This is a genomic window from Allobosea spartocytisi (assembly GCF_014764685.1).
Taxonomy (GTDB): Bacteria; Pseudomonadota; Alphaproteobacteria; order Rhizobiales; family Beijerinckiaceae; genus Allobosea; species Allobosea spartocytisi.
Genome location: NZ_JACXWY010000006.1, coordinates 1 through 54066, shown reverse-complemented (window position 1 = coordinate 54066; position 54066 = coordinate 1). Strand labels below are relative to the sequence as shown.

The following is a 54066-nucleotide window of genomic DNA, read 5'->3' as shown; positions in this document are numbered from 1 at the left end:
GGGTCACGCTCGACGCCACCGGCAAGCGCGCCACCGGCGTCGTCTATATCGACACCTCGGGCAAGGAATGGGAGCAGCCGGCCGACCTCGTCATCGTCACCGCCTTCACCTTCGAGAATGTGCGGCTGATGCTGCTCTCGGGCGTCGGCACGCCCTATGACCCCGAGACCCAGACGGGCACGACCGGGCGCAACTACGCCTACCAGACCGCCAACAACGTCCAGCTCTTCTTCGACGACAAGAACTTCAACCCCTTCATCGGCGCAGGCGCGCTCGGCATGGGGATCGACGATTTCAACAACGACAATTTCGACCATTCCGGCCTGGGCTTCTTCGGCGGCGGCAGCATCCGCGTCACGCCGATCGGCGCAGCCCCGATCGGCTACCGGCCGACACCGCCCGGCACACCGCTCTGGGGCTCGGAGTGGAAGCGCCAGACGGTCAAGAACTACCTCAGCTCCATGTCGATCGGCTGCGAGGCGTCGAGCTATACGACGCGCACCAACTACCTCTCGCTCGACCCGACCTATACCGACCGGCTCGGGCGGCCGCTGCTGCGGATCACCTTCGATTTCGCGCAGAACGACCTGAAGATGGCGCAATACTGCACCGACAAGGTCGCCGGCATCGCCAAGGCGATGAACCCGCGCCAATTCGTGCCCCATCCGATGACTGGGCACTGGAACACCGGCCCCTACCAATCCTCGCATGTGGTCGGCGGCTTCGTCATGGGCGCGGACCCCAAGACGAGCGCGGTCAACAAATACCTGCAGAGCTGGGATGTGCCCAACCTCTTCGTGGTCGGCGCCTCGGCCTTCCCGCAGAACCCCGGCTACAACCCGACGGGAACCGTCGGCGCGCTCGCCTTCAAGGCGGCCGACGCCATCCGCCGGCTCTATCTCAAGAACCCCGGCCCGTTGGTGAGCGCATGAGGATGCTCCTTTCCAAACGGCTCGGCAGGGCCGCCTTCGCCGCCTTCATGACCGCCGCCATTCCGGTCGGCGCGCAGGTCACCGGCGACGCCGCCTTCTCGCAGGTCGAGAAGGGGCGCTACCTCGCCGTACTGGGAGATTGTGCGGCTTGCCATACCGCGCCCGGCTTGCCGCCTTTCGCCGGCGGCGTCGTGCTGCAGACGCCCTTCGGCGATCTCGTCGCCCCCAACATCACGCCCGATCCCGAGACCGGTGTCGGGCGCCTGTCGCTCCAGGATTTCCAGAGCGTGATGTCGAAGGGCATTGGCAAGGGCGGCTATCACCTTTATGGCGCCATGCCCTTCACCGCCTACACCAAGGTGACCGCGCAGGATAACGCGGCGATCTGGGCCTATCTGCAGACGCTGGAGCCGGTGAAGAACAAGATCGAGCCGAACCAGTTGCCGTTTCCGTTCAACATCCGCGCCAGCCTGATCGGCTGGAACCTGCTCAACTTCACGCAAGGCGAGTTCAAGCCCGATCCGGCGAAATCGCCCGACTGGAACCGCGGCGCCTATATCGTCGAGGGGCTGGGCCATTGCGGCACCTGCCATACGCCCAAGAACCTGATCGGCGGCGACAAGAACAGCCAGTTCCTCGAAGGCGCGACGCTGCAGGGCTGGTTCGCGCCCAACATCACCGCCGACCCGCATAAGGGCATCGGCGCCTGGAGCGAGGACGAGATCGTCCAGTATCTGAAGACGGGCGCCAACCGCTTCGACATCGCGTCGGGCCCCATGGCCGAGCTGGTCGAGAAATCGTCGCAGCACTGGACGGACGCGGATCTGAAGGCCGTGGCGGTCTATCTCAAGGCTGGCCGCAATGGCGAGGCGAAGGCGCCTTCACCGCTGCCCGCCGGCGACAAGCTGATGATAGCCGGGCAGGCAATCTTCGCAGACCGCTGCATGGGCTGCCATCTGTCGAACGGAGCCGGCGTGCCGAAGCTCTTTCCGCGTCTCGCAGAGGCGCCGCTCGTCAACGCCGGCGACCCGACCTCGCTCATACGCGTCGTGCTCGCGGGAAGCCGGGCCGGCGCCACAGAGGCCGTTCCGACAGGTCCCGCGATGCCCTCCTTCGCCTGGAATCTCGGCGACCAGGAGATTGCGGCGGTTCTCACCTATGTCCGAAACAGCTGGGGCAATGCCGCAGCGCCCGTCGAGGCGAAGGATGTCGCAACGTTGCGGAAGACTCTGGCACCCTAGCCCGATCGAAGCTCGGCACCCGCCTGCTGCTCCCGCACAGCATCACGCGAGACCCCAGGTAAGCCTGTCGGCAAAACGAAAGGGCCGCTCGCGCGGCCCTTTCGGTCTCGGAGCAGGCTGACGGCTTACGCCGCCAGCCCCTTGGCCAGTTCGCTGACCTGCTTCTCGAACAGCGCGCGATAGGCGCCGTCCTCGCGGGTCAGCAGGGCCTCGTGCGGCCCCTCCTCGACCACCTGGCCGCGATCGAAGACCAGGATGCGGTCCATGGCCCGCACCGTCGAAAGACGGTGCGCGATCACGATCGTGGTGCGGCCCTCCATTAGGCGCTCGATCGCCTGCTGGATCAGCGCCTCCGATTCCGAATCGAGGCTCGAGGTCGCCTCGTCCAGGATCAGGATCGGCGCATCGGCCAGGAAGGCGCGGGCCAGCGCGACGCGCTGGCGCTCGCCGCCCGAGAGCTTGATGCCGCGCTCGCCGACCAGCGTGGCATAGCCCTTGGGCAGGCGCATGATGAAGTCATGCGCGTTGGCGAGCTGCGCCGCCTGCTCGATCTGGGCCTGCGAGGCGCCAGGCCGGCCATAGGCGATGTTCTCGGCCAATGAGCGGTGGAACAGCACCGGCTCCTGCTGAACGATCGCGATCTGCCGTCGCAGGCTCTCCTGCGTGACGCTCGCGATGTCCTGCCCGTCGATCGCGATGCGGCCCGCCGTGACGTCGTAGAGTCGCTGCACCAGCTTGACGAAGGTCGTCTTGCCGGAGCCCGAGCGGCCGACGAGGCCGACCTTCTCGCCGCCACGGATGGTCAGCGAGAAGTCGCGGTAGAGCGGGTCGTGATGGCCGCCATAGTGGAAGGTCACGTCCTCGAAGGCGATCTCGCCCGCCGTCACCCCCATCGCCACCGCCCCCTTCCGGTCCGGCACGCCATAGGGAAGGTCGTGCATCCAGACCAGCTCCTCCATGTCGTTGACCGAGCGCTGCAGGTTGTGGATGTGCTGGCCGACATCGCGCAGATAGCCGTGCACCACCGCATAGGCGGTGAGCACGAAGGCGACATCGCCCGTGCTCGCCTGCCCGTTCAGCCACAGCCAGATGACGAGGCCGATCACCGCCGCCCGCAGGAAGAGCAGCACGACGAGCTGGCCGGTGCCGGCCCAGGTGCCGCGCATCCAGGCGCGCCGCGTCCTCAGGCTCCACTTCGCCACGACGGTCGCGAGCCGCAGATCCTCGCGCGCCTCCGCGCCATAGGCCTTCACCACCGGGTTGCAGGTGATGGCGTCGGCCAGGGAGCCGCCGAGGCGGGTGTCCCAGGCATTGCCAAGCCGCGCCGCCGGCGCGACGAAGCGTAGCGACAGCACCAGCGTCAGCCCGATATAGGCGAGCGCCCCCGCCGCCACGACGAGCCCCATCACCGGCCAGTGCCAGGCCAGCAGCGCCGTCATGCCGAGCAGGATGACGAGCGAGGGCAGGAGCGCGATCAGGATCGTGTCGGTCATCAGGTCGAGCGCCCACATGCCGCGCGTGATCTTGCGCACCGTCGAGCCGGCGAAGTTGTTCGCATGCCAGTCGGTGGAAAAGCGCTGCAGTCGCGCGAACGCTTCCTGCGCCACGTTGCTCATCGTGCGCAGGGTCATGATCGTGATCCCGGTGAAGGCGAAATGCCGCCCGAGCACCGTGATCGCGGCGAGCACCATCATCGCGCCCAGCGCCCATAGCGCCGCATCCGCGCTGCCGACGCCGCTGGCGACCGCATCGACGAGCCGACCGGCATAGACCGGCGTGAACAGCTCCGCGAGCGTGGACACGATGGTGACGCCCGCAACCCAGGCGACCTGGCCGGGCAGGCGCGCCCAATGACTGAAAGTGAAGCCGAGAACGGCCCGGAACGGCTCCCGCCGCCCGGTTTGAGTATCGAGAGACATAGCGTCATTCGGCGCCAGGACGGCAGCCGACTCCGAATCAAGGTGGAGACGACGACGGGACGCCAGTCTCCAGAAAAAGGGAAAAGGTTTGAAAAAGGCTCTGGGAGGCCGCGGCAGGCGGGCCTCGTGCGAGACCGACCTAGTGCCGGTTTGGTCGCTCGGGAGCGACGATGATCATGAATTTCATTCAGTCCTCCCTTGTTCGTGTTGGAGCCGGAGAATCAAAATGCCTGATCCGTGGGCAGAACGCAAGCCACCCTCCCATGCGCCGGTCGCACAGGTCGCCCTCCGCCATTTCAAATCGGGATAGACCGCTACCAGAACAGCGCCAGCACTCGCAGCGCGATCACCAGCACGAAGGCGGCGATGATCGTGGCCAGCACCTGCTGGCGCTTGGCGCGATTCGGAAACTGCCGGGCGAGCAGTCGCCCGAGCGGTTTGCGGAAGATGAAGGCGGCAACCAGCAGGACGATGACGATATGGGACAAGGCGTCGGTCTCAAGCCTTGGCCGCTGGGGCGGCTTCGACCGCTGCGCCGGCCTTCTTCCAGGCCCCGAAACCGCCATCGATATGCGCGACCGGCTTCAGCCCCATCTCCTGCGCCGTCCTCGCCGCGAGCGCCGAGCGCCAGCCGCCGGCGCAGAAGAAGACGAAGCGCTTGTCCTCCTGGAACACCGGCTTGGCATAGGGGCTTTCCGGATCGATCCAGAATTCCAGCATGCCGCGCGGGCAGTGGAAGGCTCCGGGCATGCGCCCTTCCCGCTCGAGCTCGCGCGGATCGCGCAGGTCGACGAAGACGACATCGTCCCGGCCGTGCAGCGCCCGCGCCTCTTCGACGGAGAGCGTCTCGACCGCCTGCCCGGCCTCGGCGAGCAGCGCCTTGTAGCCCTTCGTGATCACCTGCGGCATGGCCTCGTCTCTTCGGGTCTGCGGGCGCGGCGTGACGACAGCCCGCGCAGCGTCAATGACATCGCCCTCTCTTGCTGCCACCGGCGCCGCGAAGCAAGCTGCTTGCCTCGGCAGCAAGAGAAATGGCAGAGCGGCGCCATGTTCGGTTTCACCCCCTTCGATCTGTTCGCGCTGGCCTTCTACGCCGCGTCCTGGATCGGCTACCATTATGCCGTCGAGCTCGGCCCGCATGCGCCCAAGAGCCTGAACATGCGCATGAACCAGCGCCGCGCCCGCTGGGTGCGCGAGGCGATGATGCGCGACAACCGGATCGTCGACACCCAGGTCATGAACGGCTTGCAGAACGGCACGGCCTTCTTCGCCTCGACCTCGCTGATCGCGATCGGCGGCACGCTCGCCTTGCTGCAATCGACCGACCGTGTCGTCGCGATCTTCGGCGACCTGCCCTTCGTCCCGATGACCCAGCGTGCGGCCTGGGAGCTGAAGGTGATCGGGCTCGCCATCATCTTCGGCTACGCCTTCTTCAAGTTCGCCTGGGCCTATCGGCTGTTCAACTATTGCGTGATCCTCGTCGGCGCGCTGCCCTCCGCGCGCAATCACGACGAGAAGGAGGCCCGCAACGCCGTGCACGAGACGATCGAGATGAACGTCGCGGCCGGGCGTCACTTCAACCGCGGCCAGCGCGCCTTCTTCTTCGCGCTGGCCTATCTCGGCTGGTTCCTCGGGCCGATCACCTTCCTCATCTTCACCGGCTCCGTGCTGGTGGCAATGTACCGGCGCCAATACGCTTCCGACGCCGCCCGCGTCTTCCGCTACCCCGAGGATCCTTGATGGCCGACCAGGCGACGCTCGAAACGACGATCCTCGATCTGCTGGCGCGGCAGGAGCCCGGCCGCACGCTCGCGCCGATGGATGTCGCCCGCGCGATCGGCGGCGACCATCCCGATGGCTGGGGCCCGCTGATGCAGCCTCTGCGCCGCGCCGCGGTGAAGCTGATGAAAGAGGGCCGGCTCGTCATCACGCGCAAGGGCCGCCCGGTCGATCCCGACGATTTCCGCGGCGTCTACCGGCTCTCCTTGCCCGACACGCCCTGACGATTCAGGGGCCGGGAAACAGCGTGTCCGTATAGCCGGCGAGACGATAGGCGACGAGGCCGACCCATTCCTTGAAGCCGTTATCGGCGATCTCGAGCGCGCGCGGCGCGCGGCTATAGGGCTGGGTGAAATCATCCGGCTTGCCGCGCGACCAGTAGTCGACCGGGAAGGCCTCGACCGCGAAGCCTGCCTTGCGGAAGACTCCCATCGCGCGCGGCATGTGCCAGGCCGAGGTCACCAGCAGCCAGCGCTCGCCGGGCTTGGGATCGACGAGGCGGCGTGTGAAGACCGCGTTTTCGAGGGTGTTGCGCGATTTGTCCTCCAGGATGAGCCGGCCCGGTTCCAGTCCGAGCCCCTCCATCAAGCGCTTGGCGCCATCGGCCTCGGTCACCGTCGCCTCCGAGATCAGATTGGCGGCGCCGCCCGCGAAGACGATCTTGGCCTGCGGGTGCAGGCGCGCCAGCTCCACCGCCTTCGTCATCCGCGAGGCCGAAGCATTGAGCACGACGTCGCCGCGCGCCAGCCCGATCGCGCCGCCGAGCACGACGATGCCGGTCACCGGCCCCTTCGCCGCGTCCTGCTGCGGAAACCGGTCCTCCAGCGGGCGGATGACCGCACGCGGCAGCGGGCTGAACGCCATCAGGCCGAGCATGATCACCGCAAACAGCCCTAGCCAGCGCGCGGGCCGCGCGAAGCGGGAGAAAGCGAGGAGCGCCGCAAGTCCGGCCAGCAGGATGACGAAATTGACCGGCGAGAACAGGAACCAGACAATCTTGGAAAGGACGAAGAACATCGCTGGCCCGGATCGAGAGGAAGATCGCTCACCCGCTATAGCCGCCGAATGCTGACAGCTTTCTAAAGCTGCCCTCTTCAGCGAATGATCTGCGGGGGACTCTGCGGGCGCCGCGACGGCGTCCGAGGCAGCGACTTCGCCACCTCGATCGCGCGCTCGGCCACCTCACGCAATTCGCAGCCGGCCTGCCGGCCGGGCTGGAGGCCGTCGCGCTGGCCGGCGCCGTAGAGCGCGCATTTCTGCGCGACATAGCTTTCCCAGGTCAGTTGCAACGCCGCGAGCCGGTTGCGCTGGCCGGCATCGAGCGGACGCGACGCCATCTGCAAAGCGAGGCCCAACCGCTCGCGCCAGGCCACCTCCTCGCGACGAGCGCATCCAGCCTCCGCCCCGCGCGGGTCGCTGCTGGCGGCACGGACGCAAGGCACCGCGACAGCGCCGATGCAGGCTGCCGGCGATGCCCCATTGTCCCGCAGGCATGCGGCGAGCTGGGTCCGGTCCGCCGGAGCGGCCGGTGCCGGCGTCGAATCCTGCGCCAGCGCCGGCACGGAGAGGGAAGTCAGGATGCAAAGCGCGGCGAAGGACCGGATCATCCCGCATCATGCCAGCCGCCGCCTTGCGATCAAGCCGCCAAGCGCGTCCTCACGCAATCGGCAACGGCAACGCGGCCTTGGCCGCCGGCCGCGCGAAAATCGTCTCGTACCAGCGCCGCACCGCCGGCCGCTCCACGCGCTCGACCGGCATGTTGAGCCAGCGATGCGCGCCACAGCCGACAGTGATGTCCGCCACACCGATGCGCTCGCCCGCCAGGAAAGGCCGCTCCGCCAACTGGTCCTCAATGATCGCCATCAGCGCCTCGGCCCGCTTCATGCCCTCGGTAATCACCTTGGGCTCGGTATAGCCCGGCACCTTGCGCACCACGCCCCAAAGCACCGGCGCCAGCGCCGGCTGCAACTCGGAGAGCATCCAGTCCATCCAGCGTTCGGCTTCGGCCCGCCGCGCCGGCTCCTCCTCCCACAAGGTGGAGGCGCCATAGCGTGCCGCCAGATAGCGCACGATGCTGTTCGACTCCCACAGTCGAAAGGCGCCATCCTCCAGCACGGGAATCTGCCTGTTGGGATTCATCGCGCGGAATTCGGGCGTATCGAGCCCTCCGAACGGACCGCCGACATCGACGCGCTCGAAAGCCTGCCCGACCTCCCCGGCCGCCCAGACGACCTTCTGGACGTTTATCGAACTCAAACGCCCCCAGATCTTCAGCATGCCCGGCCCTCTCAGGCGAATTCCATGATCACGGCGTCGACGGCAAGCGAGTCGCCTTCCTTCGCCAGGATCTTGGCGATGGTGGCGTCCTTCTCGGCGCGCAGCACGTTCTCCATCTTCATCGCCTCGACCATGGCGAGCGGCTCGCCCGCCTTGACCTCCTGCCCGACCGTCACCGCGATCGACTTGACCAGCCCCGGCATCGGGCAGAGCAGGACCTTGCCCGTATCGGCCGCGACCTTTTCCGGCATCAGTGCGGCGAGCTCCGCCTCGCGCTGCGTATAGACATGGGCGTCGGCATAGGCGCCGGCATGGCCGAGCGCGACACCATTCAGGATCGGCCGGATCTGCGCCGCGACCTTCACCCCGTCGAGCGTGCCGTGCCAGACCGGCTCGCCCGGGATCCAATCGCTGACGACGCTGACGCTGCGGCCCGGGAAGGCGATGACGACCGCCTCACCCTGCTCGATCACCTCGCCCTCGAAGCGCTCAGGCCCGAGCTGGACGATGCGCTGCCGGTCGAAGGCGACCTTGCGCCAGCCTTCCATCTGCGCCGAGACGTTTCGCTTGCGCTGGTTGAGCTTGTGGTCGCAGGCGATCGCGATCGCGGCCATGCGCAAAGCCGTCTCTCCCTTCGGCGCCGGCAGCGAGAAGCCCTCGGGGAACTCCTCGGCGATGAAGCCGGTCGAGAGGTTGCCGGCGATCCAGCGCGGATGCTGCATCACCGCCGCGACGAAGGGGATGTTGTGGCGGATGCCGTCGATGGCGAAGGCATCGAGCGCGCGGCCTTGCGCCTTGATCGCCGCCTCGCGCGTCGGCGCATGCGTCACCAGCTTCGCGATCATCGGATCGTAATAGATCGAGATCTCGCCGCCCTCGAAGACGCCGGTGTCGTTCCGGACCGTCGCCTCGCCATCCGGCCCCTCGCTCGGCGGGCGGTAGGTCACGAGCCGGCCGGTCGAGGGCAGGAAGTTGCGGGTCGGGTCCTCGGCATAAACGCGGCTTTCGACCGCCCAGCCATCGAGCTTCACATCCGCCTGGCTGATACCAAGCTTTTCGCCATAGGCGACGCGGATCATCTGCTCGACGAGGTCGATGCCGGTGACCATCTCGGTGACGGGATGCTCGACCTGCAGGCGCGTGTTCATCTCGAGGAAGTAAAACGACTTGTCCTGGCCGGCGACGAACTCGACCGTGCCGGCCGAGTCGTAGTTCACCGCCTTGGCCAGCGCGACCGCCTGCTCGCCCATCTTGCGCCGGGTCGCTTCATCCAGCAGCGGCGACGGCGCCTCCTCCAGAACCTTCTGGTTGCGGCGCTGGATCGAGCATTCACGCTCACCGAGATAGATGACGTTGCCGTGCTTGTCGCCGAGCACCTGGATCTCGATATGGCGGGGATCGACGATGAACTTCTCGACGAAGACGCGGTCGTCGCCGAAGGAGGACGCGGCTTCCGACTTGGCGCGGGCGAAGCCCTCCGCGACCTCGTCCGAGGAATGGGCGATGCGCATGCCCTTGCCGCCGCCGCCGGCCGAGGCCTTGATCATCACGGGATAGCCGATCTCGTCGGCAATGGTCACGGCATGCTCGGGGCTCTCGATGATGCCGAGGAAGCCGGGAACCGTGGAGACCTTCGCGGCGGCCGCCGCCTTCTTCGATTCGATCTTGTCGCCCATCGCGGCGATCGCCCCGGGATTGGGCCCGATGAAGACGATGCCGTTATCCTTCAGCGCCTGGGCGAAGGCTTCGCGCTCGGACAGGAAGCCGTAACCGGGATGCACGGCCTGCGCGCCCGTCTGCTTGCAGGCATCGATGATCTTGTCGATCAGCAGATAGGACTGGGCAGCGGGCGCCGCGCCGATATGTACGGCCTCATCGGCCATCTCGACATGCAGCGCATCGCGATCCGCATCGGAATAGACGGCCACCGTCTTGATGCCCATGCGTCGCGCCGTCTTGATCACACGACAGGCGATCTCGCCACGGTTCGCGATCAGGATCTTCGTGAACATGCGTGGCCACTCCCGGCTTCAGACGTACCTGCAATAGCCGGGGTGTATGGGACGCCGCAACCGGCGTCCACCGATGCGAAAGTCGGCTATGGCATTGAACCGATACCATAGCCGGAAAATCGATCGCCCCCGTATCCGGCCGGATGCGGGGGCGATCGATACAAACCCGATGTGCGAAGATGCGCAGTCAGCTCGCCAGCACGACCCGATGGGCCGCGCCGGTGCTCTTGGCCATGTTCTTGGCGGCCCCCTTGGCGAAGGCGAAGGACAAAAGCAGCTCGTCGCAATGCTCCGCCTCGCGGACGATCTCGAAGGCGATGCGCTGGGCGGTCGCGGTCGGCCCCTCGCCGGCCGAGAGCGTCGTTGCCAGCCAATGTGCCTTGTCGCGGTCGATGACGCCGGTCGGGCGGTTTTCCCAGACGGCGAAGTCGACGGTGAGCGCGACCAGATAATCTGCAAAGGCCGCGCAGCTCTTCGCCACCGCCCGGTCGAGAGCGACCAGGACATCGATGATGTCGCGCGTCAGGACGATGTCGATCAAGATTTCGCGCTGAAGCATCTTGACGTCTTGATCGTTGATCGCGCGACGATCCATCACGCGATCGACGAATTCACGAAGCTCATGTCCGATCATGTCTGAACCCCTGTCCGGCGTTGTTTTGTGCCGGTACGTTCCTGCTGTGAGAACACCATGCGCCGGGGTCGGGAAGCAGGTGGTTAACGCGCAAATCTGAACGATTATTCAGGTTAAACGAGGCTGAGTCGATGTGGTTGCGAGGATGTTACCAGCGGCCGCTGACATAGCGACCAGCGGACCATCCTGCCGGCCGAAACGCACGTCGTTCGAGCCGGGGCACTTTCAGCCCCGGTGAGGGAGCACCGCTCTCAAGCTCGCCTCTCTTACGCGACGGCGGCCTGCGCCAGGCCCAGTGCAGCGGGCAGTTCGGTGATCTCGCGCAAGGCGTGTCTCGCCCCAAGCGCAATGAGACTCTCGACCGGCTGGAACCCCCATGAGACGGCGACGGGAACGACGCCGGCCGCCACCGCCATCTCGATATCGAAGGAGCTGTCGCCGACCATCGCAGTGCGCCCGGCGGCAGCGCTCGTCTCGGCCATGGCGTTCAGGATCATGCCGGGATGGGGCTTCGAGGGCGCATCGTCGGCCGACTGGACGGTATCGAACAGACCCTGCCAGCCATGACGCTCGACGATGAACTCGGCGCCCTTGCGTGATTTGCCCGTGGCGATGCCGAGCTTGAGGCCCGGCACGGACCTGAGCCGCACCAGTGTTTCCGCGACGCCGGGAAACAGCGGCTCGTCCAGCGAGGGATCGGCCTGAGCCCGAAGCCGCATCGCGCCGAAGACCTCGCGATAGGTCTGCGTCAGCACATCGTCCGGCTCGTCGAGCCCGGCGAGACGCGCCAGCGCGATGTCCAGCGTCAATCCGACGATGCCGAGCCCGGCTTCACGGCCGGGATGCACCCGACCGCAACGCTTGAAGGTCTCGTATTGCGCGCCGAGAAGAATCGCCTCTGAATTGATCAGCGTGCCGTCGAGATCGAAGATGATGAGATCCATGCGGGCGCTTTAACGCGTATCGAGATGCCAGGCTATGACCCGTCGGTCATAGCCGCCATCCCGCCGACAGCCTCTCAGCCCCTGGCCTCGCGGGCGCAGGCGTCGATCGCCTTGCGCAGATCGGCCCCGTCGAGCCCCTTGGCGCGCGCTTCCTTGCGGCACTCGGCCCGCTGCGCGAGATCGGGACGCTTGGCGTTGAAGCAGGCGGTCAACGCCGCGATCCGCTCCGAACCGGCCAGCTTGCGCGCATCGACCTCGTCCTTGCAGGCGGCTCGGGCCGCGACCGCGGTCGGCTTGCCGTCCCGCGTCACGCCGTCCTGCGCATAGAGCTGCACGCCCGGAAACTTGCCCTGCATGCACTGCCGCATCGCCGCGCGCAGATCATCTCCCGACAGCGCGACGTTCTCGGCAACGCAATCCTGCCGCGCCTTGGCGCGCTCGGCCCGTGGCACGGGCGAGTCCGAAGATGCCGCGACGGCCGGCGCCGCAGGTTTCATCGGCGCGGTCTGGGCCTGCGCGGCAGCCGAAAGCCCCAGAACCATAGCGGAAACGATCACGATCAAACGCATGGACAAGCCCCCTTCCCCAAAAGAGAACATAGTTAGAACAGAAATCGATCCGTTCCGCAACTGTTCTCCTCCCTTTCCGGGAAAGGAGTGCCCTATTCGTCCGGGGCCTCGACGATCGGATCGTAGGGCGCATCGTCGAAGCCGAGCAGATTCCAGCTCTGTCGCATATGCGGCGGCAGCGGCGCGCTGACGTCGATCGTGCCCTTGCCGCGCGGATGCGGCAACACGATCCGCCGCGCCAGCAGATGCAGCTTGTTCTGGATGCCGCCGGGCAACTCCCAGTTCTGGATGTTGAAATATTTCGGATCGCCGACGATGGGATGGCCGATATGGGCGGCATGGGCGCGCAGCTGGTGGGTGCGGCCGGTCACCGGCTTCAGCGAAAGCCAGCCGAGCTTCTGCGCCGCCGTCTCGACGATGGCGTAGTAGGTCACGGCATGCATCGCCCCGTCCTCGCCATGCTTGGCGACAGCCATCCGCTGGTCGCCGTCATAGGCCTCCTCGCGGGCCAGATAGGTCGAGATGCGGCCCTGCTTGACGCGCGGCACGCCCGCCACCAGCGCCCAGTAGACCTTGCGGGCCGAGCGCGACCGGAAGGTCTTGGCGAGCGTCGCGGCGGCGAAGCGCGACTTGGCGATGACCAGGCAGCCGGCCGTGTCCTTGTCGAGCCGATGCACGAGGCGCGGCTTCTGGCCGTCCTTGTCGGTCAGGGCGGCGAGCATGCCGTCGACATGCCGCGTCGTGCCCGAGCCGCCCTGCACGGCGAGCCCCGCCGGCTTGTTGAGGACCATGACGTCGTCGTCCTCATAGAGCGTGATCGAATGCAGGAAGCCGATCGTGTCGGCATCGGCCTTGGCCGAGCGCGGGCGCTCCGCCTGCTGTTCCAGCTTGAGCGGCGGAATCCGCACGGTCTGGCCTTCGCTGAGCCGGTCCTTGCTGTCGGCGCGCTTGCCGTCGACGCGCAGCTCGCCCTTGCGGACGATGCGCTGGATATGGCTGAAGGAGAGTTGCGGGAAGCGCGTCTCGAGGAAGCGGTCGATCCGCATCTCGTTCTCGTCCGGCGTCACCACGAGTTGCTGGACGCCGGTGGAGAGAACCTGAGCTGTCTCGGCCTTCACCTCGGCGCGCGTGCGCTTCGGCGCCTCGGGTTTCGCAGCCGGGCGCGATGCCCGCGCCATGGGCTCGCCGCCCTCCGGCTTCGGTCGCGCAGCGGCGCGGCGACGCGCGTCATGACTGGGGCGCTTGCCTTTCGCGGAACCAGCGCCGGGCCTGCCGCCCCTGCCGCCGCCGGCTCCCTTGCCACCGGATTTCATGAACGGCCTCCGGAGCGGCACCGGCCGCGGCTTTGAAGAATGTGCTGTTGCATGGGTGAGCAATAGCCAGCGCCACGAGCCGGCACAAACAAATTCCGGAGCGGACAGGGGCTCGGCGGTCCCGGCGGCTCACCCCTTCCTGATATTGGTGAAAACCGGCACGCCGTTCAGCATGCCCGTAATGCCCTTTCGATAGGCAACCGGCTGGAAATATTGCCCGGCCGGAACGTAAGGCACGTCCTGCATCGCCTGGAGCTGAATTTTCTCCGCGATCGCCTTCTGCCCGGCGAGATCGGGCGTCTCGAGCCATTGCGCGCGCAAGGCTTCGATCTCGGGGCTGGTGGGCCAGCCGGGGCCTGCCTTGACGCCGTTGCCGCGCAGCGGCGAGTTGGTCGCGGGTGAGCCGAGATCGAGCCCTGACCAATAAGTGACGTAGCAACTCCAGCCGCCCGCCTCGACGGGATCGCGCTTGGTGATGCGCTGCAGGACGGTGCCCCAATCGGCCGCGACGAAATCGACATTGGCGCCGATCCGCCGCAGCATGTCGGCGGCGACTTCCGCCACCTGCGAGATGCGCGGCACGTCCTGCCCGGACAGGAAGACGATGCGCTCGCCCTTGTAGCCCGCTTCGGAAAGCTCGCGCTTCAGCGCCGCATGGTCCTTCGCCGCCGCCAGCGCGCCGATACCGGCGTCGGACGCCATCGGCGAGCCCGAGGGAAAGAAGCCCATCGTCGCACGCTTCACCGCGGGGTCGCCGCCACAGACGGCATCCATGCAGGCTTCCTGATCCAGCGCCTTCAGGATCACCCGCCGGATGGCAGGGTTGTTGAAAGGCGGCTGGAGATGATTGAGCCGGATCTGCCCGGCCATGCCCGTCGGGTCCTTGACCTCGACGACGATGTTCGGGTCCTTGCGCAGGACCGGCAGCATGTCGATCAAGGGCTGCTCGACCCAGTCGATCTCACCGGCCTGCAGGGCGCTGATCGCCGTCGCGGGATCGGGCATGACGACGAACTCGACGCGGTCGAGATAGGCGATGCGCGGCCCGGCGGTGAAGCTCGGCTTGCCGTCCGCACGGGGCACATAGCCCTCATGGCGCGCATAGACGTGCCGGGCGCCGGGCACGCGCTCTTCCTTCACATAGCGGAACGGTCCGGAGCCGATCGCCTCGGGGATCTGCTTGAACGGATCGGTTTGCGCCAGATATTCGGGCATGATCGCGGCGACGAGAGCACTCGGCCGCGCCAATGCCGCAGGCAGATTCGGGAATGGCCTGTTCAGCCGAAACACGATGGTGCGGTCGTCGGACGCCGAGATCTCGTCGGTCGCCGCCATCAGCGACTGGCCAAAGGCGTCGCGTGCGCCCCAGCGCTTGATCGACGCGACCGCGTCGCGCGCCAGGACCTTGCTGCCGTCATGGAAGACGAGGCCGGGCCTCAGCGTCAGCGTCCAGCGTTTGCCGTCTTCCGCGACGACATGCCCCTCGACCATCTGCGGCTGCGGTTGCAGCGTCTCGTCGAGGCCATAGAGCGTGTCCCAGACCAGCAGCGCATGGGTGCGGGTCGAATAACCCGTCGTCCAGATCGGGTCGATGATCGCGACATCCGAATAGGGCACGAAGCGCAAGGTCTTCGCGCCTTGGGCGCGCGCCAGGCGCGGCATCGGCAGCAGGGCCGTCGCGGCAGCCGAACCCTTGAGAAACCTGCGTCTGTCCATCTTGTTCTCCCCTCGCGATGATCGTGGCTTCGCTGCGCCTCGCCAGCAAGAGATGCGCCAGCGGTGATCGGCGCCTAAACAAATTCCGCCGCAATCGCCCGCTCTGTTCCGCGCCTTGGCGAAGCAGGTCGGCCGACCGACACACGGGAAGACGGATATGGCAACGAACGGGGTTTTGCGGGTGTGGCTCGGCTTCGCCTTCGCATCGGCCCTCACCATGGCCGGCTCTGCCGCAGAGGCCCAGCAAGGCCGGGCGCCGGACTGGCCGACCGAGAAATGCAACCGCTACAGAACGGCTTACGAGCAGGCATTGAATCGACAAGGCAAGTCCGGGCTGAGCCCGGATTTCCTTGCCAGCCACGATGCTTTCCTCGCAGCAAACTGCCAGGCCCGCGCCGAGGTCTGCGCGCGCAGCAAGGAGGAAGTGGCTCTCGCCAACACGCTGACGCTGATGGCGATGAATCGGGGCATGTCCGGCACGTTCCTGCCGTTCTATTGCCGGAGCTGATTTCTCTGGAGCCTGTTTGGAGATGTGAGCCCTCATCCTGAGGAGCGCCGCAGGCGCGTCTCGAAGGATGCTTCAGATGTCTCCGGAGCCTGCTGGATCATCCTCCGAGACGCCCTTCCCTCCGGAATGGCTCCTCGGGATGAGGGCTTGGGGCGTATCCAAGCGGGCCCTTGCGCCCTCAGCGCTTCAGACGCGCCCGCAGCAGCGGCAGGGCATAGAGCTCGAAGGCAATGGTCAGGACGATGAAGACCAGCGCGATCGCGAAGGCGATGATCCAGTAGGAGACGTCCTCCCGCGAGACGAACCAGCCCGCGATCACCGAGGGAACGAAAAGCAGCAGGCGTGCCAGCAGAACCATCGTCGAGATCCGTCGGATGCCATCCGCAGAAGCGGCGGATGACCTCATCTGGATCAGGTGGCCGTGAAAGACAAGCGACCGCCGCCTCGATGCCTCGCTCTAACTGCCCCGCTCCTGACGCCGCTTCTCCCAGTATTCCAGCCGCTTGCGGATTTCGCGCTCGAAGCCGCGCTCCGGCGGGTCGTAGAAATGCTGGCGGCCGAGCGCGTCGGGCCAGTAGTTCTGTCCCGAGAAGGCGTCCGGCTGGTCGTGGTCATAGGCGTAATCGGCGCCGTAGCCCTCCTCACGCATCAGCCGGGTCGGCGCGTTGAGGATGGTTTTCGGCGGCATCAGCGATCCCCGCTCCTTCGCCACCCGCACCGCCGCCTTGTAGGCGGTGTAGGCGGCGTTCGATTTCGGCGCCGTGGCGAGATAGATCACGCAATTGGCCAGCGCGAGCTCGCCTTCCGGCGTGCCGAGCTGCTCGTAGGTTTCGGCAGCCGCCCGCGCATGGAGGAGCGCCTGCGGATCGGCAAGCCCGATATCCTCCACCGCCATCCGGACCAGACGACGCGCCAGGAAGCGCGGATCCTCACCGGCATCGAGCATACGGGCGAAATAATACAGCGCCGCATCGGGATCGGAGCCGCGGATCGTCTTGTGCAGGGCCGAGATCAGGTTGTAGTGGCCGTCCTGCGCCTTGTCATAGATCGGCGCGCGACGCTGGATCACCTCCGACAGCCCATGCTCGTCGAGCATCTCGCCGGGCTTCGCCGCCCGCCAGATCTCCTCCGCCAGGGTCAGCACGGCGCGCCCGTCGCCATCGGCGAAACGGGCCAATGCCAGCCGCGCCTCCGGCGTCAGCGGCAGCTCCCGGTTCTCCAGCATCTCGGCCCGGCCGAGCAGGAAGAGCAGCGAACCCTCGTCGAGCGCCTTGAAGGTCAGGACGCGCGCCCGCGAGAGCAAGGCCGCGTTGAGCGCGAAGGACGGGTTCTCGGTCGTCGCGCCGATCAGCGTGATCGTTCCGTCCTCCATCACCGGCAGGAAGGCGTCGAGCTGGGCGCGGTTGAAGCGATGAATCTCGTCGACGAAGAGCAGCGTGCCCTTGCCGCCGAGCCGCCGGCCGCGTGCCGCCTCGAACACCCTCTTCAGGTCGGCGACGCCTGAGAAGATCGCGCTGATCTGCTCGAAGCCGAGATCGACGAGACCGGCGAGCAGCCGCGCCACCGTGGTCTTGCCGGTGCCGGGCGGCCCCCAGAAGATCAGGCTGCCGACCGTGCCGGAGGCGACGAGCCGCGTCAGCGCGCCGTCAGGGCCGGTAAGATGCTCCTGCCCGGCCACCTCGGCGAGCGTGGTCGGCCGCAGGCGGTCGGCGAGCGGGCGCGGCCCCGCCTTGTCGAGGCCGGAGGCCGAGAACAGGTCGCTCACCCGGGGAAGACCGAGGTGATCGTCTGGCCCTTGCGCGAGATCGTCACCTCCCAGGCGCGCCGGCGATCCTTGAGGATGGTCTCGACGTCGCGCGAGGTCGCCATCCGCTCGCCGTTGAGCGCCATGATGATGTCTCCCTTCTGGAAGCCGATATTGGCGCCCGCGCTGCCCTCCTCGACCTCGCCGACGACGACGCCCTCGTTCGCGGTTTCCATCGAGAGCTCCTCTGCGACGGCCGGCGAAAGATTCATCACCGTCAGCCCCGCCAGCGGCGAACGGCTGGTGAGCTTGACCGCGTCGCGCGGGCGGCTTTCCGGCGCCGCCACGAGCTTGACCGGAATCGAGATGCGGTTGCCGCCGCGCAGCACGGTCAGCATGGTCGTGCCGCCGATCGGCCGTGTCGCGAAGCGGTAGCCGAACGCCTCGGGATCGTCGACCGCTGCCCCGTCGACGGAGAGGATGACGTCGGAGCGGCGCAGGCCCGCCAGGTCCGCCGGCCCCTTCTCCACCACGCTGGCCACGACGGAGCCCGCCGGCCGGTCGAGGCCGAGCCCGTCGGCGACATCGGTCGTCAGCGCCTGCAGGCGCGCGCCGAACCACGGGCGCTTGACCGTGGTGGCACCGGCCTTGGCGCTATCGACGACGAGGCGGACCATCGCGGAAGGAATGGCGAAGCCGATGCCGACACTGCCGCCCGAGCGCGAATAGATCGCCGTGTTGATGCCGACCACCCGGCCCTTCATGTCGATCAGCGCGCCGCCGGAATTGCCCGGATTGATCGCCGCATCGGTCTGGATGAAGGACTGGGCATCGCCGACGCCGATCTGCGTGCGCGCGAGCGCCGAGACGATGCCTTGCGTCACGGTCTGGCCGACGCCGAAGGGATTGCCCATGGCGAGCACGATGTCGCCGACCTGCAGTTCATCGGTATCGGCCAGCTCGATCGCGGCGAGGTTCTTGGTATCCGCGACCTTGAGCACGGCAAGGTCGGTGCGCGCGTCGCGCAGCAGGATCTTGGCCTCGACCTCGCGCTTGTCGGCGAAGGCGACCTTGACCTCGCTCATGTTCTCGATGACGTGGTTGTTCGTCACCACGAGCCCGGCCTGCGCATCGACGATGACGCCGGAGCCGAGCGAGCGCTGCACCTGCTCGCGCGGCACGCCGAAGCCGCCATCGCCGAAGAAGCGGCGGAAGAACGGATCGTCCATGAACGGGTTCTGCGGCCGCTTCTCGACGCGGGCGCCATAGACGTTGACCACGGAGGCGGCGGTTCGCTTCACCAGCGGCGCGAAGGAGAGCGTGATCTGCTCGCGCGCCTCGGGCACCTGCCGCGCCTGGCCGAGCGCCGGCCACGGCGAGACGGCGGCACCCAGCGCACATGCGAACGCGGCGGCGGCCAGCCTCCTGCGATGTCCTGAGAAGCGTTCGATCATGCTGTCCTCGTCGTAAAACAAAAGCCGCCTGCCAAAATCGGAGTTGCAGCGGCCAGCCGGGCATCCTTCATTATACCCGTCTCGACGCTCGCAGTTCCTCACCGACATGTCGTGCAACTCATGCGGCTTCGCAAGCCACCAGGGAAAACTCATGAGCCTGATCCGGCTTGTTTATGCCAGCCACAGCCTGCTCGACGATTCAAACCGACGCGAGGAACTGGGCGAAATTCTGTCGAGCGCTCGCCGCTTCAACGAAGCAAACGACATCACCGGCTTCCTGCTCGCCACGCGCGGCGCCTTCGCGCAGGTGCTGGAAGGCGAGGCTGCTCGCCTCAGTGAAACCTATGCCCGGATCGAAGCGGACCCGCGCCATACTGGCCTGCAGGTTCTCTCTCGAGCGCCCGTCGCGGAACGTCTTTTCGCCGGCTGGACGATGGGCGTGGCCGAGCATGACGAGACCACGCAGTTCATCTTCGGGCTCTATGGCGTGACGCCGGAAACCGATCTGCCGACCCAGCCTGTCGACGCGCTGCTTGACCTCGCCGGGGAGCTGGCGCGGCGGCCGGGCTGAGAAGCGGCGGCCGGCTTTCCAGGCCTCTCTGTCTCAGAGACCGCAGCAAGCTCCCACGGCTCGCGCATCAGAACGAAGTCCGGCGAATAAAAAAGGGCGGCCCGAAGACCGCCCCTTTCAAATCAATGATTCGGCCGATCAGGCCGCTTCGTCTTCAGCCGTGAACACCGGACCGGAGTCCTTGCCCTTGGCCTCGACGTCGCGGTCGACGAACTCGATGATCGCGAGCGGGGCGTTGTCGCCGAAGCGGAAGCCCGCCTTCATGATGCGCAGATAGCCGCCATTGCGCTCCTTGTAGCGCGGGCCGAGCACCGCGAAGAGCTTGCCGACCAGCGCGATGTCCTTGATCTGGGCGATCGCCTGACGACGAGCATGCAGGTCGCCGCGCTTGCCGAGCGTGATCAGCTTCTCGACGACCGGACGCAGATCCTTCGCCTTCGGCAGGGTGGTGGTGATCTGCTCGTGCTTGATCAGGGCCTGGGCCATATTGGCGAACATCGCCTGGCGATGCTCGGCCGTGCGGTTGAAACGGCGACCGCGAAATCCGTGACGCATTGTTTGGCTCCTTCGTTGCTTACGGCCGCCGTGCCACGGTACGGCCGTTCGTTATGCTCCGGCGGGGAATAGCCGGGCGGGGTTGGCGCGGGATGCCTCCCGCGCCGGTTGAAACTCAGTAGTGCTCTTCGAAGCGCTTGGCGAGCTCTTCGATGTTCTCCGGCGGCCAGCCCTGGACGTCCATGCCCAGGTGCAGGCCCATGGTCGCCAGCACTTCCTTGATCTCGTTCAGCGACTTGCGACCGAAGTTCGGGGTGCGCAGCATCTCGCCTTCCGACTTCTGGATGAGGTCGCCGATATAGACGATGTTGTCGTTCTTGAGGCAGTTGGCCGAGCGCACCGAAAGCTCGAGCTCGTCGACCTTCTTGAGCAGCGCCGGGTTGAAGGGCAGCTGCGGCGCGGTCGAGACGGCCTCTTCCTTGCGCGGCTCCTCGAAGGTGATGAAGACGGCGAGCTGATCCTGCAGGATGCGGGCGGCGAGCGCCAGCGCGTCCTCGGGGCTGACCGAGCCGTTGGTCTCGATCGCCAGCGTCAGCGAATCCTTGTCGAGGTTCTGGCCCTCGCGGGTGTTCTCGACGCGGTAAGAGACCTTCTTGACCGGCGAGTACAGGCTGTCGACCGGGATCAGGCCGATCGGCGCGTCCTCGGGGCGGTTCTGCTCGGCCGGGACATAGCCCTTGCCGGTGTTGACCGTGAACTCCATGCGGATCTCGGCGCCCTCGTCGAGGGTGCAGAGCACGAGCTCGGGGTTGAGGATCGAGACGTCGCCGATGGTGTTGATGTCACCGGCGGTGACAGTGCCCGGGCCCGACTTGCGCAGGGTCATGCGCTTGGGACCCTCGCCCTGCATCTTGATGGCGATGGCCTTGATGTTCAGGACGATGTCGGTGACGTCCTCGCGGACGCCCGGAATCGAAGAGAACTCGTGCAGAACGCCGTCGATCTGGACGGCGGTCACGGCCGCGCCCTGGAGCGACGACAGCAGCACGCGACGGAGCGCATTGCCGAGCGTCATGCCGAAGCCGCGCTCGAGCGGACGCGCGATCACGGTGGCCTGACGCTTCGGGTCGTCTCCGACCTTCACTTCGAGCTTGTTCGGCTTGGAAAGATCCTGCCAGTTCTTGCTGATCACGACCGCACTCCTGGTGCTGAATTCATCTGGCGGCCACCGCCGCCCCGGACAGGCGCCCGCCCCTGCGGGCGCCTCTTGCAATGGACTTCGCGTCAGACGCGACGGCGCTTGCGCGGCCGGCAGCCATTGTGCGGGATCGGAGTCACGTCGCGGATCGAGGTCACGGTGAAGCCCGCGGCCTGCAGCGCGCGCAGCGCCGACTCACGGCCCGAACCCGGACCCGTCACCTCGACCTCGAGGGTGCGCATGCCATGCTCGGCAGCCTTGCGGGCGGCGTCCTCGGCCGCGACCTGCGCGGCATAGGGGGTCGACTTCCGCGAGCCCTTGAAGCCCATCGTGCCGGCCGAGGACCACGAGATCGTGTTGCCCTGCGCGTCGGTGATGGTGATCATGGTGTTGTTGAACGAGGCGTTCACATGCGCGACGCCGGAGACAATGTTCTTGCGTTCGCGACGACGGACGCGGGTGGCTTCCTTGGCCATGGTTCTCTTTCTTTCATCCTTCAGGCGCGCCCGTCATTCCAGGCGCTGGGGAGAGGTCTTCCCACCGTCATGCCCGGATTTGATCCGGGCCTCTCTGGCAGGAGAAGGCGCCAAAGGCGCCCTCATCACACGATCCTCGGGGCAAGCCCGAGGACGACGTTCGGCTCAGCCGAACATCACTTCTTCTTGCCGGCGATCGGCTTCGCCTTGCCCTTGCGGGTGCGGGCGTTGGTATGCGTGCGCTGGCCGCGGACCGGCAGCGAGCGGCGATGGCGCAGGCCGCGGTAGCAGCCGAGGTCCATCAGGCGCTTGATGTTCATCGAGACTTCGCGGCGCAGATCGCCCTCGACGAGGTAGTCGCGATCGATCGCCTCGCGGATCTGAAGCACTTCGGCGTCGGTCAGCTGGTTGACGCGACGCTCGTCGGCGATGCCGACCTTCGCGCAGATTTCCTTGGCCTTGGCGGCGCCGATGCCGTGGATGTACTGCAAGCCGATGACGACGCGCTTGCCGGTGGGAATGTTAACGCCCGCGATACGAGCCATGGTCTCTTCTCCATGTCTGCCGGGAACCCGATGGCCCCGCGGCCTGTGAAAGAAGCCCCGCGTCCGGTGGAGGCCGGCCCATGCAGGACGTTGAACGGTTCCACGCGAGAATGCGACGTCGCCCCTTCTCGCGAAGGTAACGGCATCGCTCTCATGAAACCGGATGGCGGGTCGTTAGCGACTCATGGCGCAAGAGTCAACCTGCGCCACCCAAGATTCATGCCAAGCGCCGGTGATCGCGCCAGGCCTTCAGCTCCGCGCCGTCTCCGAGAGCGCGCTCTCGATCGCCGCCGAAACATCGTCGATGGCTTGCATGCCGTCGATCGGCGTGAGCTGGCCGCGCTTCTCGTAATAGGGAGCGACCACAGCGGTATCGCGGTTATAGGCTTCGAGCCGGGTCTTGAAGACCTCCGGATCGTCATCCTTGCGCACCGGCTGCCCGGCCGCCCTCGCCTCCTCGGCGCGGCGGACGATCCGATCGACCAGCTTCGTCTGGTCGACCTTGAGCTCGAGCACGGCGTCGAGCTTCAGCCCCTTGCCCGCGAGCATCTCGTCGAGCGCCTCGGCCTGCGCCAGCGTGCGCGGAAAGCCGTCGAGGATGAAGCCCGTCTTCGCATCCGGCTCTTCGATGCGGTCGGCGACGATGCCGATCACGATCTCGTCCGAAACGAGGCCGCCGGCATCCATCACCGCCTTGGCCTTCTGGCCGACAGGCGTTCCCGCAGCCACCGCGGCGCGCAACATGTCGCCGGTCGAGAGTTGCGGAATGCCATGCTTCGCGACGATGCGCGCCGCCTGAGTGCCCTTGCCCGCCCCCGGCGGCCCCAGGAAAATCAACCGCATTTAGCGCCTCGCTCCTCGCAACTTGGCCTTCTTGACCAGCCCCTCATACTGATGGGCCAGCAGATGTCCGTGAATCTGCGCCACGGTATCCATCGTCGTCGTCACCACGATGAGCAGCGAGGTGCCGCCCAAAAGGATGATCGGGATCTGAGCATAGGTGATCATGAACTCGGGGATAAGGCAGACAATGGTCAGATAGCCCGCACCCAGAACCGTGATGCGCGTCAGCACGCGGTCGATATGCTCGGCGGTGCGCTCGCCCGGCCGAATGCCCGGCATGAAGCCGCCATGCTTCTTGAGATTGTCCGCCGTCTCGACCGGATTGAACACGATCGCGGTGTAGAAAAAGCAGAAGAAGATGATCAGCGCGACATAGAGCACCATGAACAGCGGCCGGCCATGGGCGAGATAGGTCGAGATCGTCGAGACGAAGCCGGTGCCGCCCTGCGCCTGCGAGAAGCTGGCGATCGTCGTCGGCAGCAGCAGCAGCGACGAGGCGAAGATGGGCGGGATGACGCCCGAGGTGTTGAGCTTCAGCGGCAGGAACGAGGTCTGGCCCTCATACATGCGGTTGCCGACCTGGCGCTTCGGATAATTGATCAGCAGGCGCCGCTGGGCGCGCTCCATGAAGACGCAGAAGGCGATGACGCAGATCGCCATCACCAGGATGCCGAGCAGCAGCCCGGTCGAGATCGCGCCCTGGCGGCCGAGTTCGAGGGTCTGGGCGAGCTGCGCCGGGAATTCGGCGATGATGCCCGAGAAGATGATCATCGACGTGCCGTTGCCGATGCCGCGGCTGGTAATCTGCTCGCCGAGCCAGAGCAGGAACATCGTGCCGCCGACCAGGGTGATCGTGGTCGAGAGCAGAAAGAATGGCCCGGGTTCGAGCACGAGATTGCCCGAGCCCTGCAGGCCGACGCCAATCGCATAGGCCTGGAACACGGCCAGCACCAGCGTGAGGTAGCGCGTGTACTGGTTGAGGATCTTGCGGCCCTGCTCGCCTTCCTTCTTCAGCGCCTCGAAGGTCGGGATGACGCTGGAGAGCAGCTGGACGATGATCGAGGCCGAGATGTACGGCATGATCGCCAGCGCGAAGATCGCGAGCCGGCCGACGGCGCCGCCCGAAAACATGTTGAACAGCCCGAGCACGCCGGACTGGGTCTGCTGCCGGAAGAGGTCGGCCACCGCATCCGGGTTCATGCCGGGCAGCGGGACATAGGTGCCGAGCCGGTAGACGATCAGCGCGCCCAGCGTGAACCAGATTCGCTTCTTGAGTTCGTCCGCCTTGGCGAGCGCCCCGAAGTTGAGGTTTGCCGCTAGCTGTTCAGCCGCCGATGCCATGCGCCGGATCCCTGGGTCTCAGTCGATATTGAAGCACGCCGTCGGCTGAAATCGCGGAGCGTTTTCCAGGGGCGCACTGTGCGTCAAACAGTCGAACGGCGGCCAAGGCGCATGGCCCGGCCGCCGTTCGCAAACGTCATGTAGTCGTTCGGATCACGCCTGTGAAGCGGCGGCCAGAATCTTGATCGAACCGCCGGCCTTCTCGATCGCGGCGACGGCCGACTTGGACGCGCCGGCAACCTCGAAAGCGAGCTTGGTCTTGAGCTCGCCGACGCCCAGGATCTTGACGCCGTCCTTGGCCTGGCGGGTGATGACGCCCGCGGCGACGAGCGCCTCGATGGTCACCGCGCCCTTGGCGTCGAGCTTGCCCGCCTCGACAGCCTGCTGGATGCGACCGAGGTTCACCTCGTTCAGATCCTTGGCGAAGAGGTTGGTGAAGCCGCGCTTCGGCAGGCGACGATACAGCGGCATCTGGCCGCCTTCGAAGCCCTTGACCGCCACGCCGGCGCGAGCCTTCTGGCCCTTGACGCCACGCCCGCCGGTCTTGCCCTTGCCGGAGCCGATGCCGCGGCCGACGCGGATGCGCGACTTGGCCGCGCCTTCGTTGTCACGAATCTCGTTGAGTTTCATGTGTCGCCCTCCTCAATTCGCGTCGACGACGCGCACGAGGTGCTTGACCTTCTCGACCATGCCACGCACCGCGGGGGTGTCCTGGAGGGTCGAGCGGCGGCGGATCTTGTTCAGGCCGAGACCGATCAGGGTCTGGCGCTGGGTGGCGTCGCGGCGGATCGGGGAACCGATCTGCTCGACGATGAGAGTCTTCTCAGCCTTTGCCATCGAACCCTCCTCACGCTTCCGCGGCCGCATCCGTGCCGGCATCGCGGCGACGGGTCTGCAGGGCCGAAACCTTGAGCGAGCGACGGGCCGCGACCGAGCGCGGGCTGTCCTCGTTCTTCAGCGCGTCGAACGTGGCGCGCACGAGGTTGTACGGGTTGGAGGAGCCGAGCGACTTCGACACGACGTCCTGCATGCCGACCGCCTCGAAGACGGCGCGCATCGGGCCGCCGGCGATGATGCCGGTACCGGCCGGAGCCGCGCGCAGCACGACCTTGCCGGCGCCGTGGCGGCCCTGCACGTCGTGATGGAGGGTACGGCCCTCGCGCAGCGGGATGCGGACGAGACCGCGCTTGGCGGCTTCCGTCGCCTTGCGGATCGCCTCGGGAACTTCACGGGCCTTGCCGTGGCCGAAGCCGACGCGGCCCTTCTGGTCACCGACGACGACGAGTGCGGCGAAGCCGAAGCGACGACCACCCTTCACCACCTTGGCGACGCGGTTGATGTGGACGAGCTTATCCACGAATTCGGAATCTTCGCTATCCCGACGCTCACGCGGCTCTCTAGCCATCTCTACCTCTTACTTGCGCGGTCGAAGCTCGAAGCCTCGCCGCTCGCTCGAGCAAATCCCCGCGAGCCTCATTGCCGCGGGGAAGCCTGAAAACGAGTGCCGCCGGGACGACGCGCGAGCGCCGTCCCGGCGAAACCCGGTATCCTCAGAAGCTGAGGCCGCCCTCGCGGGCCGCCTCGGCCAGGGCCTTGACGCGGCCATGGTACATATAGGGACCACGGTCGAAGACCACGTCCGTTACGCCGGCCTTGACCGCACGCTCGGCGACGAGCTTGCCGATCTGGCCGGCCGCCTCGACATTGGCGCCGGACTTGATCTGGGCACGCACGTCCTTGTCCATCGACGAGGCGGAAGCGAGGGTGACCCCCTTCACGTCGTCGATGACCTGGGCGTAGATCTGCTTGCCGGTGCGGTGCACCGAGAGGCGCGGGCGGCCATTGGCGACCGCCTTGATCGCGCGGCGGACGCGGGCCTTGCGGCGCGCAGTCACATCGTTCTGCTTGCTCATGGCTGGCGTCCTTACTTCTTCTTGCCTTCCTTGCGGAAGATGAACTCGCCGGCGTACTTGACGCCCTTGCCCTTATAGGGCTCGGGGCCGCGATAGTCGCGGATTTCCGCGGCGGTCTGGCCGACGACCTGCTTGTCGATACCGACGACGACGATCTCGGTCGGCTTCGGCGTCGTGATCGCGACACCGGCCGGGATTTCATAGTCGATGTCGTGGCTGTAGCCGAGCGACAGCTTCAGCACCTTGCCAGCGACAGCGGCCTTGTAGCCGACGCCGTTGATCTCGAGGCGCTTCTCGAAGCCGGCGGTGGTGCCGATCACGAGGTTGTTGATGCGGGCACGCGAGGTGCCCCAGAGCGCGCGGGCGCGCTTCGACTGCGAGCGCGGCTGAACCGCGATCGAGCCGTTCTCCATGGCAACCGAGACGTCCTCGGGAACCTCGAAGGAGAGCTCGCCCTTCGAGCCCTTGACCTTGACGAGCTGGCCGGTGACCGAGGCGGTGACGCCCGCGGGAACCGAAACCGGCTTCTTTCCGATACGAGACATTGGATCTCTCCTGAAGATGAGCGGCGCCTGTCGGGTCAGAAGACCCGGCAGAGCACTTCGCCGCCCACGTTCTGCTCGCGGGCCACATGATCGGCCATCACACCCTTCGGCGTCGAGACGATCGTCACGCCGAGGCCGTCGGCCACGCGCGGCATGGTCTCGACCGACGAATAGACGCGGCGGCCGGGCTTCGAGACACGCGAGATCGACCGGATGACCGGCTGGCCCTCGTGATACTTCAGCTCGATGTCGAACTCGGTCCGGCCGTTGCCGAACTCGGTCGTCGAGTAGCCGCGGATGTAGCCTTCGGTCTGGAGCACGTCCAGAACGCGGGCCCGCAGCTTCGAGCCGGGGGTGGACACGCGGGTCTTGCGACGCATCTGCGCATTGCGGATGCGGGTCAGCAGATCGCCGAGCGGATCAATGATTGTCATTGTCCTGTCCTCCTCACCAGCTCGACTTCACGAGGCCAGGAACCAGCCCCTTGTTGCCGAGTTCACGCAGCGCGACACGCGACATCTTGACTTTGCGATAGAAGGCGCGCGGACGGCCCGTCACCTCGCAGCGATTGCGGATGCGGTTCTTCGCCGAGTTGCGCGGCAGTTCGGCAAGCTTCAGGCGAGCAAGGAAGCGCTCGTCCATCGGCTGGCTTTCGTCATTGGCGATCGCGAGAAGACGAGCCCGGCGGCCGGCGAATTTCTTCACCAGCTTCCTGCGACGCTCGTTGTTCTCGACGGAGCTTTTCTTAGCCATCGATCTCTCCTGGTTTCCGCGTTTGAACGGTCAGTTCACTGCCGGAACGGGAAGTTGAAGTGCTTGAGCAGAGCGCGTGCCTCGTCATCCGACTTCGCAGTCGTGCAGACGATCACGTCCATGCCCCAGACCTGGTCGACCTTGTCGTAGTTGATCTCGGGGAACACGATATGCTCCTTGATCCCGAGCGCGAAATTGCCGCGCCCGTCGAACGACTTCGGGTTCAGGCCCCGGAAGTCGCGCACGCGCGGCAAAGCGATGGTGACGAGCCGGTCGACGAACTCGAACATCTTGGTCTTGCGCAGCGTGACCTTGCAGCCAACCGCCATGTTCTCGCGCAGCTTGAAGCCGGCGATCGCGAGGCGGGACTTGGTGATAACCGGCTTCTGGCCGGCGATGAGGGCGAGATCGCCCGCAGCGTTGTCGACCTTCTTGCGGTCGGCCGTGGCTTCACCAACGCCCATGTTGATGACGACCTTCTCGATGGTCGGCACTTCCATGACGTTCTTGTAGCCGAATTCGGCGATCATCGCGGGACGGACGACGTCCTCGTAATGCTTCTTCATGCGCGGCGAGAGAGCCGCCTGCTGAGCCTCAGCCATCGATCAGATCCCCCGAACGCTTGGCGAAACGAACCTTGCGGCCGTCTTCGAGCACCTTGAAACCAACGCGGGTCGCCTTGCCGTCCTTCGGATCGGCGACAGCGATGTTCGACAGGTCGATGGTGGCCTCTTTCGAGATGATGCCGCCCTCTGACGTCTGCGACTGCTTGGTGTGGCGCTTGACGAGATTGACGCCACGCACGACGGCGCGAGCATCCTTCGGCATGACCTGCAGCACTTCGCCGGTCTTGCCCTTGTCACGACCAGCGAGCACGACGACCTTGTCGCCCTTCTTGATCTTCGCAGCCATCACAGCACCTCCGGCGCCAGCGAGATGATCTTCATGTGGTTCTTGGCGCGCAGCTCGCGCGGAACCGGTCCGAAGATACGCGTGCCGACGGGCTCCTTCTGGTTGTTGATCAGCACGGCCGCATTGCGGTCGAAGCGGATCACCGAACCGTCCTGGCGCTTGACGTCCTTGGCGGTGCGAACGACGACCGCCTTCATGACGTCGCCCTTCTTCACGCGACCGCGCGGAATGGCTTCCTTGATCGAGACGACGATGATGTCGCCGATGCGGGCATAGCGCCGCTTCGACCCGCCGAGAACCTTGATGCACATCACGCGACGGGCGCCCGAATTGTCGGCGACGTCGAGATTCGTCTGCACCTGGATCATGGCCTTGATCCTTCCAATCTGTGTATCAGCGCGGTTTCCCGGCCAGCATCAGCGCTGGCGGGGACTACGACTGACGGGGGTCGATCGCCCCCTGGCCTCAAAACAAACACGGTCCGCAAAAGTGGTTTCCACCTTTGCGGAAAAACATGTCCGGCTTCTTTCCTGCCCCGCCCTGCCCCTGATTCGGGGCTGGGCGAAGCCGGCTCGACTCACGCCTTGGGGGCGCCTTCGAGCACAACCCAGCTTTTCAGCTTGGAAATCGGCTTGGACTCCTCGATCCACACCGTGTCGCCGATCTTGAACGAACCCGCCTCGTTGTGGGCGTGATAGTTCTTGGTGCGGCGAACCGTCTTCTTGAGGAGCGGGTGCGTATAGCGCCGCTCGACCTTCACCACAACAGTTTTGTTCTGCTTGTCGCTGACGACGACGCCCTGCAGTACGCGCTTAGGCATGATTCTCTCCTCACGCGCTCGCTGCGACGGTCTTCGACCGCTGCAGCGTCTTGATGCGGGCGATGTCCTTGCGCAGTTCGGTGACACGCGCGGTGTTCTCGAGCTGCCCGGTCGCCTTCTGGAAGCGCAGGTTGAACTGCTCCTTCTTCAGCTTGAGCAGCTCATCCTGGAGTTGGTCCGCGCTCATGACCGTGAGGTCGGACAGACGCTTGGTGATTTTCATGTCAGCCTCCCTTACTCGGCGATGCGCTGGATGAAGCGGGTCTTGATCGGCAGCTTGGCGGCGCCGAGACGGAGCGCCTCGCGGGCGATCTCCTCGGACACGCCGTCGAGCTCGAACATGATCCGGCCCGGCTTGACCTTGGCCGCCCAGAATTCGGGCGAACCCTTGCCCTTACCCATGCGGACTTCGGTCGGCTTCTTGGAAACCGGCACGTCCGGGAAGATGCGGATCCAGACACGGCCGACGCGCTTCATGGCGCGGGTGATCGCGCGGCGGGCCGCCTCGATCTGCCGAGCGGTGACGCGCTCGGGCTCCTGGGCCTTCAGGCCGAACTGGCCGAAGTTGAGGTCCGTGCCGCCCTTGGCGACGCCGGAGATGCGTCCCTTGAACTGCTTGCGGAACTTGGTGCGTTTTGGTTGCAGCATGGCTCTTCTCGATCAGCCTTACGCAGCCTGCTCGCGACGATCGCGATCGCGGTGATCGCGGTCACGGCCGCCGGAACGGCTGCCCTCGTCGGAAAGGCGCTTGTCCTGGGCCATCGGGTCATGTTCCAGGATCTCGCCCTTGAAGATCCAGACCTTGATGCCGCACGTCCCGTAGGTCGTGAAGGCGGTAGCGACGCCGTAATCGACATCGGCGCGCAGCGTATGCAGCGGCACGCGGCCCTCGCGGTACCATTCGAGACGGGCGATCTCGGCGCCGCCGAGACGGCCCGAGCAGTTGATGCGGATGCCCTCGGCGCCCAGACGCATCGCCGACTGCACGGCGCGCTTCATGGCACGACGGAAGGCGACACGACGCTCGAGCTGCTGGGCGATCGAGTCGGCGACGAGCGTCGCGTCGATCTCGGGCTTGCGCACCTCGACGATGTTGATCGTCACGTCGGCCTTGGTGAGCTTCGAGACCTCCTTGCGGAGCTTCTCGATGTCGGCACCCTTCTTGCCGATCACCACGCCCGGACGCGCCGAATGGATGGTGACGCGGCACTTCTTGTGCGGACGCTCGATGATGATCTTCGAGACGGCAGCCTGCTTCAGCAGCTTCATGAGCGCGGCGCGGATGGCCATGTCTTCATGCAGCAGCTTGCCGTACTCGCCCTTGTTGGCGAACCAACGCGAGTCCCAGGTCCGGTTGATGCCGAGGCGAAGGCCGATCGGATTGATTTTCTGACCCATCGTTCTCTCCTCAGGCCTGCGCGGCAGCCTGCTCGCGCACCACGATCGTGATGTTCGAGAACGGCTTCATGATACGGGCGCCACGGCCGCGGGCGCGGGCATGGAAACGCTTCATGACGAGCGCCTTGCCGACGAACGCCTGGGCGACGACGAGATCGTCGACGTCGAGATCATGGTTGTTCTCGGCGTTGGCGATCGCGCTCTGCAGGCACTTGCGAACGTCGTTCGCGATGCGCTTGCGCGAGAACTCGAGATCGGCGAGCGCCGTCGCGACCTTCTTGCCACGGATGAGCTGAGCGACGAGGTTCAGCTTCTGCGGCGAGACGCGCAGGTTGCGGGCGACCGCAAGCGCTTCGTTCTCGGGCAGCGCACGGGGGGCGGATGCTTTACCCATGGCTTACTTCCTCTTCGCCTTCTTGTCGGCGGCATGGCCGTGGAAGGTGCGCGTCGGCGAGAACTCGCCGAACTTGTGGCCCACCATCTCCTCGGACACGGACACCGGCACATGCTTCTGGCCGTTGTAGACGCCGAACGTCAGACCGACGAACTGCGGCAGGATCGTGGAGCGGCGGCTCCAGATCTTGATGACTTCACTACGAGCCGAGGTCCTGGCGACCTCGGCCTTCTTCAGGAGGTATCCGTCGACAAACGGACCTTTCCAAAGCGAACGCGCCATGACGGACCTCAGTTCTTCTTCTTGCGGGCGTGACGGCTCGACACGATGAACGTATCGGTCCGCTTGTTCGAGCGGGTCTTCTTACCCTTGGTCGGCAGACCCCACGGCGTGACCGGATGACGGCCACCGGAGGTGCGGCCTTCACCACCGCCATGCGGATGGTCGACCGGGTTCATCGAGACGCCGCGGTTATGCGGACGGCGGCCGAGCCAGCGCGAGCGACCCGCCTTGCCGTCGTTGCGGTTCATGTGATCCGGGTTCGAAACCGCGCCGACCGTGGCGTAGCACAGACCCGAGATCAGGCGCTGCTCGCCCGAGTTCAGGCGGACGATGACATAGCCCTGGTCGCGGCCGACGATCTGGGCGTAGTTGCCCGCGGACCGCGCCAGAGCGCCGCCCTTGCCGATCTTCAGCTCGACATTGTGGACGATCGTGCCGATCGGCAGCGAGCCCATCGGGGCCGCGTTACCGGGCTTCACGTCGACATTGTCACCTGCGACGACCGTGTCGCCGACAGCCAGGCGCTGCGGCGCCAGGATGTAGGCCTGCTCGCCGTCCTGATAGGTGATCAGGGCGATGAACGCCGTACGGTTCGGATCGTACTCGATCCGGTCCACGGTCGCCGGGATGCCGGCCTTGCCACGACGCTTGAAGTCGAGCAGGCGCAGCGTGCGCTTGTGGCCACCGCCGCGGAAGCGGACGGTGATGCGGCCGAGGTTGTTGCGGCCGCCCGAGGACGACTTGCCCTCGGTCAGCTTCTTGACCGGCTTGCCCTTGTAGAGCTCGCTGCGGTCGACGATCACGAGCTGGCGAAGGCTCGGCGTGATCGGCTTGAAGTTCTTCAAAGCCATGATGCTTCCCTCACAGGCCCGTGGTCACGTCGATCGAGTGGCCCTCTTCGAGGGTCACGACCGCTTTCTTGACGTCCGAGCGCTGGCCGAGCCGGCCCCGGAAGACCTTGAGCTTGCCTTCGGTGACGATCGTGTTGACGCTCTTCACCTTGACGTCGAACAGCTTCTCGACAGCGGCCTTGATCTGCGGCTTCGTCGCGGTCTTGGCGACCTTGAACACGACCTTGTTGTGCTCCGAGAGCATGGTCGCCTTCTCGGTGATGACCGGCGCCACGATCACATCGTAGTGGCGCGGGTCGAGGTTCTTGCCGGACTGGCTCATTTGAAGCGCGCCTCCAGCGCATCGACAGCTGCGCGCGTCAGGACGAGCTTGTCGCGACGCAGGATGTCATAGACGTTGATGCCCTGGACCGGCAGCACGTCGACATTCGGGATCGAGCGAGCGGCCAGGCCGAAGTTCGTATCGATTTCGGCGCCGCCGATGATCAGCGCGCTCGACAGGTCGAGCTTGCCGAAATGGCCGAGCAGCACCTTGGTCTTCGGCTCAGAGAGCGTGGCATCGTCGATGACGATGATGCCGGCATCCTTCGCCTTGGCCGAGAGCGCATGGCGCAGGGCCAGCGCGCGGACCTTCTTCGGCAGCTCATGGCCATGGTCGCGCACGACCGGACCGAAAGCCTTGCCGCCGCCGCGGAACTGCGGAGCCGAAGCCGCGCCGTGGCGAGCGCCGCCGGTGCCCTTCTGCTTGTAGATCTTCTTGCGGGTGCGATCGACTTCCGAGCGGCCCTTGGACTTGTGCGTGCCGGCGCGGCGCTTGGCGAGCTGGTAGCGCACCATGCGGGCGAGCAGGTCGGCGCGCGGCTCGAGGCCGAACACGGCGTCGGAGAGCTCGACCGAACCGGCCGCCTTGCCCTCAAGAGTGGTGATATCGAGTTTCATCACGCGTTCTCCTCAGCCTGGGCCGCAGGAGCCTCTTCCGCCTTGGCCTCGCCGGAAACCTTGAACTTGCCCGGCAGCGGCGCATCCTTCGGCAGGGCGCGCTTGACGGCGTCACGGACATGGATCCAGCCGCCGGCGACGCCGGGAACGGCGCCCTCGACGAGGATCAGGCCGCGCTCGGCATCCGTCTGGACGACGCGCAGGTTCTGCGTGGTGACACGCTCGGCGCCGAGATGGCCCGGCATCTTCTTGTTCTTGAAGGTCTTGCCCGGATCCTGGCGACCACCGGTCGAACCGATCGAACGATGCGAGACCGAGACGCCGTGCGTGGCGCGCAGGCCGCCGAAGTTCCAGCGCTTCATGCCGCCGGCGAAGCCCTTGCCGGTGGTGGTGCCGGAGACGTCGACGAACTGGCCGACGACGAAGTGGTCGGCGGTCAGCTCGGCGCCGACCGGGATCAGCGCGTCATTGCTGACGCGGAACTCGACGATCTTCTGCTTCGGCTCGACCTTGGCGACGGCGAAGTGGCCGCGCTGCGCCTTCGAGACGTTCTTGACCTTGGCCAAGCCCGACCCGAGCTGCACGGCGACATAGCCGTTCTTCTCGATCGTGCGATGCGCGACGACCTGGCAGTTGTCGAGCTTCAGCACGGTGACCGGAATGTGCTCCCCGGCATCGGTGAAGATGCGGGTCATCCCGACTTTCTGTGCAATCACACCGGAACGCATCGGTGCATACCTTCCCTTGGGGTCATGTCCATCCGGGGATACCGGAAACAGAGGACCCGTTTAATCGGATCAGAGCTTGATTTCGACGTCGACGCCGGCGGCGAGATCGAGCTTCATGAGGGCGTCGACCGTCTGGGGGGTCGGATCGACGATGTCGAGAACCCGCTTGTGGGTCCGCATCTCGAACTGCTCGCGCGACTTCTTGTCGATGTGCGGCGAGCGGTTGACCGTGAACTTCTCGATGAGCGTGGGCAGCGGGATCGGCCCGCGAACCTGGGCGCCCGTCCGCTTTGCAGTCGACACGATCTCGCGCGTCGAAGCATCGAGGACACGGTGATCGAACGCCTTGAGGCGGATCCGAATGTTCTGACCGTTCATGGTCTTTGTTCTCCGTGACGTGAAAAGGCGAAGGCCCGAAGGGCCCTCGCCCCTCACGAAAACGCGTTACGCGATGATCGAGGCGACGACGCCGGCGCCGACGGTACGACCGCCTTCGCGGATGGCGAAGCGCAGCTTCTCTTCCATCGCGATCGGGGCGATCAGCGTCACCTCCATCGAGATGTTGTCGCCCGGCATCACCATCTCCGTGCCCTCGGGCAGCGTCACCACGCCGGTCACGTCCGTCGTGCGGAAGTAGAACTGCGGGCGGTAGTTGGTGAAGAACGGCGTGTGACGGCCACCCTCTTCCTTCGTCAGGATGTAGGCCTCGGCCTTGAACTTCGTGTGCGGCTTCACCGAGCCCGGCTTGCACAGCACCTGGCCGCGCTCGACGTCCTCACGCTTCGTGCCGCGCAGCAGCGCGCCGATGTTGTCGCCGGCCTGGCCCTGGTCGAGCAGCTTGCGGAACATCTCGACGCCCGTCACCGTCGTCTTCACGGTGTCCTTCAGGCCGACGATCTCGATTTCCTCGCCGACCTTGACGATGCCGCGCTCGACGCGGCCGGTCACCACCGTGCCACGGCCCGAGATCGAGAACACGTCCTCGACCGGCATCAGGAACGGCTGGTCGATCGGACGCTCCGGCTGCGGGATGTAGTCGTCGACCGTCTTCATCAGCGCGATCACCGCGTCATGGCCGATTTCCGGCGTGACGTTGTCGAGAGCGGCCTTGGCCGAGCCCTTGGTGATCGGAATGTCGTCGCCGGGGAAGTCGTACTTCGAGAGGAGCTCGCGGATCTCCATCTCGACGAGCTCCAGCAGCTCGGCGTCGTCGACCAGGTCGACCTTGTTCATGAACACCACCAGCGCGGGAACGCCGACCTGGCGCGCCAGCAGGATGTGCTCGCGGGTCTGCGGCATCGGGCCGTCGGCAGCCGACACCACCAGGATCGCGCCGTCCATCTGCGCCGCACCCGTGATCATGTTCTTCACATAGTCGGCGTGGCCGGGGCAGTCGACATGCGCATAGTGACGCGCCGGGGTCTCGTACTCGACGTGAGCCGTCGAGATCGTGATGCCGCGGGCCTTCTCTTCCGGCGCCTTGTCGATCTGGTCATACGCCGTGAACGACGCACCGCCCGACTCAGCCAGAACCTTCGTGATCGCAGCCGTCAGCGACGTCTTGCCATGGTCAACGTGACCAATCGTTCCAATGTTGCAGTGCGGCTTCGTCCGCGAAAACTTCTCTTTGGCCATGGTAGCCTCCGTCCAATCTCTCAGTGTTCAGTCGAAGGTTCGGGTCAGGCGTACTTGGCCTGAACCTCGGCGGCGACCGCCGAGGGAACCTGCTCATAGTGGTCGAACTGCATCGTGTAGTTCGCGCGGCCCTGCGAGAAGGAGCGCAGCTGGTTGACGTAGCCGAACATGTTCGCCAGCGGCACCATCGCGTTGATCACGACGGCGTTGCCGCGCATGTCCTGGCCCTGGATCTGGCCACGACGCGAGTTCAGGTCGCCGATGACCGAACCGGTGTAGTCTTCCGGGGTCACGACCTCGACCTTCATGATCGGCTCGAGCAGCACGGAGCCGCCCTTCTGCAGACCTTCGCGCAGCGCTGCACGGGAAGCGATTTCGAAGGCGAGCGCCGACGAGTCGACTTCGTGGAAGGCGCCGTCGATCAGCGTGACCTTGACGTCCACGACCGGGAAGCCGGCGAGAACGCCTGAGCCGATGACCGAGTTCAGGCCCTTCTCAACGCCGGGGATATACTCCTTCGGCACCGAACCGCCGACGACCTTCGACTCGAACTCGAAGCCCTTGCCGGTCTCGTTCGGCTCGATGACGAGCTTGACGCGGGCGAACTGGCCCGTACCACCGGTCTGCTTCTTGTGGGTGTAGTCGATCTCGGCCTTCTTGGTCAGCGTCTCGCGATACGCAACCTGGGGCGCGCCGATATTGGCGTCGACCTTGTAGGTGCGCTTCAGGATGTCGACCTTGATGTCGAGATGGAGCTCGCCCATGCCCTTCAGGATGGTCTGGCCGCTCTCCTGGTCGGTCGACACGCGGAAGGACGGATCCTCGTTCGCGAGCTTCGACAGGGCGAGGCCCAGCTTCTCCTGGTCGGCCTTGGACTTCGGCTCGATCGCGATCGTGATGACCGGCTCGGGGAACTCCATGCGCTCCAGGATCACCGCATGGGTGGGATCGCAGAGCGTGTCGCCGGTGCGGACGTCCTTGAGGCCGGCCAGGGCGACGATGTCACCAGCATAAGCCTCCTTGATGTCCTCGCGGTTGTTCGCATGCATCAGCAGCATGCGGCCAACGCGCTCTTTCTTGTCGCGGGTCGAATTGATGACGCCCTGACCCGCCTCGACCTTGCCCGAATAGATGCGGCAGAAGGTGATGGTGCCGACGAAGGGGTCGTCCATGATCTTGAAGGCAAGCATGGAGAACGGATCTTCGTCCGTCGGGTTGCGGGTGGTCGGCTCTTCGGTCTTGAAGTCGATGCCTTCGACGGCGCCGCGATCGACCGGCGACGGCAGGAAGTCCACGACCGCGTCGAGCAGGGGCTGCACGCCCTTGTTCTTGAAGGCCGAGCCGCAGAGGACCGGGTGGAAGGCGCGGCGCTGAACGGCCGTGCGGACGAGCTTGCGCAGCGTCTCGGCGTTCGGCTCGGTGCCGTCCAGATAAGCTTCCATCGCGGCGTCGTCCATCTCGACGGCGGCCTCGACGAGCTTCGAGCGATACTCGGCAGCCTTGTCGGCGAGATCGGCCGGGATGTCCTTCTCCTCGAAGGACGCGCCGAGCGCTTCGCCGTTCCAGACGATCGCCTTCATCTTGATCAGGTCGATCACGCCGACGAAGTCGGATTCGGAGCCGATCGGGATCTGCAGGCAGACGGGCTTGCCGGCGACGCGGTCGATGATGTCCTGGACGCAGCGATAGAAATCGGCGCCGATCTTGTCCATCTTGTTGACGAACACGATACGCGGGACGTCGTACTTGTCGGCCTGGCGCCAGACGGTCTCGGTCTGGGGCTCGACGCCCTGGTTGCCGTCGAGCACGCAGACGGCACCGTCGAGCACGCGCAGCGAACGCTCGACCTCGATGGTGAAGTCGACGTGGCCGGGGGTGTCGATGATGTTCAGGCGGTTGTCGCGCCAGAAGCAGGTCGTCGCGGCGGACGTGATCGTGATGCCGCGCTCCTGCTCCTGCGTCATCCAATCCATCGTGGCGGCGCCATCATGGACTTCGCCGATCTTATGCGACTTGCCGGTGTAGTAGAGGATACGCTCGGTCGTCGTCGTCTTGCCCGCATCGATGTGGGCCATGATGCCGAAGTTACGATAATGATCGATCGGATGAGAACGGGCCATGGTCGTGTGTCCTGAAGTCCGGGCTTCCGCTTACCAGCGGTAGTGCGAGAAGGCGCGGTTGGCTTCCGCCATCCGGTGCGTGTCTTCACGCTTCTTGACGGCGTTGCCGCGGTTGTTCGCAGCATCCATCAGCTCTGCCGAGAGACGCTCGACCATCGTCTTGTCGTTGCGGCCACGCGCGGCCGAGATCAGCCAGCGGATCGCCAGCGCCTGACGGCGCTCGGTGCGAACCTCGACCGGAACCTGGTAGGTCGCGCCGCCGACGCGGCGGGAACGGACCTCGATCGCCGGAGCGACGTTCTCGAGCGCCGACTTGAAGACGCCGAGCGGCTCGCTCTTGGTCTTGGCCTCGATGATGTCGAAGGCACCGTAGACGATCCGCTCGGCGGTCGACTTCTTACCTTCGTACATCACGGAGTTCATGAACTTCGTGACGACGATATCGCCGAACTTGGGGTCCGGGATAACTTCGCGCTTTTCGGCACTGTGGCGGCGGGACATCGTCTAGTCTCCGGTCAAATCTTCAACGCGGCGGATCGGCCTGGGCTCATCGCCCGGCCGATCTGGCCGAACTCACTTGGGACGCTTGGCGCCGTACTTCGAACGGCGCTGCTTGCGGTTCTTGACGCCCTGCGTGTCGAGCACACCGCGCAGGATGTGATAGCGCACGCCGGGAAGGTCCTTGACGCGGCCGCCGCGGATCATCACCACCGAGTGTTCCTGAAGGTTGTGACCTTCACCCGGGATGTAACCGATCACCTCGAAGCCGTTGGTCAGACGAACCTTGGCGACCTTGCGGAGCGCGGAGTTCGGCTTCTTCGGGGTCGTCGTATAGACACGCGTGCAGACGCCGCGCTTCTGCGGGCACGACTCGAGCGCCGGGGCGGTGTTACGCGCCTTCACGGGCGAGCGCGGCTTGCGGATGAGCTGGCTGATTGTCGGCATTCTGGCCTCTCGCCCCACTGAGCGTTTGGAAATTCCTGGTCAATCTCCCAGGTCGAGCAAAGCCATGGCATAAACGAAGCCGCGCCATCGGCGCCCTTTCAGGGGCCTCAGGCGCGTTCGCCAGCAGAGGAACACGGAAACTCCGCGTTCATGCATCTCGCCATGTCGTCATTCGACGCTGGAATTCCGACGGAGTTTCGGTCGCGAAACTCGCTTGCAAACAAAGAGGCAAGCGACAAACGTGTCCGACAACCGTCGACAGTGGCGCGCTTATGACTCGAACAGAGATTCGCGTCAACCCCGAAACCGCCGAAAAGGCTGGGGTTTTGCGGGGTTCAGGCCACTTGGCCCCTCGCCTGCCCTTTCACGAAACAAAAAGGCCGCCCGGGAGGGGCGGCCTTTCCGATGATTGCCGGTCTTCGCCGGTGGCTGAGCTTACTCGGCCGCCGGCAGCACCGCAGCGGCCTGGGCCGCGGCCTTGGCAGCCGCATCGGCCTTCTGGCCGACGATGAGGTCGTCGCGGCGCGTGGCCACCTGCTTGATGCGGGCGACCTGGGCGCCGGTGCCGGCCGGGATGAGCGAGCCGACGATGACGTTCTCCTTGAGGCCCTCGAGCATGTCCGACTTGCCGTTGACCGCCGCCTCGGTGAGGACGCGGGTGGTCTCCTGGAAGGACGCCGCCGAGATGAAGGAGCGGGTCTGCAGCGAGGCCTTGGTGATGCCGAGCAGGACCGGCACGCCGGAAGCCGGCTTCTTGCCCTCCTCGCGCATCTTCGCGTTGATCTCCTCGAGCTCGACGCGGTCGACCTGGTCGCCGGTCAGGATGTCGGTATCGCCCGACTCCGTGATCTCGACCTTCTGCAGCATCTGACGGACGATGACCTCGATGTGCTTGTCGTTGATGCCGACGCCCTGGAGGCGATAGACCTCCTGGATCTCGTTCACCAGATAAGCCGCCAGCTCCTCGACGCCCTTGATCGCCAGGATGTCGTGCGGGGCCGGGTTGCCGTCGAGGATGTAGTCGCCGACTTCCACGACGTCGCCGTCCTGGAGGTGGATGTGCTTGCCCTTCGGGATCAGGTACTCGACCCCGTCGGAACCGTCATGCGGCGTCAGCGTCACGCGGCGCTTGTTCTTGTAGTCCTTGCCGAAGCCGATCACGCCCGACTTCTCGGCAATGATCGCCGCGTCCTTCGGACGACGCGCCTCGAACAGCTCCGCCACGCGCGGCAGACCACCGGTGATGTCGCGGGTCTTGGCCGAGTCGGTCGAGACACGCGCCAGCACGTCGCCGGCCTTGATCGAGTGGCCAGGCTCCACCGAGATGATGCCGTCGACAGGCAGGATGTAGCGGGCATCGCCACCACGGGCGAGCTTCGCGATCTTGCCGTCAGGCCCCGTGATGGTCATCGCGGGCTTGAGGTCGGCCGTACGGGCCGAGCCACGCCAGTCGATGACGACACGCTTGGAGATGCCGGTCGCCTCGTCGGTCGTCTCGGTCATCGACATGCCGTCCACGAGATCCTCGTAGCCGACCTTGCCGTCGACCTCCGCCAGGATCGGGCGGGAATAGGGATCCCACTCGATCAGGCGCTGGCCGCGCTTGACCTTGTCGCCCTCGTCGACCCGCAGCTTCGAGCCGAACTGGACACGGTGCACCGCACGCTCGGCGCCATCAGGCCCGACGATCACGATGGCGATGTTGCGCGCCATGGCGATGAGGTCGCCGTCCGAGTTCCGCGCGACGTTGCGGTTGCGCATCTTGACCGTGCCTTCGAAGTTCGACTCGACGAAGGACTGGTCGGCGATGGTGGCCGCGCCGCCGATGTGGAAGGTACGCATGGTGAGCTGCGTGCCCGGCTCGCCGATCGACTGCGCCGCGATGACGCCGACGGCCTCACCCATGTTGACGGGCGTGCCGCGGGCGAGGTCGCGCCCATAGCAGGTCGCGCAGACGCCGTTCTTGGTCGCGCAGGTGAGAACCGAGCGGATCTTCACCTCCTGGACGCCGGCGGCGTTGATCTTCTCGATATGGCTCTCCTCGATCATCGTGCCCTTCGGCACGAGGACGTTGCCGTCGATATCGGTCACGTCCTCGGCCGCCGAGCGACCCAGGATGCGCACGCCGAGCGAAGCCACGACCTGGCCGGCATCGACGATGGCGCGCATCTTGATGCCGTTGTCGGAGCCGCAATCGACCTCGGAGATGATCGCGTCCTGCGCCACGTCGACGAGACGGCGGGTGAGATAGCCGGAGTTGGCCGTCTTGAGCGCCGTGTCGGCGAGGCCCTTACGGGCGCCGTGGGTCGAGTTGAAGTACTCGAGAACGTCGAGGCCTTCCTTGAAGTTCGAGATAATCGGGCTCTCGATGATCTCGCCCGACGGCTTGGCCATCAGGCCGCGCATGGCGGCGAGCTGGCGCATCTGCGCCGGCGAACCGCGGGCACCCGAGTGCGACATCATGTAGATCGAGTTGATCTGCTTGTCGCGGCCGGTCTCGTCCTTCTGGACGGTCGAGATGCGGGCCATCATCTCCTGGGCGAGCTTGTCGGAGCACTTCGCCCAGGCGTCGACGACCTTGTTGTACTTCTCGCCCTGCGTGATCAGGCCGTCCTGGTACTGCTGCTCGTAATCCTTGGCGAGCGCGCGGGTGGTGTCGACGATCTGCCACTTGTTCTCCGGCACGACCATGTCGTCCTTGCCGAAGGAGATGCCGGCCTTGAAGGCGTGCTTGAAGCCGAGCCCCATGACGCGGTCGCAGAAGATCACCGATTCCTTCTGACCGCAGCCGCGATACACGGCGTCGATCATTCCGGAGATCTCCTTCTTCGTCATCAGCTTGTTGACGACGTCGAAGGACACGGCCGGGTGCTCCGGCAGCGCGGTCGAGAGGATCACGCGTCCCGGCGTGGTGTCGTAGATCTTCGTGTACGGCTTGCCGTCATGGCCGACGCCGGTCCAGCGATATTTGATCTTCGAATGCAGCGTCACGACCTTCTCGTGCAGCGCGTATTCGAGCTCACCGAAATCGCCGAAGATCTTGCCCTGGCCCGGCTCGCCGTCCGAGATGATCGAGAGGTAGTAGAGGCCGAGCACGATGTCCTGCGACGGCACGATGATCGGCTGGCCGTTCGCCGGGTGCAGGATGTTGTTGGTCGACATCATCAGCACGCGCGCTTCCAGCTGCGCCTCAAGCGACAGCGGGACGTGCACGGCCATCTGGTCGCCGTCGAAGTCCGCGTTGAAGGCGGCGCAAACCAGCGGGTGGAGCTGGATCGCCTTGCCCTCGATCAGCACCGGCTCGAAGGCCTGGATGCCGAGGCGGTGGAGCGTCGGCGCGCGGTTCAGCATCACCGGATGCTCGCGGATGACCTCGTCCAGGATATCCCAGACTTCCGGCTTCTCCTTCTCGACGAGCTTCTTGGCCTGCTTGACCGTGGTCGAGTAGCCCTTGGCGTCGAGGCGCGCATAGATGAACGGCTTGAACAGCTCGAGCGCCATCTTCTTCGGCAGGCCGCACTGGTGCAGCTTCATCTCCGGACCGACGACGATGACCGAGCGGCCGGAATAGTCGACGCGCTTGCCGAGCAGGTTCTGGCGGAAGCGGCCCTGCTTGCCCTTCAGCATGTCGGCGAGCGACTTCAGCGGGCGCTTGTTGGCACCCGTGATGACGCGGCCGCGGCGGCCGTTGTCGAACAGGGCATCGACGGACTCCTGCAGCATCCGCTTCTCGTTGCGGATGATGATGTCCGGCGCGCGCAGCTCGATGAGGCGCTTCAGGCGGTTGTTGCGGTTGATGACGCGGCGATAGAGGTCGTTCAGGTCCGAGGTCGCGAAGCGGCCGCCATCGAGCGGAACGAGCGGACGCAGATCCGGCGGGATGACCGGAATCTGGGTCATCACCATCCATTCCGGCTTGTTGCCCGATTCCTGGAAGGCCTCGATGATCTTGAGGCGCTTCATCAGCTTCTTGGGCTTCAGCTCGGACGTCGTCGTCGCGATCTCATGCTTGAGATCGGCGTTGATCTGGTCGAGATCGAGCGCGCGCAGCATCTCGCGGATGGCTTCCGCGCCGATCATGGCGGTGAAGGTGTCCGCGCCGTACTCCTCCTGGCAGCGGACATACTCCTCCTCCGACAGCAGCTGGCGGTCCTTGAGCGGGGTCAGGCCCGGCTCGATGACGACGTAGCTTTCGAAGTAGAGGATGCGCTCGAGGTCCTTGAGCGGCATATCCATCAGGAGGCCGATGCGCGAGGGCAGCGACTTCAGGAACCAGATATGCGCGACGGGAGCGGCGAGCTCGATATGGCCCATTCGCTCGCGCCGGACGCGGGCGAGCGTGACTTCGACGCCGCACTTCTCGCAGATGACGCCCTTGAACTTCATGCGCTTGTACTTGCCGCACAGGCACTCGTAGTCCTTGATCGGCCCGAAGATGCGCGCGCAGAACAGGCCGTCACGCTCCGGCTTGAACGTGCGGTAGTTGATCGTCTCGGGCTTTTTGATTTCGCCATACGACCAGGACAGGATCTTCTCCGGGCTCGCGATCGAGATCTTGATCGCGTCGAAGGCCTGCTGGACCGGCTGCTGGCCGAAAAGGTTCATGACCTCTTGCTTCATCGCCTGTCTCCTTCGGCCGGTGGGGGCTTAAGGGCCACCCTGCCCGGCTCGTCAATTCCGTAGGCCGGCGGCGTGAGTGCCGCCGGCAATGTTCAAGGCTCGGTCGCGGCTTATTCGGCCGCTTCGGCGGGCGGCAACTCGCCCGGCTTCACCTTGTTGTTGATCAGCTCGACGTTGAGGCCGAGCGAGCGCATCTCCTTGACGAGAACGTTGAAGCTCTCGGGGATGCCCGCTTCGAAGTTGTCCTCGCCGCGCACGATCGACTCGTAGACCTTGGTGCGGCCCGCGACGTCGTCCGACTTCACCGTCAGCATTTCCTGCAGGGTGTAGGCGGCGCCGTAGGCTTCGAGCGCCCAGACCTCCATTTCGCCGAAGCGCTGGCCGCCGAACTGCGCCTTGCCGCCCAGCGGCTGCTGGGTGACGAGCGAGTACGGACCGATCGAACGCGCGTGGATCTTGTCGTCGACCAGGTGGTGCAGCTTGAGCATGTAGATGTAGCCCATCGTCACCTTGCGGTCGAAAGGCTCACCCGTGCGGCCGTCATAGAGGGTCGACTGACCCGACGAGTGCAGACCAGCCTGCTCCAGGAGCCGCTCGATATCGGCCTCCTTGGCGCCATTGAACACCGGCGTCGCCACCGGCACGCCGCGGCGCAGGTTCTGGCCCATCTCGACGAGCTCGTTCTCGTCCATCGAGGCGATGATCTCGTTATCCTCGTAGACGGCGTCGAACTGAGCCTTCAGCGCCTTGAAGTCGCTCGTCTTCTTGTAGGCGTCGAGCGCCTTGCCGATCTGCTTGCCGAGACCAGCGGCCGCCCAGCCCAGATGGGTCTCAAGGATCTGACCGACGTTCATGCGCGAGGGCACGCCCAGCGGGTTCAGCACGATGTCGGCATGGGTGCCGTCCTCGAGGAACGGCATGTCCTCCACCGGCACGATGCGCGAGACCACGCCCTTGTTGCCGTGACGGCCGGCCATCTTGTCGCCCGGCTGGATCTTGCGCTTCACCGCGACGAAGACCTTGACCATCTTCATCACGCCCGGAGGCAGCTCGTCGCCGCGCTGCAGCTTCTCGACCTTGTCGAGGAAGCGCTGCTCAAGGCGCTTCTTCGACTCGTCGTACTGCTTCCGCATCGCCTCGATCTCGGTCATCAGCGAGTCTTCGGCGGTGGCAAACAGCCACCATTGCGAACGCGGGAACTCGCTCATCACCTCGCGGGTGATGACCGTGTCCTTCTTGAAGCCCTTCGGACCGGCCAGGCCGGTCTTGCCGGTCAGGATCTCGGCCAGACGCGCGAAGGTGTTGCGGTCCAGGATCGCCTGCTCGTCGTCGCGGTCCTTGGCGAGACGCTCGATCTCCTCGCGCTCGATCGCCTGGGCGCGCTCATCCTTGTCGACGCCGTGGCGGTTGAACACGCGCACCTCGACGATCGTGCCCTGCACGCCCGGGGGAACGCGCAGCGAGGTGTCGCGAACGTCCGAGGCCTTCTCGCCGAAGATGGCGCGCAGCAGCTTCTCTTCCGGCGTCATCGGGCTTTCGCCCTTCGGCGTGATCTTGCCGACGAGGATGTCGCCCGCCGCCACTTCCGCGCCGATATAGACGATGCCGGCTTCGTCGAGGTTCTTCAGCGCCTCTTCCGAAACGTTCGGAATGTCGCGCGTGATCTCCTCCGGGCCGAGCTTGGTATCGCGGGCCATGACCTCGAACTCCTCGATATGGATCGAGGTGAAGATGTCCTGGGAGACGATGTTCTCGGAGAGAAGGATCGAGTCCTCGAAGTTGTAGCCGTTCCACGGCATGAACGCGACGAGCACGTTGCGGCCGAGCGCGAGCTCGCCGAACTCGGTCGACGGGCCGTCGGCGACGATGTCGCCCTTCTTGACGACGTCGCCGACGCGCACCAGCGGACGCTGCGTGATGCAGGTCGACTGGTTCGAGCGCTGGAACTTCTGCAGCCGGTAGATGTCGACGCCGGGCTTGGTCGGGTCCATCTCGTCGGAAGCGCGGATGACGATACGGGTCGCGTCGACCTGGTCGACGACGCCGGAACGGCGGGCCGCGATCGCGGCGCCCGAGTCACGGGCGACGACCGCTTCCATGCCGGTGCCGACGAAAGGCGCGTCGGCGCGAACCAGCGGCACCGCCTGGCGCTGCATGTTCGAGCCCATCAGCGCGCGGTTCGCGTCGTCGTTCTCGAGGAACGGAATCAGCGCCGCGGCGACCGAAACGAGCTGCTTCGGCGACACGTCCTGGAAGTCGACCTTGTCGACCGGCGTGACGATGACCTCGCCGGCGCGGCGGCAGACGATCAGATCGTCGGTCAGGCGGCCTTCCTTGTCGACGGCGGCATTGGCCTGGGCGACGTTGTACTTCGCCTCTTCCATCGCCGAGAGATAGATCACCTCGTCGGTGACCTTGCCGTCGCGGATGCGGCGATACGGGCTCTCGATGAAGCCGTACTTGTTCACCCGCGCGAAGGTCGCGAGCGAGTTGATCAGACCGATATTCGGGCCTTCCGGCGTCTCGATCGGGCAGATGCGGCCGTAATGCGTCGGATGCACGTCGCGCACCTCGAAGCCGGCGCGCTCGCGGGTCAGACCGCCCGGGCCCAGCGCCGAAAGACGACGCTTATGCGTGACTTCGGAGAGCGGGTTCGTCTGGTCCATGAACTGCGAGAGCTGCGAGGAGCCGAAGAACTCGCGCACGGCGGCAGCCGCCGGCTTGGCGTTGATCAGGTCCTGCGGCATGACCGTGTCGATATCGACCGAGGACATGCGCTCCTTGATGGCGCGCTCCATGCGGAGCAGGCCCAGACGGTACTGGTTCTCCATGAGCTCGCCGACCGAGCGCACGCGGCGGTTGCCGAGATGGTCGATGTCGTCGATCTCGCCCTTGCCGTCGCGCAGGTCGACCAGCGCCTTGACGACCGCGAAGATGTCCTCCTTGCGCAGGATGCGCACGGTGTCCTCGGCGTCGAGGTCGAGGCGCATGTTCATCTTGACGCGGCCGACGGCCGAGAGGTCGTAGCGCTCCGGGTCGAAGAACAGCGACTGGAACATGTTCTCAGCCGTCTCGAGGGTCGGCGGCTCGCCCGGACGCATCACGCGGTAGATGTCGAACAGGGCTTCCTCGCGGCGCGAGTTCTTGTCGACGTTCAGCGTGTTGCGGATGTAGGGACCGACCGTGATGTGGTCGATGTCCAGCACCGGGATCTCGTCATAACCGTCATCGGTGAGCTGCTTGAGCAGCTTCTCGGTGATCTCTTCGCCGGCCTCGGCATAGACCTCGCCCGTCGCCGGGTTGACCAGGTCCTCGGCGATGTACTGGGTGTACAGGTCCTCGTCCTGCGCGCGCAGGAACTTGAGGCCCTTCTCGGCGAGCTGGCGGGCAGCGCGGGCGACGAGCTTCTTGCCGGCCTCGACCACGACCTCGCCGGTGTCGGCGTCGATCAGGTCTTCGGTCGCCTTGAAGCCCTTCATGCGCTCCGCGTCGTAGGGAACGCGCCAGCCCTTGGCGTCCTTGGTGTAGGTGATGTGGTTGTAGAAGCGGCTGAGGATCTCCTCGCCGTCCATGCCGAGCGCGAACAGCAGCGAGGTGACCGGGATCTTACGCTTCCGGTCGATACGGGCGTAGACGATGTCCTTGGCGTCGAACTCGATGTCGAGCCAGGAGCCGCGATACGGGATGATGCGCGCGGCGAAGAGCAGCTTGCCCGAGGAATGGGTCTTGCCCTTGTCGTGGTCGAAGAACACGCCCGGCGAACGGTGCATCTGCGAGACGATGACGCGCTCGGTGCCGTTGACGATGAAGGTGCCGTTATCCGTCATGAGCGGCATGTCGCCCATGTAGACATCCTGCTCCTTGATGTCCTTGACGGACTTGGCCTGGGTGTCCGGGTCGATATCGAACACGATCAGGCGCAGCGTCACCTTGAGCGGCGCCGAGAAGGTCATGCCGCGCTGGCGGCACTCGTCGACGTCGTATTTCGGCGGCTCGAAGGTGTACTTCACGAACTCCAGCAGCGAGGCGCCGGAAAAATCGCCGATCGGGAAGACCGACTTGAAGACGGACTGCAATCCCTCGTCAGGCCGGCCGCCCTTGGGTTCGTCGACCATCAGGAACTGGTCGTAGGACGCCTTTTGAACCTCGATGAGGTTCGGCATCTCCGCCACTTCCTTGAGCTTGCCGAAGAACTTGCGGACGCGCCTGCGACCCTGGAGCGAATTGACCATGTTGTTCCTCGCGTTCTGTGGGCATCTTCCGGCAAGTCGCCGCCAATTTGGCGGCCACGCTCCGTAAGGTCCCAACCTCTCCGTTCAGAGCCTGTACCGCCGCCGGCCCTCGGAAGGTCCGCCATCGGTTTCGGCTCCATGGACGGCTCACCCGGCGGTCCGGCCGAGGCGGCCTCGGGCCGCCGGGTGAGCCGTTCGGCGCATCGGCGCCGACCCACATCTTCGTTCAGAGCTTCACCGCAAGGTTGCGGCTCGCTCCCGCGACAACTCCCGCGCACCAGCGCGGAAACGACGCAACAGCCCCGGAGGCGTGGAGCGCCCCGGGACTGTCTGTTTTGACTACGGTCGGACCGGCATCAGCCGGCCCAAGCTCACTTGAGCTCGACCTTGGCGCCGACGGCCTCGAGCTGCTTCTTGAGCTTCTCGGCCTCGTCCTTGGCAACGCCTTCCTTGACCGGCTTCGGAGCGCCCTCGACCAGGTCCTTGGCTTCCTTGAGGCCCAGGCCGGTGATGGCGCGGACTTCCTTGATCACCTCGATCTTCTTGTCGCCGGCGGCGGCAAGAACGACGGTGAACTCGGTCTGCTCTTCAGCAGCAGCGGCGGCAGCGCCACCGGCAGCCGGGCCAGCCGCAACGGCGACGGCAGCGGCAGCGGAAACGCCCCACTTCTCTTCGAGCAGCTTGGCGAGGTCAGCGGCCTCGAGAACGGTGAGCGACGACAGCTCGTCGACGAGCTTGGCGAGATCGGCCATGTTTAACTTCCTGTCTTAAGAGGTTCGAACGATAAGGGTTTGCTGGCTTCAAGCCGCATTCTTGTCGGCGTAAGCCTGAACCACGCGAGCCAGCTTGCCGGCGGGCGCGTTCGTGAGCTGCGCGAGCTTGGTAGCCGGGGCCTGGATAAGGCCGATAAGCTTGGCACGCAGTTCGTCGAGCGAGGGCATCGTGGCCAGGGCCTTGACACCATCGGGGTTCAGGGCGGTCTTGCCCATCGCGCCGCCCAGGATGACGAGCTTGTCGTTCTCCTTGGCGAAAGCGCTGGCGACCTTCGGCGCCGCGACCGGATCGTTGGAATAAGCGATCAGGGTGGGACCCGTCAGCAGGTTGCTGATGGACGCGACGTCGGTGCCTTCAAGAGCGATCTTGGCCAAGCGGTTCTTTGCGACCTTAACAGTGGCGCCATTGGCCTTCATCTCGCGACGAAGCTTCTGGAACTGGGCCACGGTCAAGCCCGCATAGTGGGCCACGACGACGACCGAAGTGTTCGCAAACACATCGTTCAGCGACGCGACGGCATCTTTCTTTGCCGCTTTATCCACTGGGCTCTCTCCGGTAGGCGACAAGCTTTCGAGGGCTCGCCGCCGGTTGCAAATGCCGCTCCTGGAACCCCGGTTGACACCGGCGTTCGGCAAAGCGACGCTTGATGCCCTGTCCCCGCTCCCGAGCCTCGATGGAGAGGCCGCGACCGGGCGAGATGGTTCGAACCGTCTTTCCGGATCTTGCGATCCGGGAGTAAGCTCTTGCACCGTCTATGCAGGCCTCTTGGCGAAATTATGCTCCCGGCCGAAGCCGAAACGCACCTGCAGTCTCAGACAGGACTGGATGATTCTCCCCCGGGAAATCACTCCCCCGTCTTCAAATCACCCAATTTTCAGCGGAAACCCGCCGAAAAACGCGAAACGGACCCCTTCGTGTCAAGCACGCCGGAGCCCCATCACTCATGGAAACAGGCGTGCGTATAGCGCTTTCGCCTGCTTCTGCCAAGTAGGCTCTTGACATCACGAAATCAAGAGCGGGTGGGCGACCGGAAAAACCGGCCGCCCTGATCAAGGATCAGGCGCCGACGACGGTGTTCGGCTCGACCTTGACGCCCGGGCCCATGGTCGACGAGATCGCGACGCGCTGGATATAGGTGCCCTTGGCGCCGGCCGGCTTGGCCTTGGCGACGGAGTCGACGAACGCCTTGATGTTCTCCGAGAGCTTCTCGGCCGAGAACGAGGCCTTGCCGACGGCGGCGTGGATGATGCCGGCCTTCTCGACGCGGAACTCGACCGAACCGCCCTTCGAGGCGGCGACGGCGGCGGTGACGTCCATGGTCACGGTGCCGACGCGCGGGTTCGGCATCAGGCCGCGCGGGCCGAGCACCTTACCGAGACGGCCGACGAGACCCATCATGTCCGGGGTCGCGATGCAGCGATCGAAGTTGATCTCGCCCTTCTGGACCGACTCGACCAGTTCCTCGGCGCCGACGATGTCGGCACCCGCGGCCTTGGCCTCGTCAGCCTTGGCGCCACGGGCGAAGACGGCGACGCGCAGCGTGCGGCCCGAGCCGTTGGGCAGGTTGCAGACGCCGCGGACCATCTGGTCGGCGTGACGCGGATCGACGCCGAGATTCATCGCGATCTCGACCGTCTCGTCGAACTTGGCGTTGGCACGCTCCTTGACGAAGGTGACGGCCTGATCGAGCGGGTACAGCTTGGTGCGGTCAATGCCTTCACGGCCCTTGACGACGCGCTTTCCGATATGTGCCATTGTCAGCCTCCCCTCAGCCCACGACTTCCAGGCCCATGGACCTGGCAGAGCCACGGATCATGGCCGAAGCCGATTCGACGGTGTCGCAGTTGAGATCGGCCATCTTCTTCTCGGCGATCTCGGCGATCTGCGCGGTCGTAACCTTGCCGACATTGCCGCCCTTGCCCGGAGTCTTCGAGCCCGAGGTCAGGCCGGCGGCCTTCTTCAGCCAGTACGAGACCGGCGGCTGCTTCATCTCGAAGGTGAAGGAGCGATCGGCATACGCGGTGATGATCACCGGGATCGGCATGCCCTTTTCCATCTGCTGGGTCTTCGCGTTGAAGGCCTTGCAGAATTCCATGATGTTGAGGCCGCGCTGACCGAGCGCGGGACCGATCGGCGGCGACGGATTGGCCGCGCCCGCCGGAACCTGAAGCTTCACGTAGCCCGTGATCTTCTTTGCCATGATGGCTGCTCCTGCCGTCCGCTCCGCTGCCTATCGGAACGACGACGCCCCTGCCTGCCGACGCTCTTCGCCGGGGCCGGGGTGGTTGCAGTGCGTGGTGCGGCGCCTGTGATCCGGCTGGCGACCGGCACGCCTTCCACGCGGTTAAGGCGGGGCCTATGGCACAGGCGCGCCGGAAAGGGAAGCCCCTCGCACCGCTTTGTCCGTCTCGCGCCGGACCGCCAGGTGGCGACCTTCGGCGTCGCGGCGCCGCGCCTCGCGCGCCAGGATGCTCTCGGCATCGAGGTCGCGGATCGGGATGGCCCGGTCTTGCGGCACGTCACCTTCCAGCTGAAGCGCCAGATAGCGCCCGCAGCAGACCCTGAGAAAGGATGAGAAATTCTCGACCTCTCCGCGCGTCTCGAGCAACTCCTCGTGCAACCGCGTCAACAGTTGCATCAGGGTCATGCCGTCGCGCTGGGCGATTTCTTCCAGGACGCGCCAGTAGAGATTCTCCAGCCTCACGCTGGTGGAATAGCCGCGCATCCGCACCGATTTGAGCCGCGTCTGCCACAGCCCGGCATCGGCTCCGACGAAAAGCCTGCACATGGGCGCCTCCGATCAGGTTCCCGCGAGCGGCATCATAGGCTGGCGGAGGCGAGCTCCGCCAGCCCTTGCCGGCAAGCGACGAGACTCAAGCGGCCTGACGCTGCTGGCCGTGGCTGATCGTCGTGCCGAGGACGTTGAGAAACTGCGACAGCCAGGCGGGATGGGCCGGCCAGGCAGGGGCCGAGACGAGATTGCCGTCGGTGACGGCACCATCGATATCGATGTCCGCATAGGTGCCGCCGGCAAGCTCGACCTCGGCGCGGCAGGCCGGATAGGCCGAGCAGGTGCGGCCCTTCAACACGCCCGCGCCCGCCAGGAGCTGAGCGCCATGGCAGATCGCCGCCACCGGCTTTCCGGCGGTGAAGAAGTGCCGGACCATCTCGACGACCTTGGCGTTCAGGCGCAGATATTCGGGCGCCCGTCCGCCGGGAATGACCAGCGCGTCGTAGCGGGCCGGGTCGACATCGGCGAAGCTGGCATTCAGCGCGAAGTTGTGGCCGCGCTTTTCGGAATAGGTCTGCTGGCCTTCGAAGTCGTGGATCGCGGTCGCGATCGCATCGCCAGCCTTCTTGTCCGGGCAGACCGCGTGGACGGTATGACCGACCGCAAGCAGCGCCTGGAACGGGACCATGATCTCATAGTCCTCGCCGAAATCGCCGACGATCATCAAAATGCGTTGGCCGCTCATGCTACCCTCCCCGTGTTCCCGCCTTGGTTGGCGGTCACGAGACAGAATAGCCGGAGCGGCCGTTTGCGGGTGTTATCCGGTTAACGCGCGAAGGCGCCGCTCAGAGCTTCTCGACCTGGCTGTATTCCAGCTCGACCGGCGTGGCGCGGCCGAAGATCGAGACGGCGACCTTGAGGCGGGTGCGGGCGTGATCGACATCCTCGACGACGCCGTTGAAGGAGGCAAAGGGGCCATCGGCCACCTTGACCTGCTCGCCGATCTCGAAGACCACCGTCGGCTTCGGACGCTCGATGCCCTCGGCGACCTGGCCCTTGATCCGCATCGCCTCATGCTCGGGGATCGGCATGGGCTTGGCCTTGTCGGCGCCGAGGAAGCCGGTGACCTTCGGCGTGTTCTTGATGAGGTGGTAGACCTCGTCGGTCATCTCGCACTTCACCAGCACATAGCCGGGGAAGAACTTGCGCTCGGTATCGACCTTGCGGCCGCGGCGGACCTCGACGACCTTCTCGGTCGGCACCAGCACCTCGTCGAACTTGTCGGCGAGGTTGCGCTGCGCCGCCTGGTCACGGATCGACTGGGCGACCTTGTTCTCGAAGTTGGAATAGGCGTGGACGATGTACCAGCGGGTGCTCACGTGCGTATTTCCGTTCAACGGGCGCCGAGGATGATGCCGAGGCCCCAGCGGATGATGGTGTCGGTGAAGAGGAAGAACAGGCTGGAGACGACCACCATGGCGAGCACGAGGCCCGTGGTGATCAGCGTCTCCCGGCGCGAGGGCCAGGTGACCTTGGCCGCCTCGGAACGCACGTCCTGCAGGAACTGGAAGGGATTGGATTTCGCCATGAACCACCTCGGGTTCCGAACCGGTCCGCGACCCCTGCCGCGACGCCGAATCGGCCGTCCTGAAACATTCGCGGCGCGGGACCCGGGGGGTCGCGCGCCGTCATCGACCGCCCTCTTACATCGCCTTAGGCCTTTAGCCAAGACCCTTTCGGGGCGCGGGCCGCTTCAGCTCCGCCGTGCCGCGATCAGCAGGAAGAACGGCCGCTCGCGCTCCCTGGCCCAGCTCGGTTCGGACGCGACCTGCTCCCGGCTCGGCCCCCATTCGACCAACCGATCGAGCGAAAAGCCCCCCGCCCGCAACAGGTCGAGATAGGTCGCGATCGTGCGGTGGCGTTTGACCACACCTTCCGCCAGCCAGTTGCTGACCCTCTCGCCCTCGTCGAGATAGCCGTTGACCGGCCAGCTCGCCCGCCCGTCGGCATCGACGAGCCACTCCTGCCGAACCGGCGCCGTCATGATCGGATGCTCGACCGAGCAGACCAGCGCCCCACCCGGCTTCAGCGCCGCATGCACGCGTCCGAACAGCGCGTTGAGACCGGCGATGTAATGGAAGGCGAGCGAGCTATAGGCGAGATCGAAAGCGCCGGCCGCCGGCACGAAGCTTTCTAGATCGGCCAGCTCGTAGCGAATGCGGGAATCGTCCGCCTCGCGCCGCGCCCGCGCCAGCATGTTCCCGGAAACATCGACGCCGAGGACGCTCGCAGCCCCCTCGCCCACTGCGAATCGGCAGAACCAGCCGAAGCCGCAGCCGAGATCGAGCACGCGCTTGTCCCGCAGATCCGGCAGCATGGACCGCAACACCGGCCATTCCGGCGCGCCGTCCAGCCCATGGACCGAACGCGGCAGGCGGCTATAGCCCGCAAAAAAGGTTTCGTCGTCGTAGATGTTCTGGGTCATGGCGCTCGAAGAACCGCTTTGCGGTTTGCGCTGCAGCCGCCCGAAAAGCGACTGGCAGGGGCGGTAGGGCTCGAACCTACGACAACCGGTTTTGGAGACCGGTACTCTACCAACTGAGCTACACCCCTGTAGTCGGGCGATCCTTTGCCTCAAGGCGCGGAGGTTTTCAAGTCGAAAACGCAGCCGGCTTCAACACATCTCCGCAATAACGAAAAGGGCGGCGTTTCCGCCGCCCTTCTCAAAGCTTGTCGACCGAAATCCCGATCAGGCGATGATCGAGGCGACGACGCCGGCGCCGCAAAGTCTGCGGTTTACGCGGACGTCATCGTTGCTTCGATCAAGCGATGATCGAAGCAACCACGCCGGCGCCGACGGTACGACCGCCTTCGCGGATGGCGAAGCGCAGCTTCTCTTCCATCGCGATCGGGGCGATCAGCGTCACCTCCATCGAGATGTTGTCGCCCGGCATCACCATCTC

The 54066-nt window shown here is 65.6% G+C and carries 64 protein-coding genes and 1 tRNA gene (1 of these 65 only partly in view); 6 read left to right on the top strand and 59 right to left on the bottom strand.

Annotation, left to right across the window (positions count from 1 at the left end; all coding sequences use genetic code 11):
* Together IED13_RS11715 and IED13_RS11710 are read left to right on the top strand one after the other, a co-directional pair.
* On the top strand, positions 1–932 hold the 3' portion of the coding sequence (locus tag IED13_RS11715) for a GMC family oxidoreductase (protein ID WP_191124264.1). The gene continues 835 nt to the left of window position 1, outside the view; 932 of the gene's 1767 nt are visible here — the last part of the coding sequence; its start codon lies off the left edge, out of view; the stop codon is at positions 930–932.
* 2 nt (positions 933–934) lie between these two features.
* On the top strand, positions 935–2173 hold the full coding sequence (locus IED13_RS11710; RefSeq protein ID WP_248312552.1) for a c-type cytochrome: 1239 nt from the start codon (positions 935–937) through the stop codon (positions 2171–2173).
* A gap of 125 nt (positions 2174–2298) precedes the next feature.
* Here the strand turns inward: IED13_RS11710 and IED13_RS11705 are convergent, their stop codons facing one another.
* The 3 genes from IED13_RS11705 to IED13_RS11695 all read right to left on the bottom strand — a co-directional run bounded on the left by IED13_RS11705 (position 2299) and on the right by IED13_RS11695 (position 5001).
* A complete protein-coding gene (locus tag IED13_RS11705; protein WP_191124262.1) occupies positions 2299–4092 on the bottom strand; it encodes an ABC transporter ATP-binding protein in 1794 nt (597 codons plus the stop codon).
* A 314-nt stretch (positions 4093–4406) separates the two neighbouring features.
* The gene (locus tag IED13_RS11700; RefSeq protein WP_156116002.1) at positions 4407–4580 is read right to left on the bottom strand and encodes a hypothetical protein; all 174 of its coding nucleotides are present in this window, start codon (positions 4578–4580) and stop codon (positions 4407–4409) included.
* A 10-nt stretch (positions 4581–4590) separates the two neighbouring features.
* Positions 4591–5001, bottom strand: coding sequence for a rhodanese-like domain-containing protein (locus IED13_RS11695; protein WP_038365471.1), 411 nt, complete (start codon positions 4999–5001; stop codon positions 4591–4593).
* 138 nt (positions 5002–5139) lie between these two features.
* On the opposite strand from IED13_RS11695, the gene IED13_RS11690 reads away from it, so the two are divergent.
* Positions 5140–5832: a DUF599 domain-containing protein gene (locus tag IED13_RS11690; RefSeq protein ID WP_038365468.1), complete on the top strand. Its 693-nt coding sequence runs from the start codon at positions 5140–5142 to the stop codon at positions 5830–5832.
* The gene (locus IED13_RS11685) at positions 5832–6095 is read left to right on the top strand and encodes a DUF3253 domain-containing protein (RefSeq protein WP_038365466.1); all 264 of its coding nucleotides are present in this window, start codon (positions 5832–5834) and stop codon (positions 6093–6095) included. Before IED13_RS11690 ends, IED13_RS11685 begins: the two co-directional genes overlap by 1 nt.
* A gap of 4 nt (positions 6096–6099) precedes the next feature.
* Here IED13_RS11685 and IED13_RS11680 read toward each other — a convergent pair whose 3' ends face one another.
* The 9 genes from IED13_RS11680 to IED13_RS11640 form a co-directional block, all read right to left on the bottom strand.
* Entirely contained in the window at positions 6100–6888 is a 789-nt protein-coding gene (locus IED13_RS11680) for a YdcF family protein (protein ID WP_191124261.1), read from the bottom strand.
* Positions 6889–6965: 77 nt separating this feature from the next.
* Positions 6966–7478, bottom strand: a complete 513-nt coding sequence (locus IED13_RS11675) for a lysozyme inhibitor LprI family protein (protein ID WP_191124260.1) — start codon at positions 7476–7478, stop codon at positions 6966–6968.
* A 49-nt stretch (positions 7479–7527) separates the two neighbouring features.
* A complete protein-coding gene (locus IED13_RS11670) occupies positions 7528–8148 on the bottom strand; it encodes a glutathione S-transferase family protein (protein WP_142022601.1) in 621 nt (206 codons plus the stop codon).
* A gap of 11 nt (positions 8149–8159) precedes the next feature.
* Positions 8160–10160, bottom strand: coding sequence for an acetyl-CoA carboxylase biotin carboxylase subunit (locus IED13_RS11665; protein ID WP_191124259.1), 2001 nt, complete (start codon positions 10158–10160; stop codon positions 8160–8162).
* A 187-nt stretch (positions 10161–10347) separates the two neighbouring features.
* Positions 10348–10794 (bottom strand): hypothetical protein, encoded by a 447-nt coding sequence (locus IED13_RS11660; RefSeq protein ID WP_191124258.1) that lies wholly within the window; start codon positions 10792–10794, stop codon positions 10348–10350.
* 266 nt (positions 10795–11060) lie between these two features.
* Positions 11061–11738, bottom strand: coding sequence for an HAD-IA family hydrolase (locus IED13_RS11655; RefSeq protein WP_113254014.1), 678 nt, complete (start codon positions 11736–11738; stop codon positions 11061–11063).
* Positions 11739–11812: 74 nt separating this feature from the next.
* Positions 11813–12307, bottom strand: coding sequence for a hypothetical protein (locus tag IED13_RS11650; protein ID WP_191124257.1), 495 nt, complete (start codon positions 12305–12307; stop codon positions 11813–11815).
* Between the two features lie 92 nt (positions 12308–12399).
* Positions 12400–13620: an RluA family pseudouridine synthase gene (locus IED13_RS11645; RefSeq protein WP_191124256.1), complete on the bottom strand. Its 1221-nt coding sequence runs from the start codon at positions 13618–13620 to the stop codon at positions 12400–12402.
* 129 nt (positions 13621–13749) lie between these two features.
* The gene (locus IED13_RS11640; RefSeq protein WP_191124255.1) at positions 13750–15336 is read right to left on the bottom strand and encodes an ABC transporter substrate-binding protein; all 1587 of its coding nucleotides are present in this window, start codon (positions 15334–15336) and stop codon (positions 13750–13752) included.
* A 157-nt stretch (positions 15337–15493) separates the two neighbouring features.
* Here IED13_RS11640 and IED13_RS11635 point away from each other — a divergent pair, with 157 nt between their 5' ends.
* Complete coding sequence (locus tag IED13_RS11635; protein ID WP_191124254.1) at positions 15494–15844, top strand: hypothetical protein; 351 nt, start codon at positions 15494–15496, stop codon at positions 15842–15844.
* Between the two features lie 178 nt (positions 15845–16022).
* Here the strand turns inward: IED13_RS11635 and IED13_RS11630 are convergent, their stop codons facing one another.
* The 3 genes from IED13_RS11630 to IED13_RS11620 form a co-directional block, all read right to left on the bottom strand.
* On the bottom strand, positions 16023–16202 hold the full coding sequence (locus IED13_RS11630) for a hypothetical protein (RefSeq protein WP_191124253.1): 180 nt from the start codon (positions 16200–16202) through the stop codon (positions 16023–16025).
* Between the two features lie 99 nt (positions 16203–16301).
* Positions 16302–17609, bottom strand: coding sequence for a replication-associated recombination protein A (locus IED13_RS11625; RefSeq protein WP_191124252.1), 1308 nt, complete (start codon positions 17607–17609; stop codon positions 16302–16304).
* Positions 17606–19042, bottom strand: coding sequence for a Do family serine endopeptidase (locus IED13_RS11620; protein ID WP_038365435.1), 1437 nt, complete (start codon positions 19040–19042; stop codon positions 17606–17608). Before IED13_RS11620 ends, IED13_RS11625 begins: the two co-directional genes overlap by 4 nt.
* Positions 19043–19085: 43 nt before the next feature.
* Here IED13_RS11620 and IED13_RS11615 point away from each other — a divergent pair, with 43 nt between their 5' ends.
* Positions 19086–19613, top strand: a complete 528-nt coding sequence (locus IED13_RS11615) for a BLUF domain-containing protein (protein ID WP_210323589.1) — start codon at positions 19086–19088, stop codon at positions 19611–19613.
* 138 nt (positions 19614–19751) lie between these two features.
* Here IED13_RS11615 and rplQ read toward each other — a convergent pair whose 3' ends face one another.
* The 44 genes from rplQ to IED13_RS11395 all read right to left on the bottom strand — a co-directional run.
* Positions 19752–20168 (bottom strand): 50S ribosomal protein L17, encoded by a 417-nt coding sequence (gene rplQ, locus IED13_RS11610; protein WP_038365434.1) that lies wholly within the window; start codon positions 20166–20168, stop codon positions 19752–19754.
* 115 nt (positions 20169–20283) lie between these two features.
* The gene (locus IED13_RS11605) at positions 20284–21300 is read right to left on the bottom strand and encodes a DNA-directed RNA polymerase subunit alpha (protein ID WP_038365432.1); all 1017 of its coding nucleotides are present in this window, start codon (positions 21298–21300) and stop codon (positions 20284–20286) included.
* A 92-nt stretch (positions 21301–21392) separates the two neighbouring features.
* Positions 21393–21782 (bottom strand): 30S ribosomal protein S11, encoded by a 390-nt coding sequence (rpsK, locus tag IED13_RS11600; RefSeq protein ID WP_038365430.1) that lies wholly within the window; start codon positions 21780–21782, stop codon positions 21393–21395.
* 176 nt (positions 21783–21958) lie between these two features.
* Entirely contained in the window at positions 21959–22327 is a 369-nt protein-coding gene (rpsM, locus tag IED13_RS11595) for a 30S ribosomal protein S13 (RefSeq protein WP_038365428.1), read from the bottom strand.
* Between the two features lie 249 nt (positions 22328–22576).
* Positions 22577–23170: an adenylate kinase gene (locus IED13_RS11590; RefSeq protein WP_112763126.1), complete on the bottom strand. Its 594-nt coding sequence runs from the start codon at positions 23168–23170 to the stop codon at positions 22577–22579.
* A complete protein-coding gene (gene secY, locus IED13_RS11585; protein ID WP_038365424.1) occupies positions 23171–24511 on the bottom strand; it encodes a preprotein translocase subunit SecY in 1341 nt (446 codons plus the stop codon).
* A 153-nt stretch (positions 24512–24664) separates the two neighbouring features.
* Positions 24665–25141 carry a 50S ribosomal protein L15 gene (gene rplO / locus IED13_RS11580; RefSeq protein WP_038365422.1) on the bottom strand — a complete coding sequence of 159 codons (477 nt, stop codon included), beginning with the start codon at positions 25139–25141 and terminating at the stop codon, positions 24665–24667.
* A 12-nt stretch (positions 25142–25153) separates the two neighbouring features.
* Entirely contained in the window at positions 25154–25348 is a 195-nt protein-coding gene (gene rpmD, locus IED13_RS11575) for a 50S ribosomal protein L30 (protein ID WP_038365420.1), read from the bottom strand.
* A gap of 10 nt (positions 25349–25358) precedes the next feature.
* Positions 25359–25916, bottom strand: coding sequence for a 30S ribosomal protein S5 (gene rpsE / locus IED13_RS11570; RefSeq protein ID WP_038365418.1), 558 nt, complete (start codon positions 25914–25916; stop codon positions 25359–25361).
* A 145-nt stretch (positions 25917–26061) separates the two neighbouring features.
* Entirely contained in the window at positions 26062–26424 is a 363-nt protein-coding gene (gene rplR / locus IED13_RS11565) for a 50S ribosomal protein L18 (protein ID WP_038365416.1), read from the bottom strand.
* Between the two features lie 11 nt (positions 26425–26435).
* Positions 26436–26969 carry a 50S ribosomal protein L6 gene (gene rplF / locus IED13_RS11560; RefSeq protein WP_038365414.1) on the bottom strand — a complete coding sequence of 178 codons (534 nt, stop codon included), beginning with the start codon at positions 26967–26969 and terminating at the stop codon, positions 26436–26438.
* A gap of 35 nt (positions 26970–27004) precedes the next feature.
* Complete coding sequence (gene rpsH, locus IED13_RS11555) at positions 27005–27403, bottom strand: 30S ribosomal protein S8 (RefSeq protein WP_038365412.1); 399 nt, start codon at positions 27401–27403, stop codon at positions 27005–27007.
* Between the two features lie 13 nt (positions 27404–27416).
* Positions 27417–27722, bottom strand: a complete 306-nt coding sequence (gene rpsN / locus IED13_RS11550) for a 30S ribosomal protein S14 (RefSeq protein ID WP_112763125.1) — start codon at positions 27720–27722, stop codon at positions 27417–27419.
* Between the two features lie 35 nt (positions 27723–27757).
* Entirely contained in the window at positions 27758–28324 is a 567-nt protein-coding gene (gene rplE, locus IED13_RS11545; protein WP_038365408.1) for a 50S ribosomal protein L5, read from the bottom strand.
* A complete protein-coding gene (gene rplX / locus IED13_RS11540; protein WP_038365407.1) occupies positions 28317–28634 on the bottom strand; it encodes a 50S ribosomal protein L24 in 318 nt (105 codons plus the stop codon). Before rplX ends, rplE begins: the two co-directional genes overlap by 8 nt.
* Positions 28634–29002, bottom strand: coding sequence for a 50S ribosomal protein L14 (gene rplN, locus IED13_RS11535; protein ID WP_038365406.1), 369 nt, complete (start codon positions 29000–29002; stop codon positions 28634–28636). Before rplN ends, rplX begins: the two co-directional genes overlap by 1 nt.
* Before the next feature lie 209 nt (positions 29003–29211).
* Complete coding sequence (gene rpsQ / locus IED13_RS11530) at positions 29212–29454, bottom strand: 30S ribosomal protein S17 (RefSeq protein WP_038365405.1); 243 nt, start codon at positions 29452–29454, stop codon at positions 29212–29214.
* Between the two features lie 10 nt (positions 29455–29464).
* Positions 29465–29677, bottom strand: coding sequence for a 50S ribosomal protein L29 (rpmC, locus tag IED13_RS11525; protein ID WP_112763124.1), 213 nt, complete (start codon positions 29675–29677; stop codon positions 29465–29467).
* A gap of 11 nt (positions 29678–29688) precedes the next feature.
* The gene (rplP, locus tag IED13_RS11520) at positions 29689–30102 is read right to left on the bottom strand and encodes a 50S ribosomal protein L16 (protein ID WP_038365403.1); all 414 of its coding nucleotides are present in this window, start codon (positions 30100–30102) and stop codon (positions 29689–29691) included.
* A gap of 18 nt (positions 30103–30120) precedes the next feature.
* Positions 30121–30852 (bottom strand): 30S ribosomal protein S3, encoded by a 732-nt coding sequence (gene rpsC / locus IED13_RS11515; protein WP_038365402.1) that lies wholly within the window; start codon positions 30850–30852, stop codon positions 30121–30123.
* Positions 30853–30862: 10 nt separating this feature from the next.
* Positions 30863–31246, bottom strand: coding sequence for a 50S ribosomal protein L22 (gene rplV / locus IED13_RS11510; RefSeq protein ID WP_038365400.1), 384 nt, complete (start codon positions 31244–31246; stop codon positions 30863–30865).
* Between the two features lie 3 nt (positions 31247–31249).
* The gene (gene rpsS / locus IED13_RS11505; RefSeq protein ID WP_038365397.1) at positions 31250–31528 is read right to left on the bottom strand and encodes a 30S ribosomal protein S19; all 279 of its coding nucleotides are present in this window, start codon (positions 31526–31528) and stop codon (positions 31250–31252) included.
* A gap of 8 nt (positions 31529–31536) precedes the next feature.
* Positions 31537–32379: a 50S ribosomal protein L2 gene (rplB, locus tag IED13_RS11500; protein ID WP_038365394.1), complete on the bottom strand. Its 843-nt coding sequence runs from the start codon at positions 32377–32379 to the stop codon at positions 31537–31539.
* Between the two features lie 10 nt (positions 32380–32389).
* Complete coding sequence (locus tag IED13_RS11495) at positions 32390–32701, bottom strand: 50S ribosomal protein L23 (RefSeq protein WP_038365392.1); 312 nt, start codon at positions 32699–32701, stop codon at positions 32390–32392.
* Positions 32698–33318, bottom strand: coding sequence for a 50S ribosomal protein L4 (rplD, locus tag IED13_RS11490; protein ID WP_038365389.1), 621 nt, complete (start codon positions 33316–33318; stop codon positions 32698–32700). Before rplD ends, IED13_RS11495 begins: the two co-directional genes overlap by 4 nt.
* Positions 33318–34046, bottom strand: a complete 729-nt coding sequence (gene rplC / locus IED13_RS11485; RefSeq protein ID WP_038365386.1) for a 50S ribosomal protein L3 — start codon at positions 34044–34046, stop codon at positions 33318–33320. Before rplC ends, rplD begins: the two co-directional genes overlap by 1 nt.
* A gap of 69 nt (positions 34047–34115) precedes the next feature.
* On the bottom strand, positions 34116–34424 hold the full coding sequence (rpsJ, locus tag IED13_RS11480) for a 30S ribosomal protein S10 (RefSeq protein ID WP_038365384.1): 309 nt from the start codon (positions 34422–34424) through the stop codon (positions 34116–34118).
* Between the two features lie 66 nt (positions 34425–34490).
* Entirely contained in the window at positions 34491–35681 is a 1191-nt protein-coding gene (gene tuf, locus IED13_RS11475; protein ID WP_112581612.1) for an elongation factor Tu, read from the bottom strand.
* A gap of 44 nt (positions 35682–35725) precedes the next feature.
* Positions 35726–37801 carry an elongation factor G gene (gene fusA / locus IED13_RS11470; RefSeq protein ID WP_038358289.1) on the bottom strand — a complete coding sequence of 692 codons (2076 nt, stop codon included), beginning with the start codon at positions 37799–37801 and terminating at the stop codon, positions 35726–35728.
* 30 nt (positions 37802–37831) lie between these two features.
* The gene (rpsG, locus tag IED13_RS11465) at positions 37832–38302 is read right to left on the bottom strand and encodes a 30S ribosomal protein S7 (RefSeq protein WP_038358287.1); all 471 of its coding nucleotides are present in this window, start codon (positions 38300–38302) and stop codon (positions 37832–37834) included.
* A gap of 72 nt (positions 38303–38374) precedes the next feature.
* On the bottom strand, positions 38375–38746 hold the full coding sequence (rpsL, locus tag IED13_RS11460; RefSeq protein ID WP_038358286.1) for a 30S ribosomal protein S12: 372 nt from the start codon (positions 38744–38746) through the stop codon (positions 38375–38377).
* Between the two features lie 435 nt (positions 38747–39181).
* Positions 39182–43366 (bottom strand): DNA-directed RNA polymerase subunit beta', encoded by a 4185-nt coding sequence (rpoC, locus tag IED13_RS11455; RefSeq protein ID WP_038358283.1) that lies wholly within the window; start codon positions 43364–43366, stop codon positions 39182–39184.
* Between the two features lie 110 nt (positions 43367–43476).
* Entirely contained in the window at positions 43477–47598 is a 4122-nt protein-coding gene (gene rpoB, locus IED13_RS11450) for a DNA-directed RNA polymerase subunit beta (RefSeq protein WP_038358281.1), read from the bottom strand.
* Positions 47599–47969: 371 nt separating this feature from the next.
* Positions 47970–48350 carry a 50S ribosomal protein L7/L12 gene (rplL, locus tag IED13_RS11445; protein WP_038358279.1) on the bottom strand — a complete coding sequence of 127 codons (381 nt, stop codon included), beginning with the start codon at positions 48348–48350 and terminating at the stop codon, positions 47970–47972.
* Between the two features lie 48 nt (positions 48351–48398).
* Complete coding sequence (gene rplJ / locus IED13_RS11440; RefSeq protein WP_038358277.1) at positions 48399–48914, bottom strand: 50S ribosomal protein L10; 516 nt, start codon at positions 48912–48914, stop codon at positions 48399–48401.
* Between the two features lie 514 nt (positions 48915–49428).
* Complete coding sequence (rplA, locus tag IED13_RS11435) at positions 49429–50127, bottom strand: 50S ribosomal protein L1 (protein WP_113255139.1); 699 nt, start codon at positions 50125–50127, stop codon at positions 49429–49431.
* A gap of 13 nt (positions 50128–50140) precedes the next feature.
* Positions 50141–50572, bottom strand: a complete 432-nt coding sequence (rplK, locus tag IED13_RS11430) for a 50S ribosomal protein L11 (RefSeq protein WP_038358273.1) — start codon at positions 50570–50572, stop codon at positions 50141–50143.
* 156 nt (positions 50573–50728) lie between these two features.
* Positions 50729–51160, bottom strand: coding sequence for a ribbon-helix-helix domain-containing protein (locus IED13_RS11425; protein ID WP_191124250.1), 432 nt, complete (start codon positions 51158–51160; stop codon positions 50729–50731).
* Positions 51161–51245: 85 nt separating this feature from the next.
* The gene (locus tag IED13_RS11420; protein ID WP_191124249.1) at positions 51246–51848 is read right to left on the bottom strand and encodes a DJ-1/PfpI family protein; all 603 of its coding nucleotides are present in this window, start codon (positions 51846–51848) and stop codon (positions 51246–51248) included.
* Between the two features lie 100 nt (positions 51849–51948).
* Positions 51949–52482: a transcription termination/antitermination protein NusG gene (gene nusG, locus IED13_RS11415; protein ID WP_038358269.1), complete on the bottom strand. Its 534-nt coding sequence runs from the start codon at positions 52480–52482 to the stop codon at positions 51949–51951.
* Between the two features lie 14 nt (positions 52483–52496).
* Entirely contained in the window at positions 52497–52691 is a 195-nt protein-coding gene (gene secE / locus IED13_RS11410) for a preprotein translocase subunit SecE (protein WP_038358268.1), read from the bottom strand.
* 165 nt (positions 52692–52856) lie between these two features.
* Entirely contained in the window at positions 52857–53588 is a 732-nt protein-coding gene (locus IED13_RS11405) for a class I SAM-dependent methyltransferase (protein ID WP_191124248.1), read from the bottom strand.
* Between the two features lie 52 nt (positions 53589–53640).
* Positions 53641–53716, bottom strand: a tRNA-Trp gene (locus IED13_RS11400).
* A gap of 209 nt (positions 53717–53925) precedes the next feature.
* On the bottom strand, positions 53926–54066 hold a 141-nt coding region (locus IED13_RS11395; RefSeq protein ID WP_449727644.1), incomplete at its 5' end, for an EF-Tu C-terminal domain-related protein.

Excerpts from the sequence above, each read along its gene's own strand:
- rpmD (WP_038365420.1), bottom strand. The coding sequence starts at position 25,348 with ATGGCAAAGGCTGAGAAGACTCTCATCGTCGAGCAGATCGGTTCCCCG.
- rpoC (WP_038358283.1), bottom strand. The coding sequence starts at position 43,366 with ATGAAGCAAGAGGTCATGAACCTTTTCGGCCAGCAGCCGGTCCAGCAG.
- IED13_RS11680 (WP_191124261.1), bottom strand. The coding sequence starts at position 6,888 with ATGTTCTTCGTCCTTTCCAAGATTGTCTGGTTCCTGTTCTCGCCGGTC.
- IED13_RS11705 (WP_191124262.1), bottom strand. The coding sequence starts at position 4,092 with ATGTCTCTCGATACTCAAACCGGGCGGCGGGAGCCGTTCCGGGCCGTT.
- IED13_RS11635 (WP_191124254.1), top strand. The coding sequence starts at position 15,494 with ATGGCAACGAACGGGGTTTTGCGGGTGTGGCTCGGCTTCGCCTTCGCA.
- IED13_RS11645 (WP_191124256.1), bottom strand. The coding sequence starts at position 13,620 with ATGAAATCCGGTGGCAAGGGAGCCGGCGGCGGCAGGGGCGGCAGGCCC.
- IED13_RS11425 (WP_191124250.1), bottom strand. The coding sequence starts at position 51,160 with ATGTGCAGGCTTTTCGTCGGAGCCGATGCCGGGCTGTGGCAGACGCGG.
- IED13_RS11665 (WP_191124259.1), bottom strand. The coding sequence starts at position 10,160 with ATGTTCACGAAGATCCTGATCGCGAACCGTGGCGAGATCGCCTGTCGT.
- tuf (WP_112581612.1), bottom strand. The coding sequence starts at position 35,681 with ATGGCCAAAGAGAAGTTTTCGCGGACGAAGCCGCACTGCAACATTGGA.
- IED13_RS11405 (WP_191124248.1), bottom strand. The coding sequence starts at position 53,588 with ATGACCCAGAACATCTACGACGACGAAACCTTTTTTGCGGGCTATAGC.
- rplV (WP_038365400.1), bottom strand. The coding sequence starts at position 31,246 with ATGGGTAAAGCATCCGCCCCCCGTGCGCTGCCCGAGAACGAAGCGCTT.
- rplA (WP_113255139.1), bottom strand. The coding sequence starts at position 50,127 with ATGGCACATATCGGAAAGCGCGTCGTCAAGGGCCGTGAAGGCATTGAC.
- IED13_RS11660 (WP_191124258.1), bottom strand. The coding sequence starts at position 10,794 with ATGATCGGACATGAGCTTCGTGAATTCGTCGATCGCGTGATGGATCGT.
- rplD (WP_038365389.1), bottom strand. The coding sequence starts at position 33,318 with ATGAAACTCGATATCACCACTCTTGAGGGCAAGGCGGCCGGTTCGGTC.
- rplE (WP_038365408.1), bottom strand. The coding sequence starts at position 28,324 with ATGGCTGAGGCTCAGCAGGCGGCTCTCTCGCCGCGCATGAAGAAGCAT.
- IED13_RS11495 (WP_038365392.1), bottom strand. The coding sequence starts at position 32,701 with ATGAGCCAGTCCGGCAAGAACCTCGACCCGCGCCACTACGATGTGATC.
- IED13_RS11640 (WP_191124255.1), bottom strand. The coding sequence starts at position 15,336 with ATGGACAGACGCAGGTTTCTCAAGGGTTCGGCTGCCGCGACGGCCCTG.
- rpmC (WP_112763124.1), bottom strand. The coding sequence starts at position 29,677 with ATGAAAATCACCAAGCGTCTGTCCGACCTCACGGTCATGAGCGCGGAC.
- rpsQ (WP_038365405.1), bottom strand. The coding sequence starts at position 29,454 with ATGCCTAAGCGCGTACTGCAGGGCGTCGTCGTCAGCGACAAGCAGAAC.
- rplK (WP_038358273.1), bottom strand. The coding sequence starts at position 50,572 with ATGGCAAAGAAGATCACGGGCTACGTGAAGCTTCAGGTTCCGGCGGGC.
- secY (WP_038365424.1), bottom strand. The coding sequence starts at position 24,511 with ATGGCATCGGCGGCTGAACAGCTAGCGGCAAACCTCAACTTCGGGGCG.
- rplR (WP_038365416.1), bottom strand. The coding sequence starts at position 26,424 with ATGAGCAAGCAGAACGATGTGACTGCGCGCCGCAAGGCCCGCGTCCGC.
- rplO (WP_038365422.1), bottom strand. The coding sequence starts at position 25,141 with ATGAAACTCAACGAGATTCGTGACAACGAAGGCGCGGCCAAGTCGCGC.
- rpsL (WP_038358286.1), bottom strand. The coding sequence starts at position 38,746 with ATGCCGACAATCAGCCAGCTCATCCGCAAGCCGCGCTCGCCCGTGAAG.
- rplC (WP_038365386.1), bottom strand. The coding sequence starts at position 34,046 with ATGCGTTCCGGTGTGATTGCACAGAAAGTCGGGATGACCCGCATCTTC.
- rplP (WP_038365403.1), bottom strand. The coding sequence starts at position 30,102 with ATGCTGCAACCAAAACGCACCAAGTTCCGCAAGCAGTTCAAGGGACGC.
- rpsK (WP_038365430.1), bottom strand. The coding sequence starts at position 21,782 with ATGGCCAAGGAAGCCACCCGCGTCCGTCGTCGCGAACGCAAGAACATT.
- rpsM (WP_038365428.1), bottom strand. The coding sequence starts at position 22,327 with ATGGCTCGTATCGCGGGCGTTAACATTCCCACCGGCAAGCGCGTCGTC.
- IED13_RS11620 (WP_038365435.1), bottom strand. The coding sequence starts at position 19,042 with ATGATCGAACGCTTCTCAGGACATCGCAGGAGGCTGGCCGCCGCCGCG.
- rpsJ (WP_038365384.1), bottom strand. The coding sequence starts at position 34,424 with ATGAACGGTCAGAACATTCGGATCCGCCTCAAGGCGTTCGATCACCGT.
- rpoB (WP_038358281.1), bottom strand. The coding sequence starts at position 47,598 with ATGGTCAATTCGCTCCAGGGTCGCAGGCGCGTCCGCAAGTTCTTCGGC.
- rplN (WP_038365406.1), bottom strand. The coding sequence starts at position 29,002 with ATGATCCAGGTGCAGACGAATCTCGACGTCGCCGACAATTCGGGCGCC.
- IED13_RS11710 (WP_248312552.1), top strand. The coding sequence starts at position 935 with ATGCTCCTTTCCAAACGGCTCGGCAGGGCCGCCTTCGCCGCCTTCATG.
- IED13_RS11420 (WP_191124249.1), bottom strand. The coding sequence starts at position 51,848 with ATGAGCGGCCAACGCATTTTGATGATCGTCGGCGATTTCGGCGAGGAC.
- rpsE (WP_038365418.1), bottom strand. The coding sequence starts at position 25,916 with ATGGCTAGAGAGCCGCGTGAGCGTCGGGATAGCGAAGATTCCGAATTC.
- rplB (WP_038365394.1), bottom strand. The coding sequence starts at position 32,379 with ATGGCTTTGAAGAACTTCAAGCCGATCACGCCGAGCCTTCGCCAGCTC.
- IED13_RS11630 (WP_191124253.1), bottom strand. The coding sequence starts at position 16,202 with ATGGTTCTGCTGGCACGCCTGCTGCTTTTCGTTCCCTCGGTGATCGCG.
- IED13_RS11685 (WP_038365466.1), top strand. The coding sequence starts at position 5,832 with ATGGCCGACCAGGCGACGCTCGAAACGACGATCCTCGATCTGCTGGCG.
- IED13_RS11675 (WP_191124260.1), bottom strand. The coding sequence starts at position 7,478 with ATGATCCGGTCCTTCGCCGCGCTTTGCATCCTGACTTCCCTCTCCGTG.
- IED13_RS11590 (WP_112763126.1), bottom strand. The coding sequence starts at position 23,170 with ATGCGGTTGATTTTCCTGGGGCCGCCGGGGGCGGGCAAGGGCACTCAG.
- rpsN (WP_112763125.1), bottom strand. The coding sequence starts at position 27,722 with ATGGCTAAGAAAAGCTCCGTCGAGAACAACGAGCGTCGCAGGAAGCTG.
- rplL (WP_038358279.1), bottom strand. The coding sequence starts at position 48,350 with ATGGCCGATCTCGCCAAGCTCGTCGACGAGCTGTCGTCGCTCACCGTT.
- IED13_RS11655 (WP_113254014.1), bottom strand. The coding sequence starts at position 11,738 with ATGGATCTCATCATCTTCGATCTCGACGGCACGCTGATCAATTCAGAG.
- IED13_RS11695 (WP_038365471.1), bottom strand. The coding sequence starts at position 5,001 with ATGCCGCAGGTGATCACGAAGGGCTACAAGGCGCTGCTCGCCGAGGCC.
- rpsC (WP_038365402.1), bottom strand. The coding sequence starts at position 30,852 with ATGGGTCAGAAAATCAATCCGATCGGCCTTCGCCTCGGCATCAACCGG.
- fusA (WP_038358289.1), bottom strand. The coding sequence starts at position 37,801 with ATGGCCCGTTCTCATCCGATCGATCATTATCGTAACTTCGGCATCATG.
- IED13_RS11690 (WP_038365468.1), top strand. The coding sequence starts at position 5,140 with ATGTTCGGTTTCACCCCCTTCGATCTGTTCGCGCTGGCCTTCTACGCC.
- secE (WP_038358268.1), bottom strand. The coding sequence starts at position 52,691 with ATGGCGAAATCCAATCCCTTCCAGTTCCTGCAGGACGTGCGTTCCGAG.
- IED13_RS11670 (WP_142022601.1), bottom strand. The coding sequence starts at position 8,148 with ATGCTGAAGATCTGGGGGCGTTTGAGTTCGATAAACGTCCAGAAGGTC.
- rplQ (WP_038365434.1), bottom strand. The coding sequence starts at position 20,168 with ATGCGTCACGGATTTCGCGGTCGCCGTTTCAACCGCACGGCCGAGCAT.
- rplX (WP_038365407.1), bottom strand. The coding sequence starts at position 28,634 with ATGGCTGCGAAGATCAAGAAGGGCGACAAGGTCGTCGTGCTCGCTGGT.
- rpsH (WP_038365412.1), bottom strand. The coding sequence starts at position 27,403 with ATGACAATCATTGATCCGCTCGGCGATCTGCTGACCCGCATCCGCAAT.
- IED13_RS11650 (WP_191124257.1), bottom strand. The coding sequence starts at position 12,307 with ATGCGTTTGATCGTGATCGTTTCCGCTATGGTTCTGGGGCTTTCGGCT.
- rpsG (WP_038358287.1), bottom strand. The coding sequence starts at position 38,302 with ATGTCCCGCCGCCACAGTGCCGAAAAGCGCGAAGTTATCCCGGACCCC.
- rpsS (WP_038365397.1), bottom strand. The coding sequence starts at position 31,528 with ATGGCGCGTTCGCTTTGGAAAGGTCCGTTTGTCGACGGATACCTCCTG.
- rplF (WP_038365414.1), bottom strand. The coding sequence starts at position 26,969 with ATGTCTCGTATCGGAAAGAAGCCGGTTTCGGTTCCCGCGGGCGTCACC.